Origin of the sequence: Paenibacillus vandeheii, from assembly GCF_030433635.1 — a bacterium.
Classification (GTDB): Bacteria; Bacillota; Bacilli; order Paenibacillales; family Paenibacillaceae; genus Paenibacillus; species Paenibacillus vandeheii.
Map to the genome: position 1 here is coordinate 288,358 of NZ_JAROCD010000003.1, position 57,671 is coordinate 346,028.

At 47.3% G+C, this 57,671-nt stretch carries 53 protein-coding genes, 1 tRNA gene and 1 riboswitch (2 of these 55 only partly in view); of the genes, 38 read left to right on the forward strand and 16 right to left on the reverse strand.

Annotation, left to right across the window (positions count from 1 at the left end; all coding sequences use genetic code 11):
- From P5G61_RS06905 to P5G61_RS06930, 6 genes are all read left to right on the forward strand, one after another.
- A protein-coding gene (locus P5G61_RS06905) for an RsmF rRNA methyltransferase first C-terminal domain-containing protein (RefSeq protein ID WP_301245999.1) crosses the window boundary here: on the forward strand, positions 1–734 show its 3' end. Its footprint begins 967 nt before the window's first position; 734 of the gene's 1,701 nt are visible here — the last part of the coding sequence; its start codon lies beyond the left edge, outside the window; its stop codon occupies positions 732–734.
- Complete coding sequence (locus tag P5G61_RS06910; RefSeq protein WP_301245724.1) at positions 731–1,477, forward strand: pseudouridine synthase; 747 nt, start codon at positions 731–733, stop codon at positions 1,475–1,477. The genes P5G61_RS06905 and P5G61_RS06910 overlap by 4 nt, the downstream gene beginning before the upstream one ends.
- Before the next feature lie 575 nt (positions 1,478–2,052).
- The gene (locus P5G61_RS06915; protein WP_301246000.1) at positions 2,053–2,856 is read left to right on the forward strand and encodes a Cof-type HAD-IIB family hydrolase; all 804 of its coding nucleotides are present in this window, start codon (positions 2,053–2,055) and stop codon (positions 2,854–2,856) included.
- Between the two features lie 98 nt (positions 2,857–2,954).
- Positions 2,955–4,010, forward strand: coding sequence for a hypothetical protein (locus P5G61_RS06920; protein ID WP_301245725.1), 1,056 nt, complete (start codon positions 2,955–2,957; stop codon positions 4,008–4,010).
- Between the two features lie 101 nt (positions 4,011–4,111).
- Entirely contained in the window at positions 4,112–4,666 is a 555-nt protein-coding gene (locus tag P5G61_RS06925) for a GNAT family N-acetyltransferase (RefSeq protein ID WP_301245727.1), read from the forward strand.
- Positions 4,667–5,043: 377 nt separating this feature from the next.
- Complete coding sequence (locus P5G61_RS06930) at positions 5,044–6,174, forward strand: glycosyltransferase family 4 protein (RefSeq protein ID WP_301245729.1); 1,131 nt, start codon at positions 5,044–5,046, stop codon at positions 6,172–6,174.
- 91 nt (positions 6,175–6,265) lie between these two features.
- Here the strand turns inward: P5G61_RS06930 and P5G61_RS06935 are convergent, their stop codons facing one another.
- Positions 6,266–7,324, reverse strand: coding sequence for a YkvI family membrane protein (locus tag P5G61_RS06935; protein WP_301245731.1), 1,059 nt, complete (start codon positions 7,322–7,324; stop codon positions 6,266–6,268).
- Between the two features lie 204 nt (positions 7,325–7,528).
- Here P5G61_RS06935 and P5G61_RS06940 point away from each other — a divergent pair, with 204 nt between their 5' ends.
- The 4 genes from P5G61_RS06940 (at position 7,529) to P5G61_RS06955 (ending at position 9,327) form a co-directional block, all read left to right on the forward strand.
- Complete coding sequence (locus P5G61_RS06940) at positions 7,529–8,110, forward strand: xanthine phosphoribosyltransferase (protein ID WP_024629265.1); 582 nt, start codon at positions 7,529–7,531, stop codon at positions 8,108–8,110.
- Positions 8,111–8,208: 98 nt separating this feature from the next.
- Positions 8,209–8,538, forward strand: coding sequence for a hypothetical protein (locus tag P5G61_RS06945; RefSeq protein ID WP_024629266.1), 330 nt, complete (start codon positions 8,209–8,211; stop codon positions 8,536–8,538).
- A gap of 124 nt (positions 8,539–8,662) precedes the next feature.
- Positions 8,663–8,881, forward strand: coding sequence for a hypothetical protein (locus tag P5G61_RS06950; RefSeq protein WP_024629267.1), 219 nt, complete (start codon positions 8,663–8,665; stop codon positions 8,879–8,881).
- Between the two features lie 116 nt (positions 8,882–8,997).
- Positions 8,998–9,327, forward strand: coding sequence for a carboxymuconolactone decarboxylase family protein (locus P5G61_RS06955; protein WP_301245736.1), 330 nt, complete (start codon positions 8,998–9,000; stop codon positions 9,325–9,327).
- Between the two features lie 99 nt (positions 9,328–9,426).
- Here the strand turns inward: P5G61_RS06955 and P5G61_RS06960 are convergent, their stop codons facing one another.
- Positions 9,427–9,891 (reverse strand): C40 family peptidase, encoded by a 465-nt coding sequence (locus P5G61_RS06960; protein WP_024629269.1) that lies wholly within the window; start codon positions 9,889–9,891, stop codon positions 9,427–9,429.
- A 5-nt stretch (positions 9,892–9,896) separates the two neighbouring features.
- Positions 9,897–10,028, reverse strand: a riboswitch (cyclic di-AMP (ydaO/yuaA leader).
- Between the two features lie 306 nt (positions 10,029–10,334).
- Here P5G61_RS06960 and P5G61_RS06965 point away from each other — a divergent pair.
- From P5G61_RS06965 to P5G61_RS06975, 3 genes are all read left to right on the forward strand, one after another.
- Positions 10,335–10,418: transfer RNA gene (locus P5G61_RS06965), tRNA-Leu, on the forward strand.
- A 395-nt stretch (positions 10,419–10,813) separates the two neighbouring features.
- Entirely contained in the window at positions 10,814–12,004 is a 1,191-nt protein-coding gene (locus tag P5G61_RS06970; RefSeq protein WP_301245738.1) for a glycine C-acetyltransferase, read from the forward strand.
- A gap of 37 nt (positions 12,005–12,041) precedes the next feature.
- A complete protein-coding gene (locus P5G61_RS06975) occupies positions 12,042–13,001 on the forward strand; it encodes an L-threonine 3-dehydrogenase (protein ID WP_301245740.1) in 960 nt (319 codons plus the stop codon).
- A 93-nt stretch (positions 13,002–13,094) separates the two neighbouring features.
- Here P5G61_RS06975 and P5G61_RS32045 read toward each other — a convergent pair whose 3' ends face one another.
- The 3 genes from P5G61_RS32045 to P5G61_RS06990 all read right to left on the reverse strand — a co-directional run bounded on the left by P5G61_RS32045 (position 13,095) and on the right by P5G61_RS06990 (position 15,236).
- The gene (locus tag P5G61_RS32045) at positions 13,095–13,214 is read right to left on the reverse strand and encodes an IS3 family transposase (RefSeq protein WP_435874068.1); all 120 of its coding nucleotides are present in this window, start codon (positions 13,212–13,214) and stop codon (positions 13,095–13,097) included.
- 572 nt (positions 13,215–13,786) lie between these two features.
- The gene (locus P5G61_RS06985; RefSeq protein ID WP_301245742.1) at positions 13,787–14,017 is read right to left on the reverse strand and encodes a hypothetical protein; all 231 of its coding nucleotides are present in this window, start codon (positions 14,015–14,017) and stop codon (positions 13,787–13,789) included.
- 16 nt (positions 14,018–14,033) lie between these two features.
- Positions 14,034–15,236, reverse strand: coding sequence for an MFS transporter (locus tag P5G61_RS06990; RefSeq protein WP_301245744.1), 1,203 nt, complete (start codon positions 15,234–15,236; stop codon positions 14,034–14,036).
- 236 nt (positions 15,237–15,472) lie between these two features.
- Between P5G61_RS06990 and P5G61_RS06995 the strand changes: the two genes are divergently transcribed.
- The 4 genes from P5G61_RS06995 (at position 15,473) to P5G61_RS07005 (ending at position 18,451) form a co-directional block, all read left to right on the forward strand.
- Entirely contained in the window at positions 15,473–16,294 is an 822-nt protein-coding gene (locus P5G61_RS06995) for a helix-turn-helix transcriptional regulator (protein ID WP_301245746.1), read from the forward strand.
- Between the two features lie 249 nt (positions 16,295–16,543).
- The gene (locus P5G61_RS31895) at positions 16,544–16,714 is read left to right on the forward strand and encodes a hypothetical protein (RefSeq protein WP_363325729.1); all 171 of its coding nucleotides are present in this window, start codon (positions 16,544–16,546) and stop codon (positions 16,712–16,714) included.
- Positions 16,715–17,268: 554 nt separating this feature from the next.
- Positions 17,269–17,421, forward strand: a complete 153-nt coding sequence (locus P5G61_RS31900; RefSeq protein ID WP_363325733.1) for an AraC family transcriptional regulator — start codon at positions 17,269–17,271, stop codon at positions 17,419–17,421.
- Positions 17,422–17,497: 76 nt separating this feature from the next.
- Positions 17,498–18,451: a divergent polysaccharide deacetylase family protein gene (locus tag P5G61_RS07005; protein WP_301245748.1), complete on the forward strand. Its 954-nt coding sequence runs from the start codon at positions 17,498–17,500 to the stop codon at positions 18,449–18,451.
- Here P5G61_RS07005 and P5G61_RS07010 read toward each other — a convergent pair.
- Entirely contained in the window at positions 18,426–19,199 is a 774-nt protein-coding gene (locus P5G61_RS07010) for an N-acetylmuramoyl-L-alanine amidase family protein (protein ID WP_301245750.1), read from the reverse strand. The genes P5G61_RS07005 and P5G61_RS07010 overlap by 26 nt on opposite strands.
- A gap of 193 nt (positions 19,200–19,392) precedes the next feature.
- Here P5G61_RS07010 and P5G61_RS07015 point away from each other — a divergent pair, with 193 nt between their 5' ends.
- A complete protein-coding gene (locus tag P5G61_RS07015; RefSeq protein ID WP_301245752.1) occupies positions 19,393–19,617 on the forward strand; it encodes a YqzE family protein in 225 nt (74 codons plus the stop codon).
- A 100-nt stretch (positions 19,618–19,717) separates the two neighbouring features.
- Here P5G61_RS07015 and P5G61_RS07020 read toward each other — a convergent pair whose 3' ends face one another.
- From P5G61_RS07020 to msrA, 4 genes are all read right to left on the reverse strand, one after another.
- The gene (locus P5G61_RS07020; RefSeq protein ID WP_301245754.1) at positions 19,718–20,767 is read right to left on the reverse strand and encodes a hypothetical protein; all 1,050 of its coding nucleotides are present in this window, start codon (positions 20,765–20,767) and stop codon (positions 19,718–19,720) included.
- 185 nt (positions 20,768–20,952) lie between these two features.
- Positions 20,953–22,182, reverse strand: coding sequence for a YqhG family protein (locus tag P5G61_RS07025; RefSeq protein WP_301245756.1), 1,230 nt, complete (start codon positions 22,180–22,182; stop codon positions 20,953–20,955).
- 2 nt (positions 22,183–22,184) lie between these two features.
- Positions 22,185–23,945 (reverse strand): DEAD/DEAH box helicase, encoded by a 1,761-nt coding sequence (locus tag P5G61_RS07030; protein WP_301245758.1) that lies wholly within the window; start codon positions 23,943–23,945, stop codon positions 22,185–22,187.
- 282 nt (positions 23,946–24,227) lie between these two features.
- Entirely contained in the window at positions 24,228–24,743 is a 516-nt protein-coding gene (gene msrA, locus P5G61_RS07035; RefSeq protein WP_301246001.1) for a peptide-methionine (S)-S-oxide reductase MsrA, read from the reverse strand.
- 228 nt (positions 24,744–24,971) lie between these two features.
- Here msrA and P5G61_RS07040 point away from each other — a divergent pair, with 228 nt between their 5' ends.
- The 8 genes from P5G61_RS07040 to P5G61_RS07075 all read left to right on the forward strand — a co-directional run bounded on the left by P5G61_RS07040 (position 24,972) and on the right by P5G61_RS07075 (position 37,693).
- Entirely contained in the window at positions 24,972–25,532 is a 561-nt protein-coding gene (locus tag P5G61_RS07040; protein ID WP_301245760.1) for a flavin reductase family protein, read from the forward strand.
- Between the two features lie 513 nt (positions 25,533–26,045).
- The gene (locus P5G61_RS07045; RefSeq protein ID WP_301245762.1) at positions 26,046–28,145 is read left to right on the forward strand and encodes an acyltransferase family protein; all 2,100 of its coding nucleotides are present in this window, start codon (positions 26,046–26,048) and stop codon (positions 28,143–28,145) included.
- Between the two features lie 225 nt (positions 28,146–28,370).
- Positions 28,371–29,687 (forward strand): extracellular solute-binding protein, encoded by a 1,317-nt coding sequence (locus P5G61_RS07050; RefSeq protein ID WP_301245764.1) that lies wholly within the window; start codon positions 28,371–28,373, stop codon positions 29,685–29,687.
- A 161-nt stretch (positions 29,688–29,848) separates the two neighbouring features.
- Positions 29,849–30,727: a carbohydrate ABC transporter permease gene (locus P5G61_RS07055; protein ID WP_301245766.1), complete on the forward strand. Its 879-nt coding sequence runs from the start codon at positions 29,849–29,851 to the stop codon at positions 30,725–30,727.
- 39 nt (positions 30,728–30,766) lie between these two features.
- Complete coding sequence (locus P5G61_RS07060) at positions 30,767–31,621, forward strand: carbohydrate ABC transporter permease (RefSeq protein WP_435874084.1); 855 nt, start codon at positions 30,767–30,769, stop codon at positions 31,619–31,621.
- A gap of 28 nt (positions 31,622–31,649) precedes the next feature.
- Positions 31,650–33,446: a cache domain-containing sensor histidine kinase gene (locus P5G61_RS07065; protein WP_301245769.1), complete on the forward strand. Its 1,797-nt coding sequence runs from the start codon at positions 31,650–31,652 to the stop codon at positions 33,444–33,446.
- Positions 33,443–35,026, forward strand: a complete 1,584-nt coding sequence (locus tag P5G61_RS07070) for a helix-turn-helix domain-containing protein (RefSeq protein ID WP_301245771.1) — start codon at positions 33,443–33,445, stop codon at positions 35,024–35,026. Before P5G61_RS07065 ends, P5G61_RS07070 begins: the two co-directional genes overlap by 4 nt.
- 96 nt (positions 35,027–35,122) lie before the next feature.
- Entirely contained in the window at positions 35,123–37,693 is a 2,571-nt protein-coding gene (locus P5G61_RS07075; RefSeq protein WP_301246002.1) for a beta-mannosidase, read from the forward strand.
- Between the two features lie 164 nt (positions 37,694–37,857).
- Here the strand turns inward: P5G61_RS07075 and P5G61_RS07080 are convergent, their stop codons facing one another.
- Positions 37,858–38,964: an FAD-dependent monooxygenase gene (locus tag P5G61_RS07080; protein ID WP_301245773.1), complete on the reverse strand. Its 1,107-nt coding sequence runs from the start codon at positions 38,962–38,964 to the stop codon at positions 37,858–37,860.
- Between the two features lie 256 nt (positions 38,965–39,220).
- Positions 39,221–39,745, reverse strand: a complete 525-nt coding sequence (locus P5G61_RS07085; protein WP_053783691.1) for an NAD(P)H-dependent oxidoreductase — start codon at positions 39,743–39,745, stop codon at positions 39,221–39,223.
- Between the two features lie 190 nt (positions 39,746–39,935).
- Between P5G61_RS07085 and P5G61_RS07090 the strand changes: the two genes are divergently transcribed.
- A complete protein-coding gene (locus P5G61_RS07090; protein WP_079347159.1) occupies positions 39,936–40,418 on the forward strand; it encodes a MarR family winged helix-turn-helix transcriptional regulator in 483 nt (160 codons plus the stop codon).
- Positions 40,419–40,504: 86 nt separating this feature from the next.
- Here P5G61_RS07090 and P5G61_RS07095 read toward each other — a convergent pair whose 3' ends face one another.
- Positions 40,505–40,804 (reverse strand): hypothetical protein, encoded by a 300-nt coding sequence (locus P5G61_RS07095; protein WP_301245779.1) that lies wholly within the window; start codon positions 40,802–40,804, stop codon positions 40,505–40,507.
- A 216-nt stretch (positions 40,805–41,020) separates the two neighbouring features.
- On the opposite strand from P5G61_RS07095, the gene P5G61_RS07100 reads away from it, so the two are divergent.
- Both P5G61_RS07100 and P5G61_RS07105 read left to right on the forward strand, forming a co-directional pair.
- Positions 41,021–43,045: a Na+/H+ antiporter gene (locus P5G61_RS07100; protein ID WP_301245781.1), complete on the forward strand. Its 2,025-nt coding sequence runs from the start codon at positions 41,021–41,023 to the stop codon at positions 43,043–43,045.
- A gap of 123 nt (positions 43,046–43,168) precedes the next feature.
- Complete coding sequence (locus tag P5G61_RS07105; RefSeq protein ID WP_301245783.1) at positions 43,169–43,945, forward strand: polysaccharide deacetylase family protein; 777 nt, start codon at positions 43,169–43,171, stop codon at positions 43,943–43,945.
- A 167-nt stretch (positions 43,946–44,112) separates the two neighbouring features.
- On the opposite strand, the gene P5G61_RS07110 is transcribed toward P5G61_RS07105, so the two are convergent.
- Both P5G61_RS07110 and P5G61_RS07115 read right to left on the reverse strand, forming a co-directional pair.
- On the reverse strand, positions 44,113–45,654 hold the full coding sequence (locus P5G61_RS07110; protein ID WP_079347150.1) for a DHA2 family efflux MFS transporter permease subunit: 1,542 nt from the start codon (positions 45,652–45,654) through the stop codon (positions 44,113–44,115).
- 8 nt (positions 45,655–45,662) lie between these two features.
- Positions 45,663–46,298 (reverse strand): biotin/lipoyl-containing protein, encoded by a 636-nt coding sequence (locus P5G61_RS07115; RefSeq protein ID WP_079347148.1) that lies wholly within the window; start codon positions 46,296–46,298, stop codon positions 45,663–45,665.
- A gap of 200 nt (positions 46,299–46,498) precedes the next feature.
- On the opposite strand from P5G61_RS07115, the gene P5G61_RS07120 reads away from it, so the two are divergent.
- From P5G61_RS07120 to P5G61_RS07130, 3 genes are all read left to right on the forward strand, one after another.
- On the forward strand, positions 46,499–46,969 hold the full coding sequence (locus P5G61_RS07120) for a hypothetical protein (RefSeq protein ID WP_301245786.1): 471 nt from the start codon (positions 46,499–46,501) through the stop codon (positions 46,967–46,969).
- Positions 46,970–47,095: 126 nt separating this feature from the next.
- Positions 47,096–47,302 carry a YwbE family protein gene (locus P5G61_RS07125; RefSeq protein WP_053783700.1) on the forward strand — a complete coding sequence of 69 codons (207 nt, stop codon included), beginning with the start codon at positions 47,096–47,098 and terminating at the stop codon, positions 47,300–47,302.
- A gap of 21 nt (positions 47,303–47,323) precedes the next feature.
- On the forward strand, positions 47,324–47,914 hold the full coding sequence (locus P5G61_RS07130) for a DUF4269 domain-containing protein (protein WP_301245788.1): 591 nt from the start codon (positions 47,324–47,326) through the stop codon (positions 47,912–47,914).
- A gap of 14 nt (positions 47,915–47,928) precedes the next feature.
- Here P5G61_RS07130 and P5G61_RS07135 read toward each other — a convergent pair whose 3' ends face one another.
- Complete coding sequence (locus P5G61_RS07135; protein WP_301245789.1) at positions 47,929–49,365, reverse strand: hypothetical protein; 1,437 nt, start codon at positions 49,363–49,365, stop codon at positions 47,929–47,931.
- A gap of 368 nt (positions 49,366–49,733) precedes the next feature.
- On the opposite strand from P5G61_RS07135, the gene P5G61_RS07140 reads away from it, so the two are divergent.
- The 6 genes from P5G61_RS07140 to P5G61_RS07165 form a co-directional block, all read left to right on the forward strand.
- On the forward strand, positions 49,734–51,551 hold the full coding sequence (locus tag P5G61_RS07140) for a sensor histidine kinase (protein ID WP_301245791.1): 1,818 nt from the start codon (positions 49,734–49,736) through the stop codon (positions 51,549–51,551).
- Positions 51,526–53,145 (forward strand): response regulator transcription factor, encoded by a 1,620-nt coding sequence (locus P5G61_RS07145; protein ID WP_301245793.1) that lies wholly within the window; start codon positions 51,526–51,528, stop codon positions 53,143–53,145. The genes P5G61_RS07140 and P5G61_RS07145 overlap by 26 nt, the downstream gene beginning before the upstream one ends.
- A gap of 174 nt (positions 53,146–53,319) precedes the next feature.
- Positions 53,320–54,315, forward strand: a complete 996-nt coding sequence (locus P5G61_RS07150) for an ABC transporter permease (protein ID WP_301245795.1) — start codon at positions 53,320–53,322, stop codon at positions 54,313–54,315.
- A 17-nt stretch (positions 54,316–54,332) separates the two neighbouring features.
- Positions 54,333–55,241 (forward strand): carbohydrate ABC transporter permease, encoded by a 909-nt coding sequence (locus tag P5G61_RS07155; RefSeq protein WP_024630098.1) that lies wholly within the window; start codon positions 54,333–54,335, stop codon positions 55,239–55,241.
- Positions 55,242–55,434: 193 nt separating this feature from the next.
- Positions 55,435–56,961 (forward strand): ABC transporter substrate-binding protein, encoded by a 1,527-nt coding sequence (locus tag P5G61_RS07160; protein ID WP_301245797.1) that lies wholly within the window; start codon positions 55,435–55,437, stop codon positions 56,959–56,961.
- Positions 56,962–57,083: 122 nt separating this feature from the next.
- On the forward strand, positions 57,084–57,671 hold the 5' portion of the coding sequence (locus P5G61_RS07165) for a hypothetical protein (RefSeq protein ID WP_301245799.1). The gene runs 111 nt beyond the window's last position; only the first 588 of its 699 coding nucleotides appear in the window; the start codon lies at positions 57,084–57,086; its stop codon lies off the right edge, out of view.

Sequence of the window (57,671 nt, forward strand, 5' to 3'; positions counted from 1 at the left end):
ACGCAGGTCGTGAAGCGAACAGTGAAGTCCAGACTGGACAAGCAGTTGAAGTTGATGGAGATTTCACGCATCCCGGGGAATCCGAGGACCGATCTATCCATGTATCCCCACCTCTTACGAAAGAAGAACGGAAACGGGAACGTCTTATGAGAACCGAATCCAGGGAACGTAATGACAATGACAGGAGTTCACGTGGTGGCAGGACTCAGGGAAAACCGGGTAAAGGAAACGAACGAGGTGGCCGCAAAAACGAACGGGGTCAGAAACGAGGAGTCGACCAGGCGAGTGTCGATCCGGGAACGGTATATGCTCAATTTGTACAAGAAAATCTGGAAATCGAGCTTGCTGGAGAAACGGTGTATTACGGCGATCGGGTGTATCAATCTTCTGTGGGTGCTGCTCGTCTGGAAGGGCTCAAGGTTATACGGCCAGGCTGGTTTATGGGTAACGTGAAGAATGGGCGATTTGTGCCCTCTCATCCGCTGGCATGTGCATTGCATACAACAGAGGCGCAGCGATTCATCAATCTATCATCAGCTAACGGAGAAGCCGTAAGGTACCTCAAGGGAGAGACGTTGAACATCGAAGAATCGCGTGTAGAACGCAAAGCAGATACGGCAGCCAAAGGTTATGTACTGGTATGTGTGGATGGTTTCGCTGCCGGCTGGGGGAAATGGCTGGATGGTGTACTGAAGAATGAATATCCGGCAGGCTGGAGGTGGACATCGGTATGAATGGAAAAGGCAAACAAACGCTGCGTCTGGATAAAATATTGAGCCATATGGGTGTGGGGTCACGAAGTGAACTCAAAAAGATGGTAAAGCAGGGCAGAATTCGTGTGGACGGTAAACCGGTGAAAGATAGCGGTGTGCAGGTCAATCCGGACGTAAACGTGATTGAAGCTGACGGAGAGCGGATCATGTATCGGGAAATGATCTACCTGATGCTGCACAAACCACCTGGCGTGGTGTCGGCAACTGAAGATAATCGGGATAAAACGGTAATTGACCTGCTGCGTAAAGAAGATCGTGTCTTCGATCCATTCCCGGTGGGACGACTGGACAAAGATACAGAGGGGCTTCTTATTCTAACGAATGACGGTCCACTTGCGCATGTTTTGTTATCCCCCCGCAAACATGTACCCAAGACGTATGAAGCCCGTGTGCTGGGGAACGTTGATGAAGAAGATGTCCAACGTTTCAGAGCGGGTATTCAGCTGGATGATGGATATGAAACATTGCCTGCGGAACTGACTGTCCTTCATCGTGAGGAGACGGAAGAGGGTGTGTTCTCTTCCATTTCATTGATTATTCATGAAGGCAAGTTCCACCAGGTGAAAAGAATGTTCCAGGCTGTGGGCAAGCGCGTGGTGTATTTGAAACGCGTAGCCATGGGTGACCTGGAGCTGGATGCCGATCTGGCAATCGGCAGCTACCGCGAGTTAACCGCAGAAGAATTAGACCTTCTGCGGAAGTAACAGCTCCCGCCCTTCGCGGAGCGGAGCAGGGAGCCGGGCAGGGAGCGAAGCGCTGCCCACCGCGCCCCAGGCGCAACAGCTCCCGCCCTTCGCGAAGCGGAGCCGGGAGCTTGGTCAGGGAGCGAAGCCCTGGCCACCGCGCCCCAGGCGCAACAGCTCCCGCCCTTCGCGAAGCGGAGCAGGGAGCCCGGGCAGGGGGCGAAGCCCTGGCCACTGCGCCCCAGGCGCAACAGCTCCCGCCCTTCGCGGAGCGGAGCAGGGAGCCGGGGCAGAGTGCGAAGCCCTGCCCACCGCGCCCCAGGCGCAACAGCTCCCGCCCTTCGCGAAGCGGAGCAGGGAGCCGGTCAGGGAGCGAAGCCCTGCCCGTAATGGTCCCGCTTAAGCTTGGGTGGGACCGCCGCTGTCAAGCGGAGGGACCGGCAATCAAGCGCTCCCACGTCAACCGTCACATAGCAAGATCCCACCCGCCGCCGGTTAACAAAGCGGGAGTCCAGAGGGCAGAGCCCTCTGGGGCCCTCCCTCGGAAGGGAGGGTTTGGGTGGGTGCGACTCTCTTACAGATAAGGAATGAAGACAATGACAATTAAATTAATCGCACTGGATGTCGATGGAACGCTGCTTAATGATCATCATGAACTTACCGAAATGACGCAAGAGACCTTAATTCGTGCTTCCCGTCAGGGAGCCGAGATTGTCCTGTGTTCAGGCAGAGGTCCGGCGAATACGATTCCATTTATGGAGCAGATGGGACTTGACGGATATGTCATTACACATAATGGAGCGGTAACGGCACGGGTCGAGACTCGTGAAGTGGTGCACCATTTTGCCATGGATGGACAGGGACTGGAGCCTTTCATAACATACTGCCGAACGCAAGGTGTGCATTTTGATATCAACACGGCGTTTGGACTTTACGTGGATCAGCCGGAAGGTTTGGAGTTGCAGGTACGCGAGATGTATCAAAACTTCATGGCAGAGCCATTAAAGTTGCCACAGTGGGCGGATATGACAGAGCCACTTGCCAAATTCACTGCGTTTGGATCAATCGAGCAGATGAACGCGGTGCAGCAGGAGTGGTCGACCTGGAATCTTCCTTATTATATGACACGCAGCGGTGATTTTTTCATTGATCTGATGCATCCCGAAGCTTCCAAAGGTGCAGCTCTCAAAAGATTGGCTGAAGCCAAAGGAATCCTTCCTTCCGAGATCATGGCGGTAGGTAACTACTACAATGACATCACAATGCTGACCTTTGCAGGCAAAGGGATTGCGATGGACAATTCCCCGGAGGAAGTTAAGGCTGCTGCGGATGAGGTTACACTTTCAAACAACGATCAGGGTGTAGCTCACGCTATCCAAAGATATGTGTTGTCCGTCTAACAATGTGCTCTTAAATCGGATTAGACGTTTTATCTTATAAACTACCGCTCTCAAGGGCATCCTAACAGAATAACGTTAGGAACTGAGGAGGCAGGTACATGGAACTGAAAATAGAGCTGATTCCTGATCTTCGCACATCAGGTGGCGAAGTGCAGGATATTATGGTGGACGGTCAATATGCGGGTTCGCTTCTGCTAGTGTTCAGGGAAGGGGATCGGGTATCCGGCAGCCTTCAAATGGAGCAGAATTCGTTACCTGACGAGTCAGAACAGGTTATTGTCGAGAAGGTGCACGAATATATTCGTTCTCTTGCGGATGCGGTAAGTGCTGCTGAATATGAAGTGCTTGTGAGCTGCGGTACACTGTATTCTGTGTTACAGAAGCCAGAATCCCATACGGATCTGCTAATTCAGTCATCGCAGTCTGATGATACGTATAATCCCGATGGAAAGAATAATCGAGCTGCTGTAAATGAAGTACATGTCATCCCCGGTTCGCAAGCCGAATCATTTACATATGAAGACCCGGAACATATGCTGGAGATGGAAATGGTAAGCGCCGGACGCAGCATATCCACCTATGTATTTAATGACGCGAATGGACAGGAAGTGGCGGAAGCCTCTCTGAAACAATATGGTGCGGATGTACAGGGTGAGATACATTGGTATGATGAACCCCCAGAGAGTTATCAGGATGCCGCTGCTGAGCTGCTGGTACAAGAGCTGGATGAAGAAATAATCGACACCATTACAATTCGCATGTGGCATCAGGGACAGGAACTGGAATCCTTGGAATGGGTCCACCGGGATTTTGCGGATGAGGTAGAGATCGAGTATCCAGAAGATCTGGAAGAGATTGAAGCTGCTGAAGAAGCCTGTTACGTCATGTTAGTGCGCAAAGATCGGGAATTTCGCGTATATGAACTGTATCTGCAAGAACGCGGAGGATTACCTGTCGGTACAGCAACGATTGATACCTCATATGCGGATTTGTCAGGCTATATGGATTACGAGGTTCCTGGCACCAGTGCTCAGCGAAAGAGTTTGGTTGAAGTTCTGATGCGGGAGCTGGACAAAGAGCTTGAATTTGATACATTACATCTCACGATGTTATACCGGAATCAAATTATTGATGAAGCGAAGATAGATGGGTAAGAGGGACATCCTCTTACCTTTTTTGTTGTCTTTTTGACGAAAAAGTCATTTCCCGGTATAGTACCATTAGTTTAAGAGAGACCTGGAAGTGGAGGAGAATCATGAAGCACTCGTTCAGTATCACAACAGACTACATTAATGATGAATTTAAAGTATTGCAGGCTCAGCCGGAAGACACGGAGGATGTGATGTCCCTGCTCATGGAAACAGCCGAATGGCTGCGGAGCCAGGGATCTTCTCAGTGGAATGCGTTGTTAAAGGGTGAGGATTCCCATAATACGGTAGAGGCGATTCAGCGTGGGGACGTATTTGTATTTAAGAAGGGTTCTGACGTAGCTGGCATGGTAATTTTAATGAGCCAGCCAAGCGCATGGGATGTGCACTTATGGGGAAGCAAAGCGCATGCCGGGGATGGCGCACTTTATCTGCACCGATTAGCGATACGTAGAAAATATGCTCAGAGTGGTTTGGGACGGTCGATTTTGCAATGGTCCAGCAGTGGGATACAGTTTGAGGATAAACACGTCGTTCGATTGGATTGCGGAGCGGATAACGCAACATTGAACGAATTCTATAAGCGTAATGACTATAACTTTGTAGGGGAGACAGAAGGCTTTAGTACGTATGAAAAGGCGGTCACAGGCCTGTCGGTATAACCAGTATGCAACATATAAAATACATGTAATAAGCCGGGAGCTACCCACTGCTCACCGGCTTTCATTAGCATATCGACATATCGATAAAGAGGTTTAACTCTCCATTCATATATCCACTTCTTAGCCGAGCATCTCCTGAATATGTTGTATATACGACTCAGAAGTAAAGCTGTGCGCTAGGACCTAACAATATTCGTAATGTCGTCAGCGTCAGAACCAGCATGGTACAATTGATTGTGAAATGAATTCTAATTATTTGGCTGTAATAGACCGAGTGATCGGAAATCTCATTTTGTACCTTTACTGAACATATGTTCTGATATATCATGATGGAAGATGCACGGAGAAGACTTATGCTAGAAAGGGGGAAACTAACGGTGAAATTGCTGCAGGCGCTTTTCTTTCCTCCGGAGCAGCCCGGAGGTGTATCCTCTATGATTCCGTATATGCAAGAGAGGTTTACAACCCCGAGGTGGGAGATGGATCTGTTCTCGCTGCCTAAGCGAATTCGCAACAAGGGCAGAGAGGATATCCAGTTTGAGACGTTCGATTGGACCCAGTATCAGGATAGTCCTGTCGTTCAAAAATATATGCAGACCTACCGGGATTATTTGTGGTGGACCAAGCTGCGTATTCAGAAGCCTTACGATCTGATTCATGCCCATCACCCGATCGCGGGGCTTGCAATGAAGAAGGTTTTCCCGGATGTTCCCCTCATTCAAACGATTCACTCCAGTTATGAGCGAGAGCTAATCCTGAACGGCCGTATTGAGCCGGAAGGACCGGAGCACCAGTTTCTGCTGGCGATTTATGGTGAGCTGGAGCATCAGGCAGAGCGACTATTAACGGTATCGGATTCTTTCCGTCGTTATCTGGCGCCTTATGTGCAGCATCCTGATGTTATCGGTGTGATTCCGAACGGTTTTGATGAGAAAAGGTTCAAGCCCATCCCCCATGAAAATGCCATACCGCAACTGGTTACCGTATGTAGACTGGTTCCGGCGAAAGGGCTGGATATTCTGTTCAAAGCCTGTGCCGAGCTGAAAGCCCGGGGACATGATTACGTGCTTCATATTATTGGGGACGGACCGATTCGTCCCGATTTGGAAGAATTGGCCCAGCGGCTGGGTATTTATAATGAGACTATCTTTTATGGTTATACGCTGCATCCGGAGGAATTCATGCCATTTTTCGATATCTTTGTACTTCCTTCACGGGCCGAGGCATTCGGGTCTGTTTTTGCTGAAGCAGCGCTTAGCTGTCTTGCCCTTGTAGGGACAGATGTGGGCGGCATACCAGAGCAGATCGAGAATGGAAGTAACGGCTTGCTGGTGCCCTCAGAAGATCCGTATGCATTGGCAGAAGCGTTGGAGAAGGTTATGGTTGACCCGGCGTACCGTTATGAGCTGGCTCGTTCGGCATGTGAGAAAGCCAAAACCCATTACTCTCTGGGCAGATCGGTCAATGAACTGAAAAAAATGTATTTGCAATTTCCGAGCCAGAATTAGGTTCTGGAGAGGAAAAAGAAAGAAGCCGCTGGTTTATCAGCGGCTTTTGTTATGTTAAGGGAAGAGATGTATTCAACCATATCGTTCATTGTTATAGATGTTTTTTGCGCCCGCGAAAGCTTCCCCATCGATCCATTACTAATTTTGCACCCCAGAACAGTGCCAAACTTCCGAAAATGGGGTAAAGGATAGAGAGCAGTGAACTGAATCCAAACTGGCTGAGCGAATAACATAAGAGCATGATAGCCAGGATGATCAGTTTGGGATGTACTCGGACATGCTGTCTGAGTTGGAGGGTCATTCCATAAATATCGGCTACAAACGTACTGAAGATTTCCATGAAAATCAGGGATACATAGATTGACTGGACGACCCATCCTAGTTGAAAGGCAATGCTGCCCATTGGAATTTCAAATTGCGTGATGCCAGGCATCTGGGCTGACATGGCAAAGTGAGCTGCCATAAGCATGAATCCTACACCAATCCCCCCCAGAATGCCGCCCCATTTCAGTACTTTTCGGCTGCGAATCTGATTCCCCACCGGAACGAGTACAGCTTGGGCAAGTGCCAGGTTGAATGAAGTATACAACAGAGGCGATAACCAGACCCGGATTGGATTGCTGTCAGTGGTTAATGTAATAAATCGGTTTGCGCCAGGATGATGTATGGTGCTGGTGATCATAAGGAGGGAAAGCAGGAGCATCATGGGCACCACGATACTGTTCATTTGCAGGATGGCCTGAATGCCGCGTCCAAGCAGCAGATATGTACCGATAAGGGTAACAATTAGACCTGTCTGGTAATGGAGCCCCAGATGCTCTACAAAGACCGATCCGGCTCCGGCCAACATGACACTGTTTACTCCAATGAGAATCAGGAGAGTCACCCAGGTAATCCAATTTCCTGCTTTATGACCGAATAGATGCTTGTTGAGATCCTCGTAAGAGCGAGAGCCGGTATCATGGGCAATTAGCATCATTTTTGTACCTAACCAGACAAAGAGTATGGTCGATAAGCCAATGGTAATGGTGGCCCATTTGCCATACTGGGTAAAAAACTGCAATATCTCCTGCCCTGTTGCAAAGCCGGCTCCTACTACCGTTCCGATGTATGTAAATGCGATCTGCAGCACCCGAAATGCCTGTTTCATGTGTTTCCCCTCTCAGGCCCCTGAATAGTTTGGACATGCGGGTGCCATGGTACAAGGTATGCTTGACCCATCAAAGTCATGACAATTGAAGTGCGGCATGGGGTCATTTATATGCTCTGGACAAGAGTAGAGGCAATTTCGCTTGAACTGATAGCCGGATCTATGATACTTTTACGTCATAGGATAGGCTTGGGAGGTCAAATTATGGAAGTATTGAAACAACGGATTTTACAAGAAGGTGTAGTCATGTCAGATCAGGTGCTGAAGCTGGATGGTTTGCTGAATCACCAGATTGATCCTGCATTGACGATGGAAATGGGACGTGAATTTGCCGCTCGTTTTCGTGAAAGTGGTGTAACTCGGGTCATTACAGTGGAGTCTTCGGGAATTCCGGTCGCTTTTGCTGCCGCCTATGAATTGGGTGTTCCGCTGGTATTCGCCCGTCGCAAAAAAACACTTTTGGCTGACCCCGATGCCTACTGTGAAAGAGTGCCTTCTTTTACCAAAGGAATCGTAACGGATATTATGGTATCTCGTGAATATATCCATGAGAATGATCGTATTTTGTTCATTGACGATATTATTGCCAATGGCGATGCTGCTCGCGGTGTTATTAAGATTATCGAACGTTCGGGTGCGGAACTGGTTGGATTCGGTGTCGTGGTCGAAAAATGTTTTCAGGCTGGAGCGCGTACGATTCGTGAGCAGGGCATCCCGGTCGAAGCGTTGGTGCGCATTCGTTCATTGAACGACGGCACCGTGCAATTTGACGATAACGAAATATGACTTTTTAAAGGAAAAAGTGCCTATTTTTATAACAATGCCTTTGCATGACCGTTGATTTCATTTATAATGGGGTTATGTTAGGGAGAGGAGGCAACACCATGGGTAACCAACCGGCAACAGAACAATTTTTTATTGATAAGCTGGCGGAATCGAAAGTACATTTTGAGCGTGCCCTGGATTGTAAACATACGGAATTCGATGACCTTTATCCCTATATGATTGAACATCCTCAATTTTTCTGGTACAAACGCTACGTTGCCTGGTCAGAATTGCTGACGATTGTAGGCTTGTGCGAAGAGTTGTCCTTCTCTTGGAAAGAACAATTTACACCGCATCAAGTGGAGTACCTTGAAGAACGTGTGATGTCCGCCAAAGTGCTTGATTTTTGGTTTGAGAAGAACGACAGCAAAGAGCACGCGCAGCGGTAACTTTCAGTCGGGACATACTTTCGAATGACATGACAGTCCAATACAGTCACGTGAGACCTAAATGACTTTTCATTTAGGTCTCTTTTTGTAAATAATTTTTATGGAGAAAGTAGGCGTCGGAAATATGATCAGTGATGCAGAATTGGATGCACTGCGTTTATCGGGTGAAAAAGTAAGGGTGATTCGGGACGAGATTCAGTCCAATGATGTGACAGGCATTGTCGTAGCCTGGGACGGGGAGCAGGTACTCATTCGCCGTCAGAATCGTCGTGTGGTCAAGCTTGACCGGAATTATCAGTATCAGTTGTTCAGCGAACCACGCAAGAGCCTGCTCGAAGAATAGGACATGCATTTTAGGTTCATTTACCATGGAAGTTTTGGCATAATTGCAGCTCTCGGGAGAGAAGATAGGTACAGTGAGAGTTTGTAACATATCAGCCGAGAGGATGTGCGGTAACCATGACACTGATGAATGATAAGGTTCATGCCTATAAAGATCAGATGGGTGAATTAAGCGACGTGCTGCCTGCAGTGGTGAAGTCCTATCATGAGTTCACTGGAGAATGTTTTCAGGCAGGAGCGATGGATGCCAAGACCAAACAGCTAATAGCCCTGGGCATTGGATTGTTTGCCAATAATGAGGTATGTACGTTCTACCATGTGGAAGAGGCACGTGCCAAAGGAGCGACCGATCAGGAGATTATGGAGACGGTGGCTGTGGCTGGAGCCGTAGGCGGAGGCCATGCGCTGTCTCAGGGTGCAATGAGAGTACAGAAGGCTTTACATTAACCTATGTATTGCAGAACCATTTTGTCCAGCTTTCTGTAGAAAATGTAGGGTAGACAAAGAAAAGGCTCCGGTTATAACCGAAGCCTTTTCGTGTTCAACTTATATTTTGCCCAACATTTTGTTATACATAAACTGTCCTGTTACCCGGCGAGCTGTTACGTAACGATCATTAAAGTAAGGATTGGATAATTGAGTGATACTTACACCCTTGCTGCTCGAAGCGTGAGCGAACTGTCCGCCACCGATATATACACCTGTATGTGAAATGCCATTACCCATCGTATTAAAGAACACCAGGTCACCTGTACGCAGATTAGCTTTGGATACCGGCGTACCAGCCTTGGCTTGCTGCTGCGAAGTACGTGGCAATTCAATGCTGTATTTGTTGAAAATATATCTCATGAATCCCGAGCAATCAAACCCGGCGAGCGTAGTGCCACCCCATTTGTAAGGTATGCCTGTCATGTTGTTTACCACGGTGTTAATACTGCTTGCCTCAGTGCTTGTTGCCCCGGATGTAAATAGTACTGCTGCTCCAAAAATGGAGATGATAAGCTTTTTCAAAATTTGTGTTCTCCCTTCGATGCCTACGGAGTTAGCTAAGGGTTCGGTAGAAGGTTCCCTATATTTCCTATGTATAAGAATAATTCACCCAAAATGGTTCCCCCGTTTTCAAACATGAAACTCGGCAAATGAATAATTAAGTTTTTGTAACCTTTTGAAACTATATTGCATAAATACGAAAATGTCAAACCTGTTTTAATGTTTTCTTAGCACCTCAATGTTAACGGAATTCTGACTTTTTATGTTGAAAAAACTCGAATGTTGGATTCTAATCGATGACAAAAAAGTAACTACTGTTTCAACTGGAGAGAAATTGGACAATGTATTGGTTATATTACATACATTGAAGTGGGAAATTATATTTTTTTTGTTGACACTAATTACCTGCACATGATATATTATTTCTTGTCGCCGCGATATAATTTCTCGGAGATATGATATACGCGGTCGTGGCGGAATTGGCAGACGCGCACGGTTCAGGTCCGTGTGGGCTAACCCCCGTGGAGGTTCGAGTCCTCTCGACCGCATCATACTCATCATCAATAGGTTTCTGTTCTGCGCTTTTATGCAGATCAGAGCCTTTTTTATATTTGTCAGGATATTCAGGCTTCAACTCATCACCTGCGCGGAACTACAGGATATATCGTTCTAGAGACTAAACCGTCTTTTTCTAACTCACGAAGCTGATGGGTTAATGACAGCAAAAGATATAAGCAAAGATTTAGTAGCGATTGCTTCCGGGAATGGGGGAAGCAATCGCTATGTTTTTTTGCGGATATTTTATTTTTTTGTCCACCACATGTGTACAAAGAATGAAAAAGATGATACATTGAAATTAGTTTAATTCCTTTTATAACAGGGTTTTTTGGAGGAATACTATGTCTCCTGTACGAGGACATACGTATATCGAGGAGGGAATGGAATGTCAAGTCAGGCATTGGACCAATTTTTAAGTTCGAACATCGAAGATCTAAAGACTAAAGGTCTATATAACGTCATCGATACGCTGCAGGGTGCAAATGGTCCTGTTATTCGCATCGACGGAACGTCCCTAATCAATTTGTCTTCCAATAACTATTTGGGACTGGCAACAGATTACCGCCTGATTGATGCTTCAGTTAAGGCGTCGCAGACATACGGGGCAGGCGCAGGGGCTGTGAGAACAATCAATGGTACGATGGATCTTCATATTGAGCTTGAAGAAAAACTGGCCCGTTTCAAAAAAACGGAAGCCGTTATCGTGTATCAATCAGGTTTTAACTGCAATATGGCTGCTATATCCGCGGTAATGGACCAGCATGATGCGATTTTATCCGATGAGCTGAACCACGCTTCGATTATTGATGGCTGCCGCCTGTCGAGAGCTAAGGTGATTCGCTTTAAGCATTCGGATATGAATGATTTAAGACAGCAGGCGAAAGATGCCAAGGAATCCGGTCAGTACCATAAAATTATGGTCATCACCGACGGGGTTTTCTCCATGGATGGTGATATAGCAAAGCTGCCCGAAATCGTGAAAATAGCAGAAGAATTCGATCTGATTACTTATGTGGATGATGCCCACGGTTCGGGCGTTCTCGGAGCAGGTGCGGGAACCGTGAAGCATTTTGGATTGTCCGACCGCATTGACTTTCAAATTGGTACTCTTTCCAAGGCGATCGGCGTTGTCGGCGGTTATGTGGCTGGTAAAAAACAACTGATCGAATGGTTGAAGCTGAGAAGCCGTCCGTTTCTGTTCTCGACATCGCTACCTCCGGCTGCAATCGCTTCTTGCAGCGCTTCTGTCGACATTTTGATGAATGACAAAGAGCTGATCGAGAAGCTGTGGGAGAACGGCAATGATTTGAAAAACGGCTTGAGCCGGCTTGGATATGATGTAGGCCAAAGCGAAACGCCGATCACTCCTTGTATCATTGGCGATGAAGTAACCACCCAACAGTTCAGCAAACGGCTCTATGAAGAAGGCGTTTACGCCAAGGCAATCGTGTTTCCGACGGTTCCCAAAGGAACCGGAAGAATACGCAACATGCCGACAGCTGCCCATACCAAGGAGATGCTCGACCAGGTGATCTCCGTTTATGAGAAAGTTGGCAAGGAAATGAAGCTGATTTAGCTGCATTCGTGGGAGTATATTTCGGGAGGAATGTCTTATGAACAAGATTTTGGTGACCGGAGCACTGGGCCAAATCGGTTCTGAGTTAGTTGTTAAATTACGTGAAATTTATGGTGCGGATCACGTCGTTGCTACGGATCTCAGGTCATCAGCCCACGAAATTACCCGATCCGGGCCATTCGAGCTGCTGGACGTGACGAATGATAAGGCGATGTTCGAAATCGCCAAGCGGTACGAAGTTGATACCGTCATCCATTTGGCTGCGCTGCTGTCGGCTACCGCAGAGGAAAAACCGCTGCTTGCCTGGAATTTGAATATGGGCGGATTGATGAATGCACTTGAAGTATCCAGGGAGCTCGGCTGCCAATTTTTCACTCCAAGCTCCATTGGATCTTTTGGTCCTTCGACTCCGAAAGACAATACCCCGCAGGATACGATCCAGAGGCCCAATACGATGTACGGCGTGAACAAAGTGTCCGGCGAACTGCTTTGTGATTATTATTTTCACAAATACGGCCTGGATACCAGGGGGCTGCGATTCCCGGGTTTGATATCTTATATGACGCCTCCCGGCGGAGGAACGACGGATTACGCGGTGGAAATTTATTACGCAGCCGTGACGGCTGGCCGGTATACATCTTATATCGCCAAGGACTCAAACATGGACATGATGTATATGCCGGATGCCCTGAACGCTATCATCGAATTGATGGAAGCGGATTCTTCCCGGTTGATGCACCGAAATTCATTTAATGTCACCGCAATGAGCGTGGATCCGGAGGCGATCGCTGCAGCGATTCGGGATGAGTTTCCCGGCTTTATCCTTGATTATGACGTTGATCCGAAGAGACAGGCGATTGCCGATAGCTGGCCACATTCCATTGATGCGACGGCAGCGAAGACAGAATGGGGATTTCATTCCCGCTACGACCTGAAGGCCATGACGAAGGATATGCTTTCACAGCTAAGCGAGAGACAAATGCTTCGCAAGGCTTAAAGTTATTATGAATTCGCGGTGCAAAGCGAGTAGAAATACAAAAGAAGCTGCATCAATAAAATGTACCCCTTGTAAAGGACAATTAAAAAAAGGTTAGGCCACTTCAAGCTGCTGCCTGTAACGCGCAGGCGGCTGCTTCTTTAAGTTCCATTGACCTCGATAATGATTGTAATAGATCATGTAGCTTTTCACTTCTTGCGTAACTTCTTCCAAAAGTCATACACGTTTTGAAATTCGTTTCATCTTTAAAATGCCCAAAGAATGATTCTTGTGGAGCGTTATCCCAACAGTTTCCTCTACGTGACATGGATTGACTTAGCCCCATTTTTTTCACAAGCTTTTGGAACTTCGGATTGGTGTAGTGAAATCCTTGATCCGAATGAATCAAGGCACAAGGCATCCAAGGTGAGATGGCGATGTTTCCTGAGTTGTTTCAACGTGTCGATCGCAATGTCCAAACCAAGTGAAGCAGAGACTTCATAGGCTAAAATTTCATTCGTTTCGGCGTCTTTTATCGTGGACAGATAGGCCCGCTTGTTTTTCCCATAGGTTAAATACGTGATGTCGGTTAAGAGAACTTGACCGGCGACCCCTGGCTTAAAGGCTCCCTTCTTCCTTCCCTGGTAACGGTAGGCTTTAGAAGAATCGCTTTGACGTTTTCATCGTTTTGTTCCTGTTTTTGACGATATAATTGAGCATTTTCACTACGATATCGATAGTAGCCCGAACGTGAGACCCCGGCAATTTTACAAAGAACATGTACCTTTCGCTGGAGAGGGTATACCTTAATTGAATTTCTTTTTTCTCATCTGCCTTTCGAGTTGAGCGAGCTTTTTTAAAAATTCATTCTCCGCTTCAAGCCATTTCATTTTTGGAGCTATGTCAAGAAAGTAGACACTTACGCCGCGAATTTGTCCGTAAATTTCATTGCAAAGCGAGCAGGGGAAAGATAACCTAGCGCGCCATGCATTCTCGTTGCCGCTGTTCTCCCATAGAGACAAACCTCCATTAGTCATATTATCCTTCTGTCCGTTAACGGGTGTCCACTTTTCCTTCTTTTCGTTTGTTTGAATAGCCAAGTTTTAATATACTAGGTTTAAATGAAAGAACAACTAGCAAAATAACGATAATTGTAGCTAATGCATTTAGAATCGTAAGCGACTGAGACAAGTCAAAAAATAAATTCAATAAGCCAACCCCGACAATTGGGAATATAAATCCTGAGTAGGATGCGAAATAATAAGCCGAAATCACCTTTGAGCGGTCTTCAGGTTTTGGTGCAATTCCAGCCAACTGCAGGCTTGCTTGGAATGACCATCCGCCACCAATAGCTTGAATGAAGATTCCCATCCAAAGTAGTACAATATTTGTTGAGATCCCCGCAATAACCATTAACCATGCGCCAATTAATTGAAGGATGATGCCAATTCGTATCCGAATGACTGGTCGCTGTGGCCAGGATATCCGTTGTGCTAATCCGCCGCCACCAAGAAGAAGTAAAATTAACAACCCCGAAATTGAAAGATTGGACGTATGAAGAACGGTTTTAACATATGTGGGAATTATCGATATAACGATTCCGTTAAGGGAAAATACTATAAACCCAGTTAATCCAATAAACGACCAAAAATCAGAACGAATATCTCGGGGGATAGATATTTTTATTCGCATTGGCTCTTTTTTATTTACTAATTGATGGTTGTCAGGTATAGACACTAGGAAGATGGTTGCACTTATTAACAGCAGTAAAAGAGTTACAAATGGGAACCGAAGTTGTTGGAAGTGGATATATTGAATAATCAACCCACTTATTGCGGGTCCCACGCCAAATCCAACCATGACACCCATGCTAGATAAAGTTAATGCTTTAGAAGTCATTTCTTTAGGACTTTTCTTTAGCAACAAATTAGTCGCTGTACCCATAAAAAGACCGAATCCAATACCTTCTAATATTCTTGAAAGATAAAGCTGCCAAGCACTAGTGCCTATAATAAACAAGATAATTGAAATAATTGAAGAAATAATACCAATCATGGTTATTTTCTTTAATCCATACACAATCCCTATTTGTCCAGCGACTAATAATGACGGTAGAAGAAATATAGCATAAACGGCAAATAGGAAAGTGATTTCCAGATTGCTTAAGTGAAATTGTTCCTGATATATAGGGAAGAGTGGCGTAGGGAATGTAGTCCCAATCGCCATAACAAATATTACCCACAACATTCGTTTCATAATTGATTACCTCTCTTGTTATGTGAATTTTAGTAATGGGAAGTCAAGAGCCTCTTCGTTATACTTCCCTGATGCGGTTAGTGTATACTACTCGGCGGTGATCTATTTAATATATATGAGAGACAATATAACAGCTAGAGAATAATGCATCATAGGAGTAGAACTCCTACTTTAACTATAAAAAGTAATAAACTACTGCTTGATGCTAAAAAAATGATGGAGGATGTTAAAGAAATATGGATACAACACGCAATAAACAATTAGGAGAGTTTTTAAAAACAAGGCGGGCAAGGATTAATCCTGAAATGGTAGGATTATCTTCAGGAGGTAGAAGACGTACAGCAGGGTTAAGGCGTGAAGAAGTGGCACTATTAGCTGGTATCAGCGTAGATTGGTATACATGGTTAGAACAAGGTCGGAACATTCATGTATCCACTCAGGTATTAGAAGATGTTGCGAGAGTTTTGCAATTGAGTGTTAGTGAAAAAAGACATATGTTTTTGTTAGCCGAACAAGCCATACCAATTGAAAGTATTGAAAACAAAATTCAAATAAGTTCATCGTTGCAATATTTTCTTGACTACCAGAATCCATGTCCAGCTTATGTGACAAATTCAAGATGGGATTTTGTTGCTTGGAACCAAGCTGCATGCGAAGTTTTCGGAGATTATAATAAAATGTCTGAACTAGAACGTAACTCTGTCTGGCGTATTTTTACATCATCTTATATGATGAATCTCTTGGACCAATGGGAAGAACATGCACAGAGAAGATTGGCTCAATTTCGAGATTCTCACGGTAAATATATAGATGACCCGTGGTGGAATGAAATGATTGATAAACTCTCGAAAAAGAGTGAGAAATTTAGAGAATGGTGGCCTCAATATGAGATTATGGGTGCTCCTGAAGGGAACAAGGTTCTTCATCATCCTCAAGCAGGTGAATTGATTCTAGACCATATTTCTTTTCAGGTTAGTGAGTCGCCGGATTTGTTAGTTACTATACATTTAGCTAAAACAAAGAAGACATTTGAAAAACTACAAAAATTACTGAACTAATACCATTGTAGGGCGCAATTGTAGCAAATCAAAAGCATAATTCCCGTTAAAATATAATGAGAAGTTAGGTTTTTTATTTGGGGTACCATAGTTTAATCGTAGTCAATTTTTATCCAATAATCTTAATGCATTCTTAGATTTGATTTAATGTTTTAAATACATGTCTGTAAAGTGAAAACGTTGACATTAATGGATTTTATGTAACTTGCTCTTGATAAGATATGGATTATCGGAAATACGTTTGAACGCATGACCATGAATGCTATTTTGATTGCGGTGGATGCCGAGTCCTGGTATGAGTCCGGAAAGCCGCTGGGATCCCAGAATGAGGATACGTTATACATCAACTTTGATGCTTTCTGGGACAATTTTACGTCGGAAGAAGAGTGCGATGGACCGGGTACGGCAAAACGGACATAGAGCGGGAATGTACTGGACCCACTTGCCTTCTGGGGAGGGCCTAATCAGTTGGGTCAGGCGGTCGAAGAACGAACGGCAAATACACCTATGGAGACATTCTGCTGCGTGACAGTTAGGGCAAAATTCTGCCGGATGTAGACGGCGGTCTGGGATTGACCCGACACATCCTAGCAACCTGCAAAGGATCGACTGGTTCACGGACATATTTATCTCGGAAGGTTTCGAATATATCAAACTGGATTTCTTGGCACTTGGCTTGCTGGTCTATATTCCAGCAGGACAGCTGCCTGAATGGGTGGCTGATGCGGAGAATCCTATGATACACTGTGCTGTTATTTTGATTGGCACTATGTAAAGCGAAAAGCTGTGATTGATACAGCCTGTCCAATCTGTTATCCGCGGCAGGAGTTGCATCAAGCCTTTGTTGGCCCGGGCTTCCTTTATACGCTCTAGGAAAATTCAAAGGTGGAGTCGCTGGGATTTGGCAGGATATGTTCCAGGATTTTTATAACAGCGGGTCATACACCAACGAGCAAACCTTTATGCGTAGCTTGATGATTAAGCGTAATTTTCAGATCGCAGAGAAATATCATTTTAGCTCCGTTCATTATTTCTCCAGACTCTTTCATCAACTGACAGGTCAAGCCCCGCGCCAATATCGCTTACAGCAGTCCAAGACTGTGGCCTTAGGTGCTCCATTGGAATGAACAGGCTTTTTTTGTCTACATATTCCCCCTTCATTGTTCAAATAATGATGGGACAGAACAAAGGAGGGAACGATGGATGAATAAGGCCGAACGAAAAGGGTGGACCTGCACCTGGAAATTTAAAATGTTAGTGGTGTTGACAGGTACGATATTAATGGTTTACGGTACGGGCCTTACTGCCAGCAGTGCGGAGTCACAGCTTCGCTCAGGGCAGGTGCCAGAGCAAGTGATAACGGAGCAATCTTCAATGCAAGTACCTGGGAATGCAGCTTCAGGTTATACATCATCAGAAACTCCAGCAAAACCAACCCAGCTTAAACGAATGGCGATCATTATTGATGATGCGGGAAATGACATGAAAGGTACTTCTGAAATTTTGGCAACGCCGGTGAAGCTGACGTTAGCCGTGATGCCATTCCTGCAAACGACGAAGAAAGATGCGATTGCGGCGCATGAAAAAGGAATGGATGTCATTGTTCACATGCCCATGGAGCCGAATAAGGGACGACCAGAATGGCTAGGTCCAGGTGCGATCACTTCGAATCTGACGGATGAAGAAGTGCGTGATCGAGTGGAGAAGGCCATTGATGAGGTTCCCTATGCCGTCGGCATGAACAATCATATGGGTTCCAAAATTACGTCTGACAAACGCATCATGTCCATTGTATTGGATGTATGTCGAGAGCGAGGGCTGTTTTTTGTGGATAGTCGTACCAATTTCCGCTCCGTAGTCGGGGAATTGGCCATCACCAAAAATATGCCACCTGTCGGCAACGACATTTTTTTGGATGACCATAATTCCAAACAACATATACGCAAGCAAATGGATCTGGCGGCCAAGCGTGCCCTGGACAAGGATGTATGTGTCGTGATCGGCCATGTTGGCCATACCGGATTAAATACCTCTGCTGTAGTCCATGAATCCGTCTCCCGACTCAAAGGTCAGATTGAGTTTGTCGGCATTAGCGATCTGGTTCGTGATGTTTGGCATTGGCAAGCCGAGCCTAAACTGCCGACAGATAATAAATAATGCCATTTGCGATGGACTGTGCGATCCGTTTCTGTTGTTTAGGATCACTGATCATCGCGCGGTCGCGTGCATTGCTTAGAAATCCGGTTTCAACAATTACAGCGGGTTGCTTCACATGATTTAACAGGTAAAAGGGCTTGCCCCATACGACATCGCGTTGTGTCTCGTACAATTGATTAAGTTCATTCTGAATGGAGCTTGCCAGCATGTAGCTGCGTCCTTCATTCTGATGTAAAACAACCGGACCTCGTGCAGACGATCTGGGACTCCAATTGGCATGGATACTGACGACGATGTCGGTGCTGACCTCTTCGCTAAGGCTTTTGCGTTGTGCTAAATCCTTGCGATGGCGTGAGCGACTGTTTAACCAGCGATTTTCGTCACTCAGCGCATAATCTCCGAGTCGGTTGATAATGACCGCATAACCCTTGCTGCGAAGCAGGAGATACACCTTTTGGCTAATGGCCAGGTTGATGTCTTTTTCCAGTACTCCGTGGTCTGTTGTTCCACCATCAATGCCGCCGTGACCGACGTCCAGAAGGATTACAGGTGCTGCAAACGCATGATGAGTGGAATGATAGGCATCTCCATCGGTTACCGGCAGCATGGATGGGCTTATGGGCGATCGTTGTGAATACAATGTGGGCAGATTGATTGGTGTGACTTTCGCCGCGCCGGCGAGGGAGTTCACGGGAATGCAACTGATGCTGATTAGCAATGCCATCAATGCGGCCAGCAGCTTATACATGAGAATACACGCTCCTTTTTGAAATAGGCATCTTATGCCATGAAGTAGTGGATGGATACCTTTGGCATTAGACTGTGCATTCTTCTGTTTTTCATACTCCTCCCAGCAAAAAAATGTTTATCGATGATCGCTTCTGCACACAATAGAGGTAACATAAGCCCCGGCTATGCCGGAGCTAAAGGAGGCAAAGGTTATGGCCAAAAGTGATGAGCTGGTGAAATACATCACGCAAAGAGTCGTTCATTATATCGACACACCGAAGGATGAACGTAAAGGACGCACCAAAGCCAAAGAACCGTGGACCATGAAGTGGTTTGGGATGATTCCTTTTGCTGTATCTCTGTGGGTAGGGAAAAAGGAAAAAACGATGCAAACGCAGGGGTACATGCAGAAACGAAGCTCTTCCGGTAAAGGGTAAATCAAGAACTAACGCAGGTAGAAGCTTAGCTTCTCCCCACAGAAAAAGACGCATTCCTATGAAGAACCAAGGAAGGCGTCTTATTTGTTGTGTGAATCGTTCATGGTTTCACGGCATAGAAATTCCCGTCCCGCAGTAAGGTCTGCAGAGGTACAAATCGTCTTACCGAAGTCTTACCGCCAATAGCTACATACTGATTTTGAATTGTGCCACGGTCGTTAAGCCAGATCTGATAACCACTGACGGGCAGAGGCCCGCCATATAGGACATTTTGTTGATCCGCAGAGAAAACGATCTTTTTATGTTCCTTCCATTGCTGATTTAATGTTTTCACTCCGGTGATTGAAACTGCCTTGGACGTGATCCATAACAGATTGTCCGCGGGATCAAACAGCGGTTGCAGATCCACGGAGTCAACGGACGATGAGGAGACTTTAGACGTATCATCGGGTGTCATAATGACAGCTTGTCCAGATATTGACCTTATGGACTTCAATCGTTTCGTAGACTGCTGTGAGTCCGTATCCAGTACATTTAGAACACCGGTTGGCAGGGTATCACCGTTGGTCGCGTCAATGTAGATTGCATCCTGATCAGGTCTTTCGACTTTCCAATAGGCCAGCAAGGGAAAAGCATAACGCAGTTGAAGCTCTCCACCGTCCGTAATTAACTCCTTTAAGTCCAATTGCTGTCTATCCAGGGCTTGATCCAACAAGGAAATGTCGTACGGACGTTGTTCTCCCTGACCATATTCGCTAAGCTGCAAATGCCCCTGGTCGTTCGCTGAGATAATCATATAACCTACGGGTGAACCTTCAACATTAGCGTATACAAGCCAGCTGCGCGTCCCTGGCCCGAGGGGGTAAAATTCCAATTGAGCGTGATCCCAACGGTTTCCTGCATGTTCAGTAGCAAGGACGGTGGCTTGTTTGCGTGCAAACTGTTGTACTGCATCTGGGGCCAATGTATCGGAATGAAGTTCAGCCGTACTTATGGCAGATGTAAAGGGTTGAAGCGATCTAGACGCGTTTTGAATTCCAGCACCTTCGGCTTGCAATAAGGGGAGCAGGGTCATTACACATAGAAGGCACACAGCAATGCCTGTAATTCGTCGCAATACGTTCCACACAGGGTGGAAGGGTCGTTTCATGTTAAACACCTACTTTTCTAGGGTACATTTCATGACAAAAAGGACTTAACATCCCGTTGCATGATCGGTTCTAGTTTTATTCTAGAGGACAAGCTGTGCAAAGGTTGCTGCAACCTGTCGGGCCGCTCATCATGAATAAACACTACTTTTGCCGTCATTTGCGGGAAAAGTAGTGTCTTCGTCGTCTATCTTAAATGAAACATTCCGCTGCTAATAGCGGTCACCTTCACTTTTGGCTCATATTGCCAGATCATCTCAGTACGGCGCGTTTCGTATTGCAGCTTCATGGCTTCACGATCCAACACCGCTTGTCGGGCTTTATCCTGTTCCGGGTCCGTTTCTGGTTCTGTCTGAGCATCAGCTTCAGCCGCCAGTTCGACATCAGATCCGGCCGTTACCGTTACACCAGTTGATCCCATGGGCTGTAAATGTACATTCTGGATACGAGAAGGGCCGGAGCGAGAAGTCTGGATATGGACCGAAGGCCCCGTCCCCTCTTGAGCCTGAATAGTTGAACTCCCGTCTGTACTGGAGGCGGAGGTCACATCTACGGCGACCTCGGGGGTGTCCTCTCTAAGGACTGCTTCATAGTACGTATCCACGACAGCCAGTTCCAGATCAAGCCTTTCTTTGGCTTTCTCAGCCCAGCTATAGTCAAGTTCGAGCAAGCGGTTTGTCAAATGGGATTCCAGAGCTGCTCCGGCATCGGCTAGCGATATTTTGGCGGTCTGTACATGCATGTTCTCAGCCAGTCTTGGGCTGAGGTCACGCCTGTTCAGCTTCGAGCCGAACTTCTCGACAATTTCCCCTGTTCTGAGGGAGATGCCGATAAAATGAAGTTCCTCCTTTTTTAAATCACAGGCAAATTCCACTTTAAAACACACACCAAGCCATGGTTCATATACTGCTGGTGCGGTAGCGCGCAATTGCCGTTTTGCAGCCTGTTCGAACAGGTTGACAAATGCACCGCCTTCACGCGCTGCATTGAAGATTTGTTGCAACCTGCGGCTGCCGTATACAACATCTTCTTTTAAAATCCGTCCGGGTCCCAGCTGAGGCAGAGAAGGGACAATACCGAAGTACCGACCTAGAATAGTCTCTTTGGGAGCCTCGGGGCTACCGGGACCGTCACCTGGTGGGAGTAGAGGAGCTAACTGTGCAGCTTTTGCTTCCTCAGCTTCCAGTGCCTGTTGATAGGCATCCGGATCAAAGACAAAGGTAAAGGACATCGTCTCCGCAGGTGCTCCGGTTCGCTCCACAAATCCCCAATAATACGGACGGTTGGTTAACGCCTTGTCGGCTTCAGGTGAAAGCTTTACCGTAACATGGGCAGGGGAGCGCTCCATAATCTGACAATCTAGTGTTTCCAGGTAAGTGAGCACATACGCCTGCACTTCATGAGGTGACATGGTCATGATCAGAGGCCTCCTTTGCGAAGGTCAAGCCCGGATACGGCTGGTGCCTCATCTGCGACTTCACGCTGAATGGAATTCAGCGATTGTCCAAGCGAATCCATTTTACGGCGGATATCTTCTTCGTTCTGTGATTCAAGCATGATTTTGTACAAACTTTTTTCGATGGATTCCTTCTTCTCCAGCCGCTCCAGAATGACATCCAATCCACCAATGACCATCTCGAACATATTGATCTTCTCATGAAGCAGGTTCAGAATATGCTCCTCGATTGTGCCTGTTGTCGAAAGGTTGTAGATGTTCACATCATTCTGCTGTCCCAGTCGGTGTACGCGACCGATCCGCTGCTCGACACGCATGGGATTCCAGGGCAGGTCGAAGTTAATCATGTGATGGCAAAATTGCAGGTTGATGCCCTCACCGCCCGCTTCGGTGGCAATCATCGCTTGTACGCGGCCGCGGAAGAGGTCCATCATCCAGTCCTTTTTACCCCGATTCATGCCGCCACGGTAGGGAACAGCGGTTAGGCCGTTGTTGCGAAAATAATTGAGCAAGTACTCCTGCGTGGCTCGGTATTCCGTGAAAATAATAACCTTCTCATTCATTTCACGAACGAGTTCCATTGTTTTTTCCGCTTTGGTATTTTCCTTGATCGCTTTAATATGGGCAACGAGCTCCCAAATCTTGTCTCGAAGCGGAGAGTCCAGTGGAAGTTTCTTCGACAGATTGACCAGGGTTACAAACACGGCATCTCGGCTGCTGCACACTTCGCGCTGCAACGTCACCAGGGAGAGCATGCTGCTCAAGTTGCCGCCCGCTTCCTGATACTGATCTTTCACAAAAGAGGTTACACCATCGTAAAGGGCCTGTTCTTCAGCAGATAGCTGCAAATTCACATTGGATACGTTCCGTTTGGTGAACTGCACAGGTCCTTCTCCGCGTCGGTTACGGATCATGACTTTTGACAGCTCATCCTTGAGCTGATCCTGATTTTTCGGAATACGTTTGTCGACGACAAAATTGGCTGCAAAATCACCCTGACGGCCAAGCTGTCCCGGTTTGAGCAGGTTAATGAGATTGAACAGCTCACTCATGTCATTCTGAACCGGCGTAGCCGTGAGCAGCAGGCAGTACTTTTTCCGCAATTTCAGCATGAATTGATAGTTGGTCGTTTTTTTATTTTTGAGCTTATGCGCTTCATCGATAATAATCATGTCGTAATCTGTATTCAGCAGCAAATCCTTATGGGGGTCACGCTTCGCTGTATCCATAGAGGCAACCACGATTTCATTTTGCCAGGAATAGGCCTTTTTCTGTGCAACCGCAGGGATGCCAAATTTGGAATTCAGCTCCCGGACCCATTGCAGCACAAGGGATGCAGGCACGAGAATCAGAACTTTGGATACGAGTCCACGAACCATATATTCTTTCAAAATCAGGCCAGCTTCTATCGTTTTGCCAAGTCCAACCTCATCGGCAAGAATGGCACGGCCTGACATTTCAAACAGTACTTTACGCGCAGTGTCCATCTGGTGTGGAAGAGGGGTGAGTCCCTGTAAATGCTTCAGACACTGGATTTCATCAAAGTTGGGAATCAGATTCGTCTCTTCCGCTTGAATGCCAAGTTGAAAGAGTCTGTAATCACCCCAAGGGCCACCTTTATCAAGTCTGGACTCCAATTGGGTTAGCCAGCTGCGATCGAATTCAAGTGGAACGGGTAGTTCTGCTGCAGGTTGATTGAGATGCTGCGGGTTTTTCCGGTTCATGGTGCTTCCTCCCCTGCCATACGTGATGACGTTTTATTCGTAGGTCATAGTATGGACGAATGAGAGGCAGTTCATAACCAACCTTCGAATAAGGGGGCGATTTCAATCAGGAAATCTGGAAGGGTTAACCTAAACATTTAGCAAACAGTAGATTGCATCACAGAAAAAAATCTGATCTCTCTTTGTTCCATCCTGGAGAAAGAGTAGAACATCCATATTGATGTACTGTAAAAAAGATCAACAAAAAAGCGGCCACATGTGCCGCTTTATTACTTAAGAAGTTTAGCTCCAATATTTCTTGATAATTTCATCACGTCCGGAGTAGATCCGGGATTCTTTATAATATTTAGGATCTTTGCGATGGAAATTTTGATGATATTCTTCTGCTGGATAAAATACGGAGGCTTCCTCAATGGCAGTAACGACAGGTTGATCGAATCGGCCTGTTTTGCCCAATTCCTCTCTCGATTTGAGGGCCAATTGGCGTTGCTCTTCAGTATGATACAGGATGGCAGCCCGATATTGGCTCTTGCGATCATTACCCTGACCGGTTGCATCCGTTGGATCGATCTGCGGCCAGTACAGCTCAAGTAATTTTTCATACGGGAAAATGGCTGGATCAAACGAGATTTGCACGACTTCCAAATGTCCCGTTTCTCCGGTTAATACTTGCTCATATGTAGGGTTTTCTACAGTTCCACCCATGTATCCGGATATAATCCCGTGAATGCCGGGCTGTTCTTCAAAAGGACTGACCATACACCAGAAACATCCCCCGGCAAACGTTGCTTTTTCAATCACTGCTATTCCCCATTTCTCAGTTGTGTTTAATCAAGGTTACTATGAACGCTAGTCATAGCGCAATCCATTGCGATATGTACATAAAAAACGATGTGTCTTTTCGTCTGCGGGAGTATAAGGAAGAAAGCAATTCTTTTTCATCCTTTACTTATATTGTATAATAATGGATGAGGAAATAGCCTGTTACAGCTGTAAGGTCGATTATAACGAAGAAGAGGTGATCAAGTGCGGAAACCGATAGATGAACCTGTATTTTATTCGTATCCCGGAATGGTAGCGGTAGTGACATCCCGTCATAAGGGATTGCAGAATGTCATGGCCTCAGGCTGGCATACCTATATTGGATCGTCTCCCGGAATTTACGGGATTTCGCTGCGGAAGGAAACGTACTCTTATGAATTGATTGAGCAGAGTGGAGCTTTCGGGGTACACTTTCTTCCGGGGCATCATTCGGAGTGGATACAAGCTGCCGGAACATTCAGTGGAAGAGACACAGATAAATTCTCGAAATTCGGGATTACATACGAAGAAGGAATCAAACTGAATGTACCGATTCTGACCGAAGCTTACTTTGCTTACGAGTGCAAGGTCATGGATATAACGACGTATGGAGATCATGAATGGATCGCAGGCGAAGTGTTACAACGGTATCAGGACCCCGAATATTTCCTGGACAATGGAATGGTTAATCTGGACAAATTGCAAATTCCAATGTACATAGGACGATCCTCTTATCGAATCCTCGATGGAAGTGCAGAAGAGAAGATTCATCCGTTTTACCTCTAGGGTCCTAGGCACCAAGATGCAATTACGAGCAAAACTTTCAATCCGGCGACAGATAGGTTTATAATGGTTATTGGCTGCTGAGCAAGTCGGCAGCCTTTTGCTATTGTTCTGTTTATCTATTTCAGTCCCAACAGGGGGCTGCTCATATATGAAATAAAAGGCAAGGTAATATTAGCCATTCCATGAAAAATGCTGTATTTAACAACAAAATTAGAGTATGATTTTACAGCTGTATAAGCTTGGCAGGAAAGGTTACATCGTTTCACTGGATTGTAACTATTGTTGTAATTTGTGATTATTCTTTCGGGCGTATAATGCTAAACGAGAGATAACGACAAAGATATAAAGAGATCGTAATCATAAAACATCTTGGTTAAGTAATACGTCTTCTTTATGTTGTAAATGAATGATGGAAGGTGCAATACGTATGTTAATGACAACCAGAACCACAAGGAGTTCTCGAACGCCCCAGACATGGATGATGGCGACTCACATGGTCAAGGAGGGGCTCGCATGTCACAATCGTTGAATAGCAAGCGGCATATGAACGGACTGGATGGTTTAAGAGCCATCGCTGTGCTTGCAGTAATAGGGTATCATCTGAATTTAGGTTTTATTCCGGGCGGTTTGCTCGGTGTAGGGATTTTCTTTGTTCTCTCAGGGTATTTGATTACAGACATTCTTTTGACACAATGGCAGGAGCATGGCCGGATATCCCTCGGTGATTTCTGGGTGCGAAGAGCAAGACGCTTGTTACCTGGCATGATCACGATGACAGCAGTGGTGATGATTTGGCTGCTCTGCACAGATCCATCTCGACTCGCTGCCTTGCGTGGTGACATTGTCTCGGGAGTATTATACATAAGTAATTGGTGGTATATCTTTCATAACGTGTCCTATTTCGAAAGTTTCGGCCCTCCATCACCCTTTGGACATTTCTGGTCGCTCGCTGTGGAAGAACAGTTTTACATCGTATGGCCTCTTCTACTGGTCGCGGCAATCGTCTTGTTCAAAAGAAAGGGATGGCTGGTCGTCTTTATTGTCGTAGCAGCTGAATTATCTGCTGGTGCAATGGCCATCATGTATAATCCGGATCTGGACCCGAGCCGTGTTTATTATGGAACAGACACAAGAGCATTTGCTTTACTTGGCGGTGCTGCACTGGCCGTGGTATGGCCTAGTCGTAAGCTATCGTCGTCTCTTGCCAGTATAAATCGAATTGTTCTGGACGTAACAGGCTTAGCTGCGCTGGCTTTGTTAATTTATATGATGCTGAACACCAGCGAGTATGATCCTTCATTGTATCGCGGAGGAATGGTGCTTCAGGCCATAGCGACGACATGGCTCGTAGCTGTATTGGCTCATCCTTCATCCTTCCTGGCACGGCTCATTGGCGCTAAGCCATTGCGCTGGATCGGGGAACGATCCTATGGATTATATTTGTGGCATTATCCTGTCATTATTCTGACGAGTCCAACGGTAGATACGGGTGGAGCGCATCCTGTCCGAATGGTTTTGCAGGTTGCAGCAACGGTTGTACTGGCCTCCTTGTCCCTTAAATATATTGAAAATCCAATTCGCCATAACGGGTTTCGGGATTCCTGGTCCCGGTTATGGGGCAGAGGGCGCAATGCAACAGGCATTCGCAACGTATGGTGGAAGCGCGCTGGATTGCTGATGAGCATGCTGCTGATGTCGTTTACCGTGTCACAGATGATGATTACGTCAGCAGCGAACTCCGATTCCCATTCGGTCTCGATGTCGGCCACGCTGAATGGAGAACACTCCGTAACGGAGGAAAAGGGACAGGACGTCCTTCCAGCCACAGTGAGCACTTCCGGGACTTCCGGGACCGACAAACCTGCGCCACAGAAAAACGACAAACCAGCGGCGAAGGCTGGAGATCCACCAGACAAAGGAGAACAGCAAACGACGAAGCCGGATAAAGCTCCCAAACCGGAGGAACCAAGTTCAGGTGAGGAAAAAGGGACAACTCCTGGCGACTCGAACAACGCTGTTGGTAAACCTAAGGGCAGCACCGACAATCCGGAACATCCAGAAGATAACGATAATCAACAACCAGAGGATCCCGTGAATACGTCAGATTCGTCCAAAGTGCAAGGGGAAACAGCCCCTCCAGCCAAAGACGGCAAGATTCATTATACGGTCATTGGAGATTCGGTTATTCTGGACGCGAAGCCTTATCTTGAACAAACCATTTCGGGTGTGCATGTGGACGGTCATATCGGACGTCAGATGTGGGAGGCTGCCGATGTACTGGATGGCCTGAAGAGAAATAACCAAATGGGCAGCCATGTTGTGCTGGAACTTGGGACGAACGGTTCATTTAATTCCAAGAGTCTGAATTCGGTGCTGGATTATTTGAAAGAAGAGGAACATGTATATCTGGTTACCGTGCGAGTTCCTCGCCCATGGGAACGAACGGTGAATAAAGCACTGAACGAAGCAGCTTCCGATTATAGCAATGTGTCTCTTATTGATTGGCACACTGCAAGTGAAGGGCATGACGAATATTTTGAAAAAGATGGTGTACATCTGACCAAGGAAGGTTCGGAAGCTTTTGCAGCACTTGTGAAAGACAGTATGAAATAAATCAGAACTTATCTATTCTTTTATTTATAAGCATGAATGGTATATGAGTCCAAATTCAACAAAGAGCTCTCATCGTGAGGGCTCTTTTTATATGGAAGCAAAGATTGAATGATCCACCAGGTATCCGTTATTTTTCACCCCTGCATCCGTGCATCGTCACCTTACAAAATGATAGCGTCACCATTTACAATAAGTGTATTCAAATCGCCAAGGGGGATTATAGAGATGTTGAAAAAATGGCTTTCGGGAATGTTGACAATGGCGTTGTTTTCCATCGTTCTGGCTGGTTGCGGTGGCGGGGAAAGCTCAGAAGACAGCGACAGCAAGGATAAAGTAACTGTCACCATCTGGCACAACTGGACTGGACAAGATGCCAAAGCGGTGGCAATGCGCAAAATCATTGAAGACTTCCGTGGGTCGCACCCGGATATTGAAGTGGTGGATGAAGGTCTACCGACAGATGGCCTCAAAACAAGGCTCCGGACGGTGGCAGCTGCCAACGAAATGCCGGATCTGTTCGTCATGTGGCCGGATGCGATGACCAAGGAGTTTGTGAAAGGGGATCTGCTGCAGCCGATCAATGCCGAGTTGGACGCCAAACCGGAGTGGAAGGACAATTTTATACCTAACGCGCTGGACGGATATACCGTGGACGGGAATATCTACTCTGTGCCGATGAATCTGGCACCAAGCTCCTTTATTTATTACAACGAAGCGCTGTTCAAACAGTATAACGTGAAAGTGCCTGAGACATGGGCCGAGCTGGAACAGGCGATTGCTACGTTCAATCAAAACAAGGTCATTCCAATGGCGCTGGGCAACAAGGCGAATTGGGTAGCTCAATCGACCATCTTCAGTACGCTGGCTGATCGCATTACGGGTACAGACTGGTTTCTGAAAGCAGCAGCACAGGATGGCGCGAGCTTCACCGATCCGCAGTTTGTTAAAGCACTGAACAAAATGCAGGAACTTGGCAACAGCAAGGCATTCCAGGACGGATTCAACAGTATCGACGAGACTCAAATGATGCAGCTGTACTTCCAGGGCAAAGCGGCCATGGTCATGAACGGCGGGTGGGCACTGGCGAACCTGGTGAATAACGCACCTGAAGATGTGTTGAAAAACACGCACATTACAATTCTTCCCCCAGTGGATGGAGGTCAGGGTGAGCCGAGAACAACATCCGGGGTAGTAGGCACGGGGCTGGGTGTGAGCAAAAAGCTGGAAGGCACCCAAAAGGATGCAGCCATGGAGTTGTTCTACGCCTTGGCAGGACCTGATGGTCAGAAGGCAACACTGGACAGCAGTACGTTGGTCAGTTACAAGATCGATCTGGACAAATCCAAGGCACATCCATTGTTCGTTGAATTGTACGATTTGATGCAGGAAGTGAAAATCAATCCGGTTTACGATTCCAAGCTGGGATCGGCAACGGTTGAAGTCATTAATAACGGATTGCAGGAGCTGCTCATGGGCGGAAAAGCCGAAGACATTGCGGCAAAAATTCAGGCTGCACAGGCGAACGCGGTTGGTAATGAATAATCGGTAGATAGGTCATGGATTGAATCATGATAGTGAGTGGACCAATGACCATGATTGATGAGAATTGATTTGTTCGTGCCCCTTCCCGGCAGGGGAGGGGTTTTCATTTACAAGGGTAGAGTACACAGGTTGGAATGGCATTATGAAGGGAAGTGAGCGGAATGAACGCACTGCGCAGTCGACGTTTTATTATGCTGGGGCTTGCTCCGGCAGTCATTATTTATGCGTTGTTTGTATTTGTGCCAGTTGTGTGGTCAGCGTATTATGGCTTCTTCAACTGGTCCGGTATCGGAGAATCGAAATATATCGGATTGAACAACTATGTAGAAATATGGCATGATCCCGTATTTTGGCGGGCACTGAAAAATAACGTCATTTTTGTTTTGGCCTCGGTATTTGGGCAAATTCCTTTAGCGTTGATGCTCGCGGTCATTTTGCACAAAAGCAATCCGTTACAGCGTTTTCTGCGTTCAGCCGTATTTCTGCCGATGGTATTATCCACCGTAGTTATCGGTATGATCTGGCAATATATCTATCATCCGCAAATCGGGATACTGAACTTCCTGCTGGATGCATTGGGTCTGGAAAGCTGGAAACTGCAGTGGCTTTCGGATGACAAAATTGCGATTTTCTCCCTGGTGCCACCACTGCTCTGGAGTTTTGTCGGTTTGTACCTGATTATTTTTATCTCGGCGCTGCAAAATATTCCGGGAGAAATACATGACGCTGCCAAGATTGACGGTGCTTCCGGAATCCGCAAGCTGGTTTCCATTTCTTTGCCCATGATCTGGGGAACGGTTCAGGTGGCGATTATTCTATGTATCTCGGGCAGCCTGAAATCATTCGATCTGGTGTACATCATGACCAAAGGCGGCCCGGCACATGCAACAGAGCTGCTGGCAACGTATATGTATAATTCAACCTTTACAACGTATCGCTATGGCTTCGGGAGCGCTATCTCGACCACCATCGTGCTAATTTCCCTGCTGCTTATCGGAACAAGCCAGTGGGCGACAAGTCGTAAGAAAAAAGAGAATTAGGAGAGAGGGGGGAATGTAATGAGTGTTACACCTTTATCGATGCCAACACCAGGGAATACGTCAGGCTATCCGGTTCGCCGATTCGGTAGTGGAATTGTTTGGACGCTGTTGACGGTCTATGGTATTTTAACATTGTATCCGTTCTACTGGCTTGTGATCAGTGCATTCAAAACGAATGAAGAGTTCTATAGCAGGCCCTTCGGGCTGCCGGGAAAATGGAACGTGGAAAATTTCAGCAATGCCTGGGAAAGCTCCAAGCTGGGAACCGCTTTTGGCAATTCCCTGGTTGTATCTCTAGGTTCGCTTATCCTAACGCTGTTTATTGCAGCGCTGGCCTCATTTATACTTGCACGTTTCCAGTTTCGCTGGAAAGGGCTAATCATGACTTTCTTCGTTGTAGGCATGCTGATTCCCATTCACAGTACACTGGTCCCGTTATTTATTTTGATGAAACAGATGTCTCTGCTCAATACGTATTGGGCACTGATATTGCCGTATACCGCATTTGCATTGCCAACCGCGATATTTGTGCTGACAGCTTATTTAACCAGTATTCCACGTGATATTGAAGAGGCTGCTTTTATGGATGGAACAGGTCTATGGGGGCTGTTCACCCGGATTATGCTTCCCATGTCCGTACCTGCCTTGTCAACGGTCACTATTCTGAGTTTTCTGCACGCGTGGAATGACTTTTCGTTCGCACTCGTGTTCATTAACAAAACAGATTTGAAAACGTTACCGCTCGCGATCGCCAATTTTGCCGACGGATATCAGACCGATTACGGCCTGACTCTTGCTGCCATGACCTTGTCCGTAATCCCGACCATCATTCTATATCTGGTATTTCAGGAACAAGTCATGAAAGGCATGACGGCCGGAGCAGTCAAAGGGTAACGAAAGCGCATCCAGAGGAGGAAAAGGTGTGGGACGCTGGCTAACATCTTCACTGCAGCGGAAGTTGTCCGTCGTGGTTACGGCTTCCATGATTGTGCCGCTGCTGGCACTGGGGCTGTTCGCCTTTCTCATCTCTTCCCGCATCACAGAACAAAAAACAAAGCTTTCGGGCATGGACACACTGAAGCAGGTGGAAGCGAATTTGCGTTATATGCTGCAGGATGTCGAGACGCTATCGATTTTTCTGATTGGAGAAAGAGACATTCAGCAGTATTTAAGTAGCGATGAGGACGATGTGCAGGAGCGTGTGGATATTTTGGGCAGGATGACCAATCTGGCTGCTTCCAAAAAATATATTGCCAACATTGCCATCTATCCGGATCGTTTTGATGCGGTTCTCTCTACGGCTACTTGGTATGAATCATCCAATGTATCGTATCCTCCTGCTCCGCATGGGGATGCAGTTAAAGCTTGGACTGGCGTATATCCGGTTCAGAATTATGCTGGTATCCAAAATGTAATCACCTTGGTTCGACCCATTCGCAGTATTCATGATTATCGCCCCATCGGATGGCTGGCGATCAGTCTCGATGAAAAGGCTATCTCGAAAGGATGGGCGGCGCTGGGACTGGGTAAGGGTGAAGGTCGACTTGAACTGATCGGCTCCACTGGAGAGATTTTGTCTTCCATGGACAAATCCCGTCTTGGACAGTCATTGGAGAAGATTGAGCCTGAGGTACAAACGCTGATTCAACAAGAAGGAAGGGGAACCGCTACATATGGCAGCGGCGATGAGAAACGTACGTTGCTGTATTATCCGGAACAGCTGACAGGCTGGACGCTGACCGGAACGGTTCCCTATGATCAGTATAAGTCCGAAAACGGTTATATTCTTATCCTCACTGCCGTTGCAGTGAGCCTGTCTGCTGCGATCAGTGCAGGACTTGTCTGGTTTACGGTGCGACGAATCACAAGGCCGCTGCGAGTGCTTACAAGACATCTGTCCCGAATGGACCCGGATCGACCGCTGCCCCTATTCCGATCGGAAAGTGATGATGAAATCGGCAAGCTGGGAGAGAGCTATAATTTGCTCGGTGCACATATTGAGATATTGAAAAAAGAGGTTATCCGTGGTGAAGCCCGCAAGAAGGAAGCTGATCTCAGAGCACTTCAGGCGCAGATCAATCCTCATTTTCTGTATAACACCCTTTCGTCGATCCACTGGATTGCCTTGATGTCTGAGGAAAAGCGGATCGCAGAGATGGTCGAGGGATTAAGTGATTTTTTGCGTATCAGCTTGAATCAGGGTAGGGATTATTGTCCTGTAGGGCAGGAAATTACCCACATTCGCCATTATGTTCGTGTGCAGTCCATCCGTTTTCCCGACAAGTTCGCCGTACATTATATTGTTGATCCGGCACTTGAACCGCGAATGATGCTGAAACTGCTGCTCCAACCACTCGTCGAAAATGCCATGATTCATGGAATTCAGCCGAAAGCGGGTATGGGCACAATTACGATCATGATTCGGCAAGAACAGGAACGAATGAGTGTACTTGTTCTGGATGACGGGGCTGGCATGGGGCGGGACAGACTGGAATATGTCAGAAGCAGCCTGGTGTCATTGGATGAGGAAGAGCAACATTACTCAAACCACCATCGGACGGAAAAAGAGCCTATGAAGCAAGGGGGCTACGGGCTCCGCAATGTGAACGAAAGACTGCTGCTTCATTATGGAGCTGAGGCGCAGCTCGAAGTGGACAGCCGAGTCGGAGGTGGAACCCGAATTTCATTTTCCATTCCAATCTTGGAGGAATCGCCATGAGATTACTGATTGTTGATGATGAAGTCATTATTCGCACAGGGCTTGCCAGTGTAATCGCTTGGAATGAACTGGGGATTGAGCTGCTTACACCAGCAGCCTCGGCAGAAGAGGCTTTAACACGCATGGCTGAGGAGAGGCCGCATATTTTGATGACTGATATTCGGATGACGGGAAGGACGGGGCTTGAACTGGCAGAGGAAGGGCTGCACATGCTGCCGGAACTCGAGGTCATTATTTTGTCGGGATACGATGACTTCTCTTACGCTCAGCAAGCGATTCGTCAAGGTGTCACAGATTATCTGCTTAAGACGAGTAAGCCGGAAGAAATTATCAAGACGGTGCTTCAGGCCAAACAACGGATTAGCGAACGTTGGGCTGAGAAATCAAGAGAAGGGCAGCTGCTGCGAGAGAACAAACAGCGCTTGTTCGCTGAATGGATCATTGAGGGAGACGTGGAATCTAGTCCTTGTCCTGGATTTCTCCAATCCGGAATGACTGGGCAATCCGAATTTCCATCAGACATGGAGCATATGCAGAGACAGATTCTGATCTTGAAAGCTGCGGGGTGGAATCGTTCCTCGGCTGCTTTGCTGAACTTTGCCGTGCAAAATATGCTGGAGGATGTTCTGCCAGGTGCAATTGCACACATTCAAAAGGACCGGATTATCTGTGTTGTAAAGCTTCCCCCATATGAACAGGATTTCCACTTTACTTTGAGCATTGCGGTAACGCGGATAGAGCAATTGTTGAAATGTACTTTGCGTGCAGCAGTAGGTAGACCCTGCATGGAGGTCCAGCTTCTGCATGAGAGCTACCGAACGGCGTCCTTCGCATATCGTTACCATGGGTTACTTGAGGATAGGATATGGCAATATGAAGACGTTTTACACCGCATAGGAGGTAAAACCGTCCTTCAACATGAGGAAGAAACCACGCTGGGAACATTGTTAATGGATAATGATTCAATTATGCTGACCACATGGACACGAAAACTGGTGGATGCACTCCTGATGGACCCCGAAGTAACGCCAGAGTCTTTCAATGCCTGTCTGCATGCTGCGGTGAATGCAGGACAGCGTTGGTTGATTCGTACCATGCGTGCCATTGGAAGAGACGACCTGGAACGGTTCGAACCATGGAGGCCAGACTCGAATGCCGATGCTGGTGAACTTCGGGATCTGCTTTTTCATCATTTATATGAACTGATGCATACCTATCACAGCGAGATGGGGCAAGGACGGACTACCCATGTACAGAAGGCTATTGCTTATATGGAATCCGGATCGGTACAGGATTTTAGCCTACAACATGTCGCAGGTCAGGTTCATCTGCATCCGGGTCATCTCAGTGAACTGTTTAAGAAGGAAACTGGCGTCACGTTTGGCGATTTTGTAACAAGCATGCGAATTCGGCGCGCGATGGACATGCTGGCGGTTTCCCCCGCGAAAGTAAGTGAAGTGGCCGCCATCAGCGGATACGAGGACGTTAAGTATTTTAGCAGGCTGTTCAAAAAACATACGGGCATGACTCCGAGCGAGTATCGTGAGGAGTCAGTGTCGTACAAGACTTCTGAACATTAAAGGTTAGCAGAGGAAAGTAGCGAACGCACATATTTTTTTGCAAACGTTTTCGATATTTAATTACCAAGCAAACTGGGGAGTGAGGCAGGCGTGAAGATGAATAATTTAAGTCAGGATTTGTCAGGACAATGGAAGATTCAGCATTTCGAGGTCGGGGAAAAGCGGGCCATGGATGTTGCAGCAGCAGCGCTGGATGATCGATTCTGGATTGGAGCGGAGGTGCCAGGGGATGTGCACACTGCTCTTGTTGAACGCAGCATCATTGATCCGCCCTACTATGGGCATAACGATGCCAAGAGTCGTTGGATCGAGCAGAAGGAATGGTGGTGTCGCACCAATTTCAATCTGGTAAAAGATGGGGAAGCGGAGGAATATTTCGAATTGGTCTTCGATGGCTTGGATACGTTCGCGACCGTATATGTGAACGGACATGAAATTGGAAAAACGGCTAATATGCTCATGTCCCACACGTTCAATGTGACGACACTGGTTCGTAATGGCTGGAACGCCATAGCGGTCAAGTTCGACCCCCTTTATCTGCATCACAGAGACAAGGAAACGTTCGACTGGTCTTCGTATACGAAGGAACGGCCTTGGCTGCGCAAAGCTGCGATGAATTTCGGTTGGGACTGGGGACCACGGATGGTCACTGTAGGAGTCTGGGGCAGGGTGCGGCTGGAAAGACGAACAATCGCAAAGCTGGAGAACGTATTTGCACGTACCGAATCAGTGAGCAAGCAGCAAGCGACTGTCCATGTCACTGCTGATGTGAAGTCTGTATTGTCTTTTCGCAGCAGACACAAACGTGAAAAAGCTGTGGTTTTGTCATGTGATATACGTATACTGGATGCGAGTGGTCAGGAAGTGGCACGGTCTGCTGAAGTCGTTGTGAAAAATGGTCTCGCAGATACAATACTAAAATTGGATTCACCGCAATTATGGTGGACGCATGATTTGGGTGAGCCTTACTTGTATAGGCTGGAAGTTACTCTATTGGCGGATGGAGTGGAAGTGGATCAATACAACGAGCCTTACGGTATACGAACCATTGAACTAGCACTTCATAATGAACAGGGTGAGGATGCGTTTACGTTTATCCTGAACGGAGTGCGGGTGTACGCAAAGGGAGCCAACTGGATTCCAGCCGACCATCTGATTGGTGCCATTCCTGCCTCCCGGTATCGTGAGCTGATCGAGCTGACCGTGGAAGGGCATATGAATATGCTGCGTGTCTGGGCAGGCGGTATATATGAGAAGGACATCTTCTATGATGAATGTGATCGGCAAGGCATACTGGTGTGGCAGGACTTTGCTTTTGCCAACGCCTTATTCCCAGACTTCAATCGGGAGTTCATGAACAATGTACGGGATGAAGTTGAAAATAATGTCCTGCGCCTGCGCAATCGTGCTTCGCTTGCACTCTGGTGTGGCAATAACGAAATTGACTGGCTTTATGACATGAAGTCTGCCAGTGGAGATATTACCAGCCCCTTCTATGGAGAGCTGATCTACCATGAGCTGATCCCGGAAGTGCTGGAGCGTCTGGATTCATCTCGTCCATACTGGCCTTCCTCACCGTATGGGAACAGTCACGGCAATGATGCCAATGATCCGGATGTGGGGGATCGTCATAACTGGCAGGTATGGCATGGTTCCGTCTATCCCCGTAAACACGGCGAGCCGCCACTGCTGGACTACAGTATTGAGGGCGTGACTTTCAAAAATTATAAAAAGGATAATGCCCTGTTCAGCAGTGAATTCGGCATGCATGCCTCGGCCAACCGCTACACGTTGGAGAAAAACATGCCCGCAGGGCAGTTCTATTGGGGAAGCCCCGAAATGGCCTATCGGAATAAGGATACCAATCATCAGAAAGGCATTCTTCTAATGGAAGGTTATACAGGCATTCCGCAAAATATTGAGGAATACATGAATTACTCGATGCTGACACAGGCGGAAGGACTACGGTACGGTATTGAACATTTCCGGCGAATTAATCACCGCAATAGTGGAGCGCTTGTGTGGCAGCTGAATGATAGCTGGCCAGGCACAAGTTGGTCGATGATTGACTACGAGCTGCTGCCGAAGGCCTCCTTTTATTATGGAAAAGTATTCTTTCATCCGATACTACTGTCTCTGGAACATGAACCGGGTGAGCCTCTTACGTTGTGGGTCGTGAATGATACACGGGAGACGCTGAGGGGACAGCTTCGACTTAATGTCTATGGACTGAATGGGGAAAAAGTATATTCCAGCTCACATCATGTAGAGACAGGTTCACAATGCGCTACTCGCATTGCCGAGATGAGCGAAGCGGAAGTATTGAGAGGCAGAATGGCAGAAGAAGTGTTGGTTGAATTGGTCGCGGAAGGTTTCACTGCGCCACTGAATCGATATTTCTTACGTGATCCGAAGGATGTTAACCTGCTTCCAGCGCAGCTCAGTGTGCATGTGAACGAAGAGGAACAATCCGTATCGGTTACGGCCATTGGTGCAATTGCACGGTTGGTGAAGCTCGAGCTGCCCCTTGGTCGCGTTCGTTTCAGTGATAACTATTTCGATCTTCTCCCTGGTGAGAGCCGTACGGTGAGATTGCGTCATCCTGATAAGCTGTCTCTACCTATGAATGAGCTAAAGGTAAGCGCCATGAATGGTAGGGAAGCCTGATTCCTGTTACGTTTTTTTAAAATTTTTCAGACATACCATTTGGAAATCAGGTTCACGGATGGATACACGCAGGTTAGCCCATAAAAGAAGAAAACAGCCGATTATTCCCCCCCAGGAACAGTCGGCTGTTTGATTATAGGCGCTGTGAGTGAATACACGCTCCATTATAGAAAAGATTCGTACCGCTGCTGGAACGAAGACTCCATTTCCAGTTGTCTGGCCAACTGCTGCTTCACTTTTTCTTCACGGCTGGCCTGAAGCTCATGTAAACGTTCAGTGGAAGTGAACTGATTGGCTGCCATTTCAATGAGCAGTTCAGCGAGCGCATCCGCATCTTCCAATGCTGCATTTAATCCAAAAGCACCCGTCGGAGTCATGGTGTGAGCGGCATCGCCAAGCAAAACCACATTGTCCTGCACCCACGATTCAGCGAAACTGCTCTCTACGGATAACAAAACAAAATCACTCCAGGTCTGGATATGTGCAGCTACCGAATCAGCGAGGCAGGGGAAGGCTGCAACCAGTTTCTGTACAAAGGGAGCGAAAGGCTGTTCCCGCAGCTTGGAGAAGGACCCTTGCGGAATGTTCCATCCGATCTGCACGAAACCTCCGAATTGTGAGAATAACGCTAACTGCTGACCGTCCATACTCGCCATCCGAACAGCAGGTTCCCAGCCTGCTGGAGCAGGAATTCGAGCCCATAACAGGTCGTACCCATGTTTACGGGCCTCCGGGGTCAGACCAGCATGTTTGCGTACAGCTGAATATCTGCCATCCGCACCAACAATAACAGCTGCTTCAATGGAAGCAGGCCGTCCTTCTTGCCGAATATTGATGCCAATCGTCTTGTCAGCCTTATTTCGCAGCAATCCAGTCATAATCGTATTATAAAGAACTTGTTCGTTTTCCTGCTTCTGTGATTGTGACACGATGACTTCCAGCAGATGATCCTGCGGCACATGAATGCCCACATGGGATTCTTGCTCTCCAGGAAAAATGGTGTGAATGATCTGGCCATTCTCCCAATATTGAATTTGCTCCAGGGGAAGCACGCCGCGCTGGGTGACAGCAGGGTATAATCCATGCTTTTTCAGTATAGCCTCACCATCTGCATTAAGCACTTCCCCGCGGAATGACTTAAGCAGGTGCGGCTGGCGCTCAATCAAAATGGTAGATATTCCCTGCCTTTTCAGCAGGAATGAAAGTAGAGCCCCTCCGGGGCCAGCTCCCACAATACAAACATCAGTTTTTAAATGCGAATTTTGATTCATGTGTAAAATTCCCTTGCAATATAATGGATGGATATTGTATTACTTTATAATAACAGATTTATAAAAATCATTAAGTAACTAAAAGTAACTTTAAAGATATACGTTATTATAAACAAATCCAATCCAATTTTGCAATAGAGTCATTCTATTTCTCTGTAGTGAGGGGAATTCAAGCCTGCAGTAATCCTTCACAGCTTATGTGCGCAGGCTTGATAAGAACAGCAATTTCTTCTTTTATGGGGAACTACTCTGATTTCTATGTGATTAATCGGTTGGTTATGCGAGCCACGCGTTCTCCCAGAGCTTTACCCAATGCTATGCCCTGTTCGCTCAGCAGATCATCACTGTCCACCGGACAAGTCACCCCAACACCATAATAGGAGCCATATAGAGCGTTATCTGCAAAGTTTCCAGGCAGGCCGGTAATAATCATCCCCTGATGAAGCATAGGTGTCAGCAAATGAATCAAGGTTGACTCCAGTCCACCGTGCTCGGTGGCGATGGTACAGAACACCGCGCCAACTTTGTCTACAAGTTTGCCTTCAGCCCACAGGTAACCCAGCTTGTCGATCCACTTTTTCAACCCGGAGCTGATGGAGCCGAAATGGCCGGGGCAGCCCCAAATAATGGCATCCATTTCCACCAGCTTGTAGATGTCGGCTTCTTCTGTGGAATGCAAATGAACGGTTGCACCATGTACGCTGGCTGCGCCAGCAGCAATCGATTCGGCGAGCGCCCGTGTATGCCCGCCTTCACTATCGAAAACAATATAAATGTTCATTGCTTGATTCCTCCTTGTGTGGTTATCTGTTCATGCTATAAGGTAGCTTGTCACATGAAACCGCAAAATAAGCATGAACTTTACAGACAAGTAAAGGGTTTTGGGAAACAAGCGCATTTTTCACAAACAAAATAGTACAAATATGTTACAATATAAGGTAGGTTAATGATCAAAGGTAGGAGGAACGTTTATGAGCCCGGACACGGAGCGAAACTCTCAATTGGCAAATGTCGATCAATTGTTGGAGGCCTTCTTCAGATATAAAAATAAGGTATTGGATCAGCAGCAAAAGAATGAAACAAACTGCAAATTGAATCCGACGAAAAGTCATATATTGGGCATGATTTTACGTGAAGAGCGCTGCATGGCTGTAGATGTGGCAAGACAACTTAGTCTATCTTCAGGAGCAACCACAATTGTGCTGAATCAACTGGAGAGCGAAGGTCTGATCCAGCGGGTGCGCAGCGAAGAGGACCGAAGGATTGTATGGTTGTCCTTAACGGAAGATGGGAAGCAGCTTGCAAGAACGTTGATTAATAATCGCGGTCGAATGACGTGGGAACTTTTGCAGGCGCTTACGGAAGAGGAACAACTGCAGATGTTCGGCATGCTGAAGAAGATTGAGTTGAAACTGCTGGAAAAAATGAAAGCACTGGAGCAGACACATCGCTAAATATGAGTGTGTAAAGCGCCAGTCTTCAAGAATTTGAGTCCGTTTTGAGACTTGAAACCTTGAAGGCTGGCGTTTTATTTTTTCAATCAGAGATGGAAGCGTTGAATGTGGTCGGTCAGGCCTTCCTGAATGAGAATTTCCTTTTGTTTTTTACCGAGCAGGTCAAAATGGGGGAAAGGCTGACGCCGATGAATGTATCGTGGGTCCAGTCCATGTTCCGCGCACCAATGTTCAAGCCGATTCAGATCCGCACAGCCCACTTTGGTCACACTGGTCATGCCCGGAAAACGGTTGTCAATCCAAAAATGAGTGAGATAGGCAAGTTCGCCACGAGATACACGTTCTTTCCACTCGGCCAGCTCCTGTCGTTTAATTCCAAATGCCATATACACCAAGTTCCTTTCCAAACGGGTATTGTCCTGAGCATATTGTAACATCTTATAAACAGAACCAATCAGAAATCTTCAACCAGGCTATTGGTCCAATCGCTTTTGGCGGGTATTGAATATGACAATATTTTTATAATCAACTTTGGTTTATGTTAAAATAAGGCTATACAAAAAAGGTTTCACCACTTTATTACTCGGAAAGGGATTGTCATCATGGAACTTTTCATTGCCGTGCTTGTTTTGCTGGTATTGATCGGTTTATCGAATATTTTGAACCGGTTTGTACCCTTTATTCCCATTCCGCTAATTCAGATTGTTCTTGGTGTAGCCATAGCACTATTACCTGCGGGTGTGCATCTGCCACTGAATCCGGAATTGTTTTTCGTGCTCTTTATCGCTCCGTTGCTGTACAACGACGGGAAGCGAACGCCTAGGCACGAGCTGTGGAATCTAAGAGCGCCCATCCTGTTGTTGGCCTTGGGCCTTGTATTTGTTACGGTTGTTGTTGCGGGGTACGCCATACACTGGCTTATTCCAACCATTCCACTACCTGCGGCTTTTGCACTCGCGGCAATACTGTCCCCGACAGACGCTGTGGCTGTAGGCGCCATGGCAGGTCGTGTGCATTTGCCCAAGAGCATACATAGGCTTCTTGAGGGAGAAGCATTAATGAATGATGCATCCGGTCTGGTTGCATTCAAATTTGCGATTGCCGCCACGGTCACGGGTGTATTTTCCCTGGCTCAGGCGTCATTCAGTTTTATACTTATCGCGATTGGCGGGTTGTTGATTGGTGCCTTGTTATCCTTACTGTTGATCCGATTGGGTGTCTGGATTCGGCGGTTGGGAATGGAAGATGTGACCATTCATATGCTGTTGCAAATCTTAACACCATTCGTTATTTATCTTGTGAGTGAAGAGGTCGGGGTTTCGGGCATTCTGGCGGTAGTCGCTGGCGGGATCATTCACGCCATTGAGCGTGACCGGACAGAGTCTGTACAACTGAAGATGCAGGTCGTGTCTGCCAGCACCTGGTCTGTGATTTTATTTATTTTGAACGGTTTGGTCTTTGTCATTCTTGGGGTACAGATCCCGGATGTGCTGAGTACCATCTTCGAAAATGTTTCATTTGATAACTTGCAAGTACTCGGCTATGTGGGCCTAATTTCAATCTTATTGTTGGTCCTTCGTTTCGTCTGGATCTATCTGTTCTGGAAAGGAAATGAAAATTCCGGTGAGGAGTTGTCGAGCGGCAAGCCCCGACTGAAAGAGATTACGATTATTACCCTTTCAGGTGTGAGAGGGGCTGTAACACTGGCGGGGGCATTCTCCATTCCTTATGTTCTTCAGGATGGGTCTCCTTTTCCTGAAAGGGATCTGATCATTTTCCTGGCGGCAGGTGTGATTCTGTTCACTCTGATTGCTGCAAGTGTGTTCCTTCCTATTCTTGCGAAGAACGAAGAAAAAGCGGAGGAAGGTGCGCCGCAAACGACGGAAAAAAAAGCACAGGATATTATGTTGAACGCCGCTATTCGCGCAGTCAAGTCGGAAATGAACGACGAGAACAAAGCTGCTGCGCTTGCTGTAGTTTCTGATCTGTCAAAATATATCAGGCAAGCGGCTGGCGAGCTTACTGCCGGAAAGCGCAAGGATATTTTGAAACAGGAAACAGCAATTAATCTCATCGCAACCCGGGCTGAACGCAAGGAAATCGAGAATATGATGGACGAAAATGTAATTGCTTCGGAAGCGGCCTTTAGATGTAACAGCTGGTTGGATCGTAAGGAAATGATGCTTGCGAATCGTACGAATACCCAGATGATGTTCTCACTCAGTGAAATTGGGCGAGTGTTTGGACATGTGTTTACCCATCGTTCACGGAAACCGGATCAGCCGTTTATGATCGAGAATGCGGAGCTGTTCCGTCAAGTGAAGATGCGAACCTCGGAAGCGGCGATCAAGGCGATCCGTGCCCATATGAACGACAGTAACCGGATTGTAGCTCTTTCGGTCATCTCCAGATATGAACGGGTCATTGCCAAATTGCGTACCTGGAATCAGGGCAAAACCGAAGATCCATTTGATCAGGATAAGCTGGAATTGCAAATGGTGGCGATGCAGGAGCAGCGTAATACCATACAGCAATTGTACGAAAAGGGTGAAATCAACCGCGAGGTGGCCGCAAAACTCCGCCGATTCATCAATGATGTGGAAGCCACTGCGCTGAAAAACACTTGATCATTAGAATTTGTACAATTGTGGAACGGCAGTTCATTAATCAGATATTTCATTAAATAGTTCTGGTGAATCGGGAGATGCTAACAGGGAGTTTACGTTTGAAGATAAAGAGAGGACATTAACATGAACCTGAAGGCAGCCCGATGCATCGGATTGTGTATGCTGATTATTTTGCTTGGCAGCAGTTCTGCCTATGCGAAACCTGTGCAGAAGAATCGACAGTATTATGAGGAACGGGGAGAGATTGTGTGGGAGGTTCCCACGCATGACAAACTCATCGCACTGACCTTTGATGATGGGCCAGATCCGGTCCAAACCCCGCAGATTCTGGCTTTGCTACAGCAGTATCAGGCTAAAGGCACTTTTTTTGTACTTGGCAAATGGGCCGAAAAGTTTCCTGAACTGATCAAGCAGGAGCAGCGGGAAGGACATGAAATCGCCAATCATACGTATGCACATACGTACGCGGTCAGATCAACAAGGGCGGATAAGTACAGCCATGAAATAAACATAGCGGAGAAATCCATTGTTGGAGCAGGGGCGCAGCGCCCCACATTGTTCAGGCCACCGGGAGGCTATTACAATGACATGGTCATTCAGGTCGCCAAGCAGCAAGGCTATACGATCGTGTTATGGTCCTGGCATCAGGACACACGTGATTGGGCTTCACCAGGTGTATCAGCCATTGTGAACAAAGTGCTGAAGAACGCACGTAACGGGGATATCGTTCTGTTTCATGATAAGGTGGATGGCAAGTCGCAGACGATAACGGCGCTCAAAACGATTTTGCCCAAGCTCAAGGAGCAGGGATATCGTTTTGTAACCGTATCGGAACTACTGGCCGTCAAGGCGAGAGAGGCTGCCAAGGATGACAATTCATCCTTACCTCAGCATCCATAGTTCAAGCCAAAAACCGCAGGTCTCTGATGAAGAGACTGCGGTTTTTTTATCGTTTCAATATATAAATTGAACTAAAGAATATTTACACTTGCCACTCCGATGACAGAACAACCTTCCGATCACTGTTATCCCCAGGTGTATATAGGGTATTGGGTTGCCAGTGAAATTCAGCGCTCAGGCTTGACTTTACGAGGACGGGAGCGCGCCCGTCGCAGGAACAGCGATAGAAACAGACCAATGATCGAAATCCAGGTTGCTACAATGAAAGCATCATTAATGCCTTCAATTGTTGACGTCTGAACAGCAATACCATAGAGCTGCTGTAATGCGAGACTGGAACCTTGCTCAGGCGGCATTCCAGCCGCGGTAGCCATCTGAGCACCGAGCATGCCGACTTGTTCGGTCAATGCAGCATTGGTTGTAGTGACCGTGTTGCTGTAATCCGCCAAATGAATGCCTGCACGTGTCGCCATCACGGTGATAAGCAAAGCGGTCCCGATTGAACCTGCCACCTGCCTGACCGTATTGGACATGGCCGTCCCATGGCTTGTGAGATGAGGCGGTAATTGGTTTAACCCCTCTGTCTGGACAGACATCATAAGCATGGACATCCCGAAACTACGGAACGTATATAACATCATAATGTGACCGTAGGGTGTCTCCCCCGTCAACTTGCTAAACTCAAAGGTGGAGATGGCGGTAATGATCAAACCGACAATGGCGAGGGGGCGAGAGCCGATCCGGTCAAACAGGGCACCTGAGATAGGAGACATGACGCCCATTAGCAATGCGCCTGGCAGGAGCAACAAACCGGATTGCAGAGGAGAGAATCCCCTTATATTTTGCAGATAGATCGGTAACAGCAGCATTCCGCCAAAGAGTGCCATGTTAATCGTTGCACTGACCAGCGTCGAGATGGTGAAGATATCGTATTTGAATACACGAAATTCCAGCAAAGGGTTCTTCATGGCCGTCTCTCTGAGGACAAAGAAAACGATGAAGAGCACACCGATAATCAATGTCAACAGCACAGTTGCGCTGGTCCAGCCTTTATCTCCGGCAGAGCTGAATCCATAGAGCAGAAAGCCGAAACCAATCGTGGAGAATAACGCCCCAAACCCGTCAAATTTCGGTGAAGTAAGCTTGGACACATTTTTTAGCCAGATGAAGGCAAACAAAATATCAAGCAAGGCGAGCGGAATGACCATATAGAACAGAATCCGCCATGTATAATGTTCCACGATCCATCCGGATAAGGTTGGACCAATAGCCGGGGCAAACATCATGGCAATACCCATCGTGCCCATGGCCGTTCCCCGTTTCTCTGGAGGGAAAACAGTCAGAAACACATTCATAACCAAAGGCATAATAATCCCGGCCCCACTGGCTTGTACGATACGACCGATGAGCATGACCGTAAATCCAGGACTGATGGCACAGATCAACGAACCCAGCGTAAATAACAGCATCGCGGTCACGAATAATTTGCGGGTCCCGAACGACTCGATCAAGTAGGCGGTAATCGGAATGAGTACCCCGTTCACCAGTAAGTAGGCTGTAGACAGCCACTGCACGGTCGTTGCCGAGACGTTAAAATCATTCATCAGATGGGGGATGGCTACATTGAGCAAAGTCTGGTTCAGAATGGCGATAAATGCGCCGAGCAGCAGGACAGCGATGGTTTTTCCAAGTGGCACTTGATTTTCCATCAGCAGCCTTAGATATGAACGCGCACGGTAGCGCTCATGCCGGGAACCACACCCAGTCCTTTATATCCTTCGATCGTAATGATGATCGGGATGACTTGTGTTACTTTGGTGTAATTTGCATTCGTATTGGACGATGGCAATAGCGAAAAGGAGGATGCAGTAGCAAGTCCGATCTGGTCTACTTTGCCCGTCAAAGTGGTGTCTGGAAAAGCGTCGACATACACGTCTACGATCTGACCGGTTTTAATCTTATCAATCGCGGTCTCGTCGACATTGGCTGTCACGTACAAATTATTGAAATTATAGGCCCGTGCGAGGGGCGTACCTGCGGATACGAGCGAATTTTCGACAGCGGTTTGTTGTACAATGGTGCCATCAACAGGCATCGTCACGGATGTTGATTTGCCCGCAGCGGAGACAGTGGCGACGGTATCGCCTGCATTAAATGTTGTACCTACCTTGCCTTTCCAGGATCGAAGCTCACCACTTACTGCGGAAGCCACGGAGATAGGCTGCCCGGTTACGAGCGCATTATCGGTTTTAACGTAGCTGGTGGATTGGTTGTAATAGTAGATCCCGGCTGCCCCGGCTCCCAAAATCACCAGTATAACGATGATATTGATCAAAATGGCACGTGAATTCATGCTGATCACTCCTCCTCAATTCGGTTTTCTTTGAATCTTCTCTTTAATCGGTTCTGAAAGTCTTCTGTTGACAATCCTGTTTGGAGCATTCCCGCTACTTTGTCGCTCTATACGAAACAAGGTGAAATATTATTCGCAGAATAGGGCACCAATATATTGATTAAGGTTGCCTACAGGCGGATGATAAGGAGGATGCACACATGTTGATCATTTTGGCGGTAATCGTTGTTATTGGGGTTGTGTTTCTGATGATTTATAACTCCAGATCGTCCCGCAAGGCTGCAGAAGCACGAGCTTCCAAAATAGCAGAGGTGGAAGAAGGGCCTGTCCTGCTCCATGAAGAAGATCATGCCCGGAAGGAAGATCGAATTAGCGAACAGGCCGAGCATACAGAGGTTTTAGAACATGAGGAGCGCAGGCAAACGGAGATTCACCAGATGGATTCCACGTTGGAAGTGCCTCCTTCACCTCATATAAGAGAGACGCAGACGACAGACGGTGATAAAGCTTACCGCCAAGCCTTGCTTCATTTCCGCAAACCTGCTGAAGTAGATGAGGAAGCGGTATTAACGGATACGAATAAAGCTGAAGAGAGTGCAGATGAAGTGTATCGATCAGCTCTGAAAAGGATGAAAAGCAAATCCTCTGATCCCTCTTCAAATACGGAATGACCGTTTAGTTCAGTTTTTGAACGTTGCACATGGCTTTCGTTTTCAATCCAAAACGTCTACAATAGATGAAGCTTTGTGAATTATGGCTGCATGACATGGAATACGTTGAAGAGGAGAGGGAAACCCATGAACGGACAACAACGAGTAAATATCAAACCGGGGCTTGAAGTGGATATTGTGCTCAAGCAAGATCAGCCTACAGGCAAGCTGACACGTGGAATCGTGAAGGATTTATTAACCAAATCGCCCACACATCCGCATGGAATTAAAGTGCGTTTGACTAATGGACAGGTGGGCCGTGTGAAACAAGTCGTTACAGGAGCGTCGGAATGAGCCGGTGCCCGAGGTTGTAACATGATTACAACTGCGGATGTAATGACACATCTGGCCTCGGGTAACGAGCGTCAGCAGGATGCTTATGATGTGCTGCAATCTAGCGGATTATTAAGCATATTGGGTGCTTACCAGCCTTATCCGGCTGGAACTGTGCCGATTGATATTGATATCCCTGGAAGTGATCTTGATCTATTATGTGAGGCAGCGGATTTGGAAGCGTTTGAAACCCTATTGCACCGTCAACTAAGGGAAATGCAAGGTTTTCGATGTGACCGGGGGGACGGCCGTGCCGGCCAGCTTCCTTATGTGACCTGTTGTGTGGATATTGGAAACTGGCCTATAGAGATTTTCGCTCAGTCCGTATCTGTACGCAGTCAGAATGCCTATCTTCACATGCGGGTAGAGTGGGAATTGTTGCAACTTTGGGGCGCAGCAGGACATCGGGAGATTCGCAAACTAAAGCTGGGAGGCTTGAAGACGGAGCCTGCATTCGCTGCAGTACTGGGACTTCAGGGAGACCCCTATGAGGAGATGCTACATCTGGCCGGAATGAGTAAGGATGAGCTTTGGTCCTGGGCTCACCTGCGTACGTCCTTTCAGTTCGAATAGCATGGTTTCCGCGATTAGATCAGAAAGATAGCCACAATTGTAGTCACTGTTAATCCCAGCAATACTGGCTTCAGATTGCGGCGTGCCAGTTCAAATGGACTGACCCCGCAGATGGCAGCAGCTGGAATCAAGGCCCATGGAATCAAGGTCCCACCGCCTACCCATATGGCGGCGACCTGACCCAGTGCCGTCAGTACAGGTGCGGAATCTGCCGAACCTGCAAACATAGACGCAATGGAGCCGACCAGGGATATCCCTGAGAACCCCGAACCATCCATTCCCGTGACCGCTCCGGTCACCGTCATCGTAATAGCGCCTACCGTATTATTCAGTGGAACCAACCCGGCAAGAGCTACCCCCAAATCATTAACAATACCGTGTGAACCAGCAGGCAGCGGGTTGTTGAACAGCTCTGTGATCGCAGCATCCCCCAGATAAAAGAAAGCGGCAATCGGTATGACTGGACCAAACACCTTGAATCCGAACTGGAATCCTTCAATTAAATAGTTTGTTGTTTCTTCCGGACCTGAATGACGATGCGCGGCAAGGGAGACGGCGATCAGAATGAGCACAGCTGTTCCACCAATTAAAGCTGTGGCATCCCCGCCTTGAAGTTGAAGTAAAAACATCAGAATGACATCCGCAGCGAATAACAACGGGATGATCAGAGCGAATGTCTTTTGCAGACGGCGCGGCATGGGTTGATGTTGAACAGAAGGCCCCCCCGAAACGGGCGCAGAATCTAATGAAGGTGGAAGGGCAGCTGCTGCTTCACCCAAGACTGGATCACCAAGTTTAACGGTAGAGCCTGATTTCATCTCCTTGCGCAACATCCAGAATGCCGTTACGGTAGACACCGTTCCCATCACTATGACAAGCGGGATACTTGCAGTCATGACGGAGGTAACGGGGAGTCCTGCTGCATCAGCCGTCAGTTTGGGTGCACCTTGAATGATGTAATCCCCTGATAAGGCGATTCCATGCCCAAATAAATTCATGGCAATGGCGGCGCCGATAGGTGGAAGTCCGACTCGTACCGCTACTGGAAGAAGTACAGCCCCAACCAGAGCAACGGCAGGTGAAGGCCAGAAGAACAGCGATACAATCATCATAATGAATCCGATTCCCCAGTACGCGACCTGTGGAGAATGGATGAACCGGGTGAGCGGCTTCACCATAACTTCATTGATTCCCGTCCTGATTAACACCCGGCTCATCGCGACAATGATTGAGATGATAAAAATAGTGCCGAGCAGCTCCTTGGCTGCATAGATAAAACTGCTGAAGATTCCGGATACCGATCCGCTTAATGTTTCAGTCGCCAGAAATCCGATGGTCATAATACCTGCGACACAAATGATGGTTGTATCTCTACGACGAACCATGACGGCGATAATCAATACGATAAAAGCCAGATATACATAATGCAATGGGACAAGTTGAATATTCATCGGACATGCCTCCTTCCATCCCTGGTGTCAACCCAAGGAGTGATATATCGTATGCATGTCATCACCGGGCGTTCGTGGAGTAGGGAGCAGGATTCTTTTTACAGATGGAGAACTTATTAGAGCATGGAGCCTTGTACACGTACTGTAAGCCAAGTGCAAGTCACCAGAAGTGATATTGACAGGTCACGGAACTACATAGACAGACATAACCAAGTATGACTACAATAAACATGCTATTATAAGGAAGAAGATGGAAGAAATACAGAGGTGGAGCATCAGAAGACAGGAGGAATTGCCTGTTTTTTGATAGCGGTTACAATGTTGTGCAAAAGAACTTCAAATCAGATTAGACAAAAGGGCGGGAATTCATGAATTTTATCCGTTCACTGCGCTTTAAGTTTATTGTGGGTCTGACCTTGATCATGCTGCCACTATTCATGCTGCTTTATTACAACAACGTATACGCCATGAAAGTGGTACGTGATCAAGTGTCTCTCACCAATATGAATCATCTGGCGAAGAGTGTGGAGCAGAACGAGCGCGTGCTGCAGGAGACCAATCGTTATTTATACAGTCTGGGCGAGCGTGACCCGGATATTATTTCCCTGTTTTTTCTCAAATACGGCAGCGGGGATTATATTATTGCGAAGCAGCGCATTATGAACAAATTCATGACCGATATCGGATTTTATAATCTGATCGATTCATTTTTTCTGTACGATGCCGTAAATGATGATCTGCTGCTCGCTACCTCAGGCAATTATGATGTCAAAATGTCGATTGTTCAGGAGAGTATGCCGGTTCAGATGCAGCAACTCGAGGGGGAAATCCAGAAGCCGGAGTGGAGCATCGTTCGGGGGGGCACATGGAATGCCTTGGTCAAAACGGTACGGATCAACGCTCAGTTCTATGCAGGGGCGCTTGTAGACATGAATGCACTGAATCACCCCGAGCAATTTACCGAATCCGGTAACCGGGGAGGAGCCGTCATCGTAGGAGCGGATGGTGGGGCCTTGTCCAATTCAGCCCTGAACTCGGCACAAATCAAGCTGGCCGCAGCCCATATCACTGGGTTAAATAATCCCTACCAGGTGATCTCTGAAGTGACATCCACTGGCAGTGCACGTCAGTACCTGATGCTGGGAATTCCCTCAGCAATGTCTGAGATGAATTATATTGTCCTGCTGCCCGAGGAGGATATGATGCGAAACCTGCCATTTTTTCAGCAGATCATTCGCCTGCTTCCGATTGGTGCAGCGGTCATCCTGATTACAGCGATGATTTTTCTCAGGCAGCTTTTGTTCCGTCCAATGAATGTGCTCATACGCGGGATGAGAAGGGTTAGCCGAGGGGAACTTGATGTGAGGCTGGAGACGCCGGCTTCATCTGAACTGGAGTTTGTCACGCACAGCTTCAATCAGATGACAAGTGAAATCCAGCATCTGAAGATTGATGTGTATGAGGAGCAATTGCGGACGAGGGAAGCAGAGTTCAAACAATTGCAGATGCAGATCAATCCTCACTTTTATCTGAATTCCTTGAATATCATTCATAGCCTGGCTTCATTGCAAAAGCATGAGCTTGTACAGCAGATGGCTGGTCACCTAGCGGATTATTTCCGGTTCAGCCTGCGTGCAGGCAAACGTGTTATTCGATTGGATGAAGAACTGGAACATATCAGTCATTATTTGGAGATTCAGAAGCTGCGGTTTCCAAACAAGCTGGAGTTCGCTCTGGATGTTGGCCCGGATCTCGGGCATTATGTGCTGCCGCCCTTAACGATTCAGCCTTTTGTGGAGAATGCCATCATTCATGGCTTTCAGCGGCGCACAGAGCCTTTTGTTATACGCATAACTGCCCGGAAAACGAAAACGTTATCTGGGTCTGATTCACATATCGAAAATGAAATTGATTCGGTACTTCAACTTTCCATTACGGATAACGGTGTTGGCTTTGAACAAGCAATACTGGAGCGACTGCAGCAGGGGCAATACGCCGAAGCTCCGGGTGGGCAGCACATTGGCATCTGGAACGTTATCCATCGGCTGTTAGTGAAATACGGCGAACATGCCGGATTGCAATTCAGGAATCAGACTGAAGGAGGGGCAGCAGTCGTTATTCATATGCCCGCCCAGACGGAAGAGGAAGAAGGGAGAGCCTATGCGGAACCTGTTGATCGTGGATGATGAAGTATATGCCCTGCAAGCGATGGTGGAAGGGGTGGACTGGGGCCTGGCCGGAATTGACCAGGTGTTCAGTGCTGGGGATGCCGAAGAAGCGAGATTGCTGATAAAAACCCATCCCATCGATATTATGATCTGTGATATTGAGATGCCGGGTGAGACGGGACTGGATCTGCAGAGTTGGGTGTTAAAGCATGATCCCGGGATGTTAACTATTTTTCTTACGGGGCACGCCCTGTTTGATTATGCCCAAACCGCAATCAAGCTGAACAGCTTCGATTATGTGCTGAAGCCTGCTCCCGCAGACCAGCTGCTTAAGGTTGTGAACCAGGCAATGGACAAAATTAAGGACGGGGAGCTGCGTTCCCGCACCAATGAAGTATATGAGACCGTGTACAAACGCTGGCAAACGCATAAACCGCTGTTGACCGAGCGTTTCTGGAAAGATGCCCTCTCACAACGGGTAACCTTAACCCATCAAAGGCTTCAGGAACTGGCCGAGGTGTACGGAGCCGAGATTGATCCGCAAGTGCGTGTGCTGCCGATTGTCATATCCGTCGAAGAATGGGTGCGAGACTTCGACCTGCGTGATGAGGAGGTGCTGGAATATGCGCTCCGCAATGCTGCCAAGGAAATGCTGCTTGGTGACAAACCCGGCGAAGTGTTTCAGGACCACAGTGGACTGAATATTGTGCTTGCATACGAACAGGACGGTATCGTACCAACGACGAGTGAATTGGCGCAAGGATGTCAGAGCTATATTCAGGAGTGCAGTAATTATTTTTATTGCCGATTATCCTGTTATGTTGGAGTTCCGGTGGCAGTTACGGATCTTCAGGGTATGCTGAATGAGCTGATGGACATGGAGCGTCGCAATATTAACGAGCTTGAAGGGGTCTTCATCTATGACGAAGTGGGCCGAGATACGGAGGATCGCTTTCTGCCCATACCGTGGTTTTCCGAGCTGTCCATCCTGTTCGAAACGGGGAAGTTTGATGACCTGCGCGAACGTGTCGATGAAATCTTTGAATTACTGGCTGCCCAGGAGCGGCTGTCACCAGAAATTCTCCACCTGTATTATCATGCAATGCTGCATGTGATCTACCCGCTGCTCCATCAGAAAAATGTATCCGTACGCAGCCTGTACCCTAGCGAACGAGAACCGGAAGAAAGCGTTGTGACTCGTTCATTGCCCCAACTGAAGCAGTGGACATCAGACCTGATCAGTCGTGCTATCCCGGTATTGTACCCGGACGATCACAGTCCAATGACCATTGTGGACCAGTTATGCATCTACATTGAAAATCATATTGGTGAAGAGCTGATGCGAGAAGAACTTGCGTCCTTTGCCGGATTTAATCCAGCCTATCTGTCCCGCTTGTTTCGTAAAGAAAAGGGCATGTCGCTCTCCGAATTCATTCTCCAGCGCAGAGTAGCCAAAGCGAAGACCTTGTTGTCCCAATCTACCGTGAAGGTGACGGATATCGCAGGCAAGGTGGGGTACTACAACTACTCTCATTTTACGAAGATGTTTAAAAAGTGCACGGGTATTACACCCCAGGAGTTTCGTAAACAGTCCCGAACGGTACAGATTTGACGCAGCATGCTGCGTCTTTTGTTTATTGGTGCCTTAAAGTCATAATTTGATAAGTGAACAGGTCACCACAGCAGATAGTGGACGTGAACGCCCCGCCGTATACTTGAACCACAGGAGACACAGCGGTGTTTCATCCTGAGGATGAAATTCAAGAGGAGTGAGGGAGAACAAGTTATGAAGACACAACCCCAGGCGGGTAAGGGAGCACGTCTATCGGATGGAAGGGACATATCGGATATACCGGTTCGAAAACGAAAGTCTGTCCTGTACAATCTAGGTAAATTCAAGGTTTTGTATCTCATGTTTTTGCCAGGCATTCTGTTTCTGCTGGTGAACAACTATATGCCGATGTTCGGCGTTCTGATTGCCTTCAAAAATGTAAACTATGCCGACGGTATTTGGGGCAGCCCGTGGAGCGGCTGGGATAATTTCAAGTATTTGTTTTCCACCAGCGATGCTTGGGAGATCACACGTAATACGCTCGCATATAACACCGTATTTATTGCGCTGAATTTATTTGTAGGTGTAGGGCTTGCCATTTTGCTGAATGAAGTGAAGAACAAGGCGATGTCCAAATTGTATCAGTCACTCATGCTGCTTCCTTATTTTCTGTCGATGATCGTCGTCAGTTATCTCGTGCTCGCCTTTCTCGGCAAGGATTCGGGCTTCATGAACTCGACGATTCTTCAGCTCTTTGGCGGACAACCAATTGATTGGTATTCAGAGCCCAAGTACTGGCCGTACATTTTGCCGCTGGTGAATACGTGGAAGAATATCGGTTATTACGCCGTCATTTATCTGGCAGCCGTCGTAGGCATCGATGAGGAATATTATGAAGCGGCCGTACTGGATGGCGCGAGCAAGTGGCATCAGATTCGCTTCATTACCGTTCCGTTTCTCGTCCCGCTGATTGTCATTATGACATTGCTGCAGATCGGTCGTATTTTCTACGCGGATTTCAGTCTGTTCTATCAGGTTCCACTGGAATCGGGTGCACTGTTCCCGGTAACGAACGTTCTGGATACGTATGTATACCGAACCTTCCTCATAGGGGGAGATATCGGGATGTCCTCGGCAGCCGGGCTGTATCAGGCTGTTGTCGGATTTGTACTTGTGCTTGTATCCAATACCATCGTAAGGAGAATGGACAAAGATAATGCATTATTTTGAGAGGAGGCAAGCCAGCTGTGAAATCACGTGATCCATTAGCTGTGTCGCGGCGTTCCGCGTCTATCATACACGGTATGTTTATCTTCTATGCCATTGCCTGCATCGTGCCGATCCTGCTTGTCTTCGCGATCTCATTCTCGGACGAGACGACGGTTATTGCGAACGGATATAAGCTGATTCCGGAGAAGTTTAGCCTGACTGCTTATGAGTTTCTGTTCAAAGACATGGATCAGATCATCCACTCCTATGGCATTTCAATTATCGTAACCGTGATAGGTACGATAACGAGTGTGGCGTTGACTGCACTGTACGCGTACCCGCTTTCCCGGAGGGATTTGCCGTATCGCGGGTGGTTCGCCTTTTTCATCTTTTTCACTATGCTGTTCAATGGCGGGCTGGTTCCTTGGTATCTCGTTTATGTGAACGTGCTGGATTTGAAAAACTCGATTCTGGCATTGATCATGCCGCTGCTGCTATCACCGTTCTTTGTACTGGTCATGCGGACCTTCTTCGCCAATTCCATTCCGGTATCGATTCTTGAATCGGCACGGATTGATGGAGCAGGTGAACTGAGAACGTTTACACGTATCGTGCTTCCGCTCTCCCTTCCGGTGATGGCGACCGTTGCGCTGTTCAGCACATTGAATTACTGGAACGACTGGTATCTTAGCATGATTTTTATATCCGATAACCGAACGATCAGCCTTCAGTACCTCATGTACCGGACGCTGCTCGATATTCAATATTTAACATCCAACTCCAATGTCTCTTCACAGATTTCGTCACAGGGCGGATTGCTGAATCTGCCGAATAAAACACTGCAAATGGCGATGGCTGTTGTCGGTATTGGTCCAATTGTACTGGCATATCCATTCTTCCAGCGTTATTTCATCAAAGGCCTTACGGTGGGCGCAGTGAAGGGCTAACTCCGGTCGGTTAGCGGAGAGGGCAACGGATATATAACGAAGATAACGAAGATGGACCTGAGAGGGCATATACAAAAATCAGCGAGTACAGACACGCCGGAGGACCGGCAAAGGTACGGACTTTGGCAGATTGAAAACATGGCGAATTGGGGCAATCGGTTGCAGGGTCCAACATATGACGGGAGGGGTTCATTTGGTTAAAACGTTTAAGGTATGGCCGCGTATCGCGGCAGCAGTTATGGCGCTGAGCCTGGTGCTGGCAGGGTGCTCATCGGACAAAGGCGGAACAACACCGGCAGCAGAGGGTGGCGGTGCAGCGGAGAGTGGGGGTAAGCCTTATGAAGTGACGTTGTATTATCCGGGAACGCCACAGAAAGATGTGGCTCTGGTCGAGGCCGAGATCAACAAAAAGATGGAGCCCAAGATCGGGGCAACACTCAAGATCAATGCCATCGACTGGGGTCAGTGGGATAACAAGCTGAATCTGATGATCTCTTCCGGCGAAAAATCAGATATTATTTTCACGGCGGCCTGGCAAAATTATACCGTCAATGTGGCAAAAGGTGCTTTCCTGCCGCTTAATGAGCTGCTTGACAAGTATGGGCAGGATATCAAGAAAAATCTGGATCCCGCCTTTCTGGAAGGCTCCCAGGTGGATGGCGTAAACTATGGTGTTCCTACCAACAAGGAATTGGCAGCAACACGTGGTGTACTCGTACGCAAAGATCTGGCTGACAAATACAAACTGGATCTGACCGCAGTGAAAACGTGGGCTGATCTGGAGCCACTGCTCAAAACCATTAAGGAAAACGAACCGGGTATTACTCCGTTTTATATGTCCAATACCAATGGTAACGGGCTGCTGGAGAACCTGGACTGGGATTATCTCGGTGATGCATCCGTGCCGGGTGTAATCTCCAAAACAGCGGGTACAACGACGGTGCTGAATGAAGTAGAGACCCCTGAATTCAAGGAGGCCGCTGAGCTTGCACGTAAGTGGTATCAGGCTGGATACATCAACAGTGATGCGGCGACCTCCAATGTGTTCCCGAAAGATCAGGCGAAGGCGGGCAAGGCTTTCCTTTGGACCGATGGCATGAAACCGGGCAAGGATAAGGAAGAAGAAGGGTACGTTGGATATCCACTGACTCAGATTGAGATGACACAGCCTACGATTACAACCGGGGATGCTTCCGGTGCCATGCTGGCGATCTCCCGTTCCTCTGAGCAGCCGGAAAAGGCGATGCAAGTCATTAACCTGCTGCATTCCGACAAAGAGATTAACAATCTGCTCAATTTCGGAATCGAAGGCACACATTATGTGAAAAAAGACGGTCAGGACAACATTATTACCCTCCCACAAGGGGTGGATGCGAACAGTCGAACATACAATCCGGGCGCACAATGGCAGCTGGGCAACCAGTTCCTGAACTACCTCTGGGATAATGAAGATCCGCAGAAATGGGAAAAATTCAAGGAGTTTAATGCCAAAGGCGTCAAGTCACCTGCACTGGGCTTTACCTTCAATAGTCAATCCGTCAAAAATGAAATTGCTGCGGTCAACAACGTGAACAAACAGTTCAAACCGGGCATGACCTCGGGTGCAGTAGATCCGAATGAAATGATCCCGAAATATCTGGAGAAGCTGAAAGCTGCAGGTATTGATAAAATCATTGCAGCCAAACAAGAGCAGCTCGATGCATTCCTTTCCAAGAAGTAGATTTAAGTTGCAAAACCAAAGACGTTTTCGGTTAAAAACCGAAGCGTCTTTTTTTATTTGGGTCACAAACCATAATAAGGAAAAATATGATATAATCAGGTGGTTGATTAGGGGGTGTTCGTGTGTCGAGAACCAGACTTGTGTTCTCTGCGATGTTATTGCTGTTTGGCATCATCTTTACGTTTAAGCATCACCTCGGTTTTTCTGTAGGGGACACGATGTTGTCTGCTATAGGAATGTCGCCTTACACCACTGCCTACGTAAGTGGTGTGCATATCACGTTATTTTTTGGAATGGGTATATTAGTGTGCAGCTACTATCTTACACGCAAAGAAATTATGCCCTTATATCCGGTTCTGGCCAAACGTCTCTGGCTGATCGTTCTCGCTATCGTTCTCAGTTACTCCTTCATGACGGATAAATTAATGTATGTAGCCAAATGGGGAGCTTCCGGTATTCATGGTGTTTCCTATGTCCAAAATGATAGCTCCTGTACCTATGATGTACTGGATAATGGGATCACACGGGTAAATTGTGACCTGACACTCAAAAATTACACCAGAGAGCCTGTCGCAGCTGTGCTCTTGCCTGACCTGGCCCGCAGTTACAAACACCAGGATGATCCGCTCTATGAATCCCTGCAATCCGTCCAGCTAAAACCTGTGCATATAGAGATTGAGCCGCATGGAACCTTTAAGGGTCAACTGGCG

Excerpts from the sequence above, each read along its gene's own strand:
- P5G61_RS07070 (WP_301245771.1), top strand. The coding sequence starts at position 33,443 with ATGAGATTACTGATTGTTGATGATGAAGTCATTATTCGCACAGGGCTT.
- P5G61_RS06920 (WP_301245725.1), top strand. The coding sequence starts at position 2,955 with ATGGAACTGAAAATAGAGCTGATTCCTGATCTTCGCACATCAGGTGGC.
- P5G61_RS07055 (WP_301245766.1), top strand. The coding sequence starts at position 29,849 with ATGAACGCACTGCGCAGTCGACGTTTTATTATGCTGGGGCTTGCTCCG.
- P5G61_RS07125 (WP_053783700.1), top strand. The coding sequence starts at position 47,096 with ATGAACGGACAACAACGAGTAAATATCAAACCGGGGCTTGAAGTGGAT.
- P5G61_RS06915 (WP_301246000.1), top strand. The coding sequence starts at position 2,053 with ATGACAATTAAATTAATCGCACTGGATGTCGATGGAACGCTGCTTAAT.
- P5G61_RS07005 (WP_301245748.1), top strand. The coding sequence starts at position 17,498 with ATGAATAAGGCCGAACGAAAAGGGTGGACCTGCACCTGGAAATTTAAA.
- P5G61_RS06940 (WP_024629265.1), top strand. The coding sequence starts at position 7,529 with ATGGAAGTATTGAAACAACGGATTTTACAAGAAGGTGTAGTCATGTCA.
- P5G61_RS07145 (WP_301245793.1), top strand. The coding sequence starts at position 51,526 with ATGCGGAACCTGTTGATCGTGGATGATGAAGTATATGCCCTGCAAGCG.
- P5G61_RS06935 (WP_301245731.1), bottom strand. The coding sequence starts at position 7,324 with ATGAAACAGGCATTTCGGGTGCTGCAGATCGCATTTACATACATCGGA.
- P5G61_RS07015 (WP_301245752.1), top strand. The coding sequence starts at position 19,393 with ATGGCCAAAAGTGATGAGCTGGTGAAATACATCACGCAAAGAGTCGTT.
- P5G61_RS07085 (WP_053783691.1), bottom strand. The coding sequence starts at position 39,745 with ATGAACATTTATATTGTTTTCGATAGTGAAGGCGGGCATACACGGGCG.
- P5G61_RS07135 (WP_301245789.1), bottom strand. The coding sequence starts at position 49,365 with ATGAATATTCAACTTGTCCCATTGCATTATGTATATCTGGCTTTTATC.
- P5G61_RS07095 (WP_301245779.1), bottom strand. The coding sequence starts at position 40,804 with ATGGCATTTGGAATTAAACGACAGGAGCTGGCCGAGTGGAAAGAACGT.
- P5G61_RS31895 (WP_363325729.1), top strand. The coding sequence starts at position 16,544 with ATGACCATGAATGCTATTTTGATTGCGGTGGATGCCGAGTCCTGGTAT.
- P5G61_RS07100 (WP_301245781.1), top strand. The coding sequence starts at position 41,021 with ATGGAACTTTTCATTGCCGTGCTTGTTTTGCTGGTATTGATCGGTTTA.
- P5G61_RS07045 (WP_301245762.1), top strand. The coding sequence starts at position 26,046 with ATGTCACAATCGTTGAATAGCAAGCGGCATATGAACGGACTGGATGGT.
- P5G61_RS06910 (WP_301245724.1), top strand. The coding sequence starts at position 731 with ATGAATGGAAAAGGCAAACAAACGCTGCGTCTGGATAAAATATTGAGC.
- P5G61_RS07130 (WP_301245788.1), top strand. The coding sequence starts at position 47,324 with ATGATTACAACTGCGGATGTAATGACACATCTGGCCTCGGGTAACGAG.
- P5G61_RS06985 (WP_301245742.1), bottom strand. The coding sequence starts at position 14,017 with ATGACTAATGGAGGTTTGTCTCTATGGGAGAACAGCGGCAACGAGAAT.
- P5G61_RS07110 (WP_079347150.1), bottom strand. The coding sequence starts at position 45,654 with ATGGAAAATCAAGTGCCACTTGGAAAAACCATCGCTGTCCTGCTGCTC.
- P5G61_RS07030 (WP_301245758.1), bottom strand. The coding sequence starts at position 23,945 with ATGAACCGGAAAAACCCGCAGCATCTCAATCAACCTGCAGCAGAACTA.
- P5G61_RS31900 (WP_363325733.1), top strand. The coding sequence starts at position 17,269 with ATGATTAAGCGTAATTTTCAGATCGCAGAGAAATATCATTTTAGCTCC.
- P5G61_RS07115 (WP_079347148.1), bottom strand. The coding sequence starts at position 46,298 with ATGAATTCACGTGCCATTTTGATCAATATCATCGTTATACTGGTGATT.
- P5G61_RS07025 (WP_301245756.1), bottom strand. The coding sequence starts at position 22,182 with ATGACCATGTCACCTCATGAAGTGCAGGCGTATGTGCTCACTTACCTG.
- P5G61_RS06955 (WP_301245736.1), top strand. The coding sequence starts at position 8,998 with ATGACACTGATGAATGATAAGGTTCATGCCTATAAAGATCAGATGGGT.
- P5G61_RS07090 (WP_079347159.1), top strand. The coding sequence starts at position 39,936 with ATGAGCCCGGACACGGAGCGAAACTCTCAATTGGCAAATGTCGATCAA.
- P5G61_RS07075 (WP_301246002.1), top strand. The coding sequence starts at position 35,123 with ATGAATAATTTAAGTCAGGATTTGTCAGGACAATGGAAGATTCAGCAT.
- P5G61_RS06995 (WP_301245746.1), top strand. The coding sequence starts at position 15,473 with ATGGATACAACACGCAATAAACAATTAGGAGAGTTTTTAAAAACAAGG.
- P5G61_RS06945 (WP_024629266.1), top strand. The coding sequence starts at position 8,209 with ATGGGTAACCAACCGGCAACAGAACAATTTTTTATTGATAAGCTGGCG.
- P5G61_RS07060 (WP_435874084.1), top strand. The coding sequence starts at position 30,767 with ATGCCAACACCAGGGAATACGTCAGGCTATCCGGTTCGCCGATTCGGT.
- P5G61_RS07010 (WP_301245750.1), bottom strand. The coding sequence starts at position 19,199 with ATGTATAAGCTGCTGGCCGCATTGATGGCATTGCTAATCAGCATCAGT.
- P5G61_RS06975 (WP_301245740.1), top strand. The coding sequence starts at position 12,042 with ATGAACAAGATTTTGGTGACCGGAGCACTGGGCCAAATCGGTTCTGAG.
- P5G61_RS07080 (WP_301245773.1), bottom strand. The coding sequence starts at position 38,964 with ATGAATCAAAATTCGCATTTAAAAACTGATGTTTGTATTGTGGGAGCT.
- P5G61_RS06925 (WP_301245727.1), top strand. The coding sequence starts at position 4,112 with ATGAAGCACTCGTTCAGTATCACAACAGACTACATTAATGATGAATTT.
- P5G61_RS06970 (WP_301245738.1), top strand. The coding sequence starts at position 10,814 with ATGTCAAGTCAGGCATTGGACCAATTTTTAAGTTCGAACATCGAAGAT.
- P5G61_RS07020 (WP_301245754.1), bottom strand. The coding sequence starts at position 20,767 with ATGAAACGACCCTTCCACCCTGTGTGGAACGTATTGCGACGAATTACA.
- P5G61_RS07050 (WP_301245764.1), top strand. The coding sequence starts at position 28,371 with ATGTTGAAAAAATGGCTTTCGGGAATGTTGACAATGGCGTTGTTTTCC.
- P5G61_RS07140 (WP_301245791.1), top strand. The coding sequence starts at position 49,734 with ATGAATTTTATCCGTTCACTGCGCTTTAAGTTTATTGTGGGTCTGACC.
- P5G61_RS07105 (WP_301245783.1), top strand. The coding sequence starts at position 43,169 with ATGAACCTGAAGGCAGCCCGATGCATCGGATTGTGTATGCTGATTATT.
- P5G61_RS06950 (WP_024629267.1), top strand. The coding sequence starts at position 8,663 with ATGATCAGTGATGCAGAATTGGATGCACTGCGTTTATCGGGTGAAAAA.
- P5G61_RS07150 (WP_301245795.1), top strand. The coding sequence starts at position 53,320 with ATGAAGACACAACCCCAGGCGGGTAAGGGAGCACGTCTATCGGATGGA.
- P5G61_RS06990 (WP_301245744.1), bottom strand. The coding sequence starts at position 15,236 with ATGAAACGAATGTTGTGGGTAATATTTGTTATGGCGATTGGGACTACA.
- P5G61_RS07120 (WP_301245786.1), top strand. The coding sequence starts at position 46,499 with ATGTTGATCATTTTGGCGGTAATCGTTGTTATTGGGGTTGTGTTTCTG.